Here is a 56,096-nt window from a genome sequence, read left to right on the forward strand (position 1 = left end):
GGTGCGGGCGGAGGTGGCGGCGCCGGGGCCGGGGGCGGCCCGTGCGGCTCGTCGGCGATGGTCTTCCACAGCGACGTGTACCAGGGCTGTCCGGACGGGGCATTCGGCTGCTCGTCGGCCGGGGCGCCGCCGGGCCGCACCGCCCCCGGCGGCAGCTGCACCTGGAACGGGATGTCCCCCGGCATCACGAAACCGAGCCGCTCCCGTGCCTGCGCGGCGATGAACACCGGATCGGCCAGCTTCACCTTCTGCTGCTCGAGTTCGGCGATCTGCTCACGCAACTGCTCCTCGGTGGCCTTGAGCTGCTTCATCTCCGTGCGCTGCGAGAAGTAGGTGCGCACCGGCCCGGCGATCGTCAGGGTCAGCACACACACCACCGCCGCCAGGATCGCGGCCCGGCGTGCCGCCGAACCGAACCGCTGCTCGGACTGCTCGACAGCGAGCCGTTCGGCCCGGCGCACGATCGCATGACCGACCGGTTCGGAGTCCTGCTGTTCGGCCGCCGGTCTGGCCTCGATGGCGCGCGGTTCGCGGCGGGGAGTCGACGTGCCCTTCGGGCGGCCCCGGTTCGCACCGCCGGGCTTACCCGGCCGGGAGGCCGGGGACCGACGTTTCGGATCGGGCCGCTTCGATTCGGGCATCGTAGTTCAGCACACCACGTCTATTTGGTCTCCAGGGCGAAGCGCGGGAAGGCCAGGTCACCGGCGTAGCGGGCGGCGTCGCCGAGGGTCTCCTCGATGCGCAGCAACTGGTTGTACTTGGCGACGCGCTCGCTGCGGGCCGGCGCACCGGTCTTGATCTGACCGCTGCCGACGGCGACGGCGAGGTCGGCGATCGTGGTGTCCTCGGTCTCGCCGCTGCGGTGGCTCATCATCGTGCGGTACCCGCTGTTGTGGGCCAGCGCGACGGCGTCGAGCGTCTCGGTGAGCGTGCCGATCTGGTTGACCTTCACCAGCAGAGCGTTGGCCGCGCCGCGTTCGATGCCCTCTTCGAGGCGTTCGGGGTTGGTGACGAACAGATCGTCGCCCACCAACTGAACCCGGTCACCGATGCGCGTCGTCAGCGACACCCAGCCGTCCCAGTCGTCCTCGGAGAGCGGATCCTCGATCGACACCAGCGGGTAGGCCTCCAGCAGCGAGGCGTAGAACTCGGCCATCTGCTCGGCCGTGCGGGTCTCCTTCTCGAAGCTGTAACCCGTGCCCTCGGTGTAGAAATCGGTGGCCGCGACGTCGAGCGCCAGGGTCACATCGGTGCCGAGCGAGAACCCGGCGGCCTCGATCGCCGACGAGATCAGGTCCAGCGCGGCCTTGGTGCCCGCCACGTCCGGCGCGAAACCGCCCTCGTCACCGAGTCCGGTGGACAGCCCCTGCTTCTTGAGCACCGACTTGAGCGAGTGGTACACCTCGGCACCCCAGCGCAGCGCCTCCTTGAACGACGGCGCACCGATCGGGGCGACCATGAACTCCTGCACGTCGACGCCCGTGTCCGCGTGCGCACCGCCGTTGAGGATGTTCATCATCGGCACCGGCAGGATGTGGGCGTTCGGGCCGCCGAGATAGCGGAACAGCGGAAGTCCGGCCGATTCGGCCGCGGCCTTCGAAACCGCCAGCGAGACCCCGAGGATCGCGTTGGCGCCCAGCCGGGACTTGTCCGGGGTGCCGTCGAGGTCGAGCAGGGCCTGGTCGATGAGCCGCTGATCGTCGGCGCTCATCCCGATGACCGCGGGGGCGATTTCGTCGAGCACGGCCTGCACGGCCTTGTCGACGCCCTTGCCGAGGTAGCGGGCGCCACCGTCGCGGAGTTCGACGGCCTCGTGCTCACCGGTCGACGCGCCAGAGGGCACCGCGGCGCGGGCGAACGTGCCGTCGGTCAGCGCCAACTCGACCTCGACCGTCGGGTTGCCGCGGGAGTCGAGGATCTCGCGGGCTCCGACCTGCTCGATGATGGGCACTGGCGTCTCCTTCGGGGGGCTGTGCGGACGTCGCCTCAGCCTAAAGGCTGCGTGCGGCGACGGCGTGACCAGAGGCCGGTTACAGACGGCGGCCGTCGGCGTAGGCGGTGGCCCAGTCGCGCACCGTGCGGGCGTACTGCTCGGAGTAGTTGTAGGCCCGCAGCCCGTTCATCCAGCCGCGCGGCGTCGACAGATCCTTGCCCGTGTAGCAGAGGTAGCCCGCCGAGGACAGTGCGGCGTCGTCGATGTTGTCGGGGTCGACCTTGCCGTCGCCGTTGGCGTCGACCCCGTAGAGCCGCCACGTCTCGGGGATGAACTGCATCGGCCCCATCGCGCGGTCCAGCTCGTCGTCACCGTCGAGCAGACCGGAGTCGGTGTCCCTGATCTCGAGATTGCCGCTCGACCCATCCAGGCGCATCCCGCGGATCGGCGGGGTGACCTCGCCGTTGGAGGCCACCATCGCACCCCGGTAGTTGCCGTGGTGGCTTTCGACCATGCCGATCCCGGCAAGCGTGGTCCAGGTCAGGTGACAGTCCGGATTCTCCACCTCGGCTACCCGGGCGGCGTAGGCGTAGGCCTCCAGCGCGGTCACCGGGATGCCGAGTTTCGGCGCCCGCTCCGCAGCCCACTCGTGCAGCGCATCGGCGGGCCGCCCGTCGGCGTAGGTGTCGACCGCGGGGACGGGATCTCCCGGCGGCGGCGGAACACCCTCCGGAATGGGGATGCCCATCTGCCATGAGCAGCTCGAGGCCAGCACCAGGAGCGTCGCGACGACGACGGCGGCCACCATCATCAAGCGACTCTTCGTCCGGGTCGACAGGCTCCCCTCGTCAGACAACGCACTCCCTCAAACCGACTGTCGTCGCTTCATACTCCCATGCGACGGTACGCAACCGGCCGATTCGCAACCCGTGGCGAGGTTGCTGTCCCGGGTCGACAGGCCGGTCTCCCAGGGTAACGACTCCCCCGGAGTGCGGCCGCCGTCCGAACCCCCGGGGCTTTCTTTAGGTATGCCTACCCTCTTGGTGCGGGTGCAGGGTAATGTTCGGCTCCGACCAAGGAGGTCCGATGGGACGGCAAATCGCCTGGCAGGTACCAGTGGTGGCGCTGGCTGTGGTTCTGGCCGGTTGTTCGAGCAACAGCGAGAGCGGCGGCGAGTCCGAGACCGCATCGGCGACGTCGGAAACCTCCGCTGCCGCCGCGGCGCCCAGCCCCGAGGCACAAAAGGCGGCCGCCGACTACAAGGCGTACGCGATCGCGCAGGCCGACGAGCTCGTCGGGGCCGTCAAGACGCTGACCGACGCGGTGCGGGCCAACAACCTGCAGGCCGCCCAGGACGCCTACGCGCCGTCGCGCCTGCCGTGGGAGCGCATCGAGCCGCTGGCCGGCCTCGTCGAGGAGATCGACGGCAAGGTCGACGCGCGCGTCGACGACTTCGCCGGCGTCGACGACCCGGCGTTCACCGGCTGGCACCGCCTCGAATACCTGCTGTTCTCGCAGAACACCACCGAGGGCGGCGCCCAGTTCGCCGATCAACTCGACGCCGACGTCGCGACGCTGCAGAAGCAGCTGCCGACCGTCGACGTCAAGCCCGTCGACGTGTCGACCGGGGCGGCCGAGCTGATCGAAGAGGTGTCGGAGGGCAAGATCACCGGCGAGGAGGATCGCTACTCCAAGACCGACCTGTGGGACTTCCAGGCGAACCTCGAGGGTTCGGAGGCCGCGGTGAACCGGCTGTCGCCTGCGCTGGTGAAGTCCGACCCCGCACTGTTGGGCGAGATCGAAGCCGGCTTCTCGGAGATCTTCGCGACGCTGGGACCGCTGCGCCGCGGTGACGGCTTCGTGCTGTTCTGCACCGAGAACGATCCGTACCCGTCGCCGCGCTGCCCGGAGGTGACCGTCGATCCCGCGACGATCGACAAGTTGAAGGCGCAGCTGGCCGGTCTGTCCGAGAATCTGTCCCAGGTGTCGGGAGTGTTGAAGCTGACGTGACCCGAGGTTCGCGGCGTACCGGTCTTTCGCGCCGATCGTTCTTCACCGGCGCCCTGGGCACCGGCGCCGCAGTCGGCGTCGGTGCCGCGCTGTCGGGATGTTCGGACGCGCCGCCGGCCGCGCCGGCGTCCGGCCCGCGTTTCGTCCCGTTCGACGGCCCGCACCAGGCCGGGATCACGGCGCTGCCGATCCCCGAACAGGGGCTGATCGCCTCGTTCAACGTGTTGTCGAAGGACCGGGCCGGGCTGAAGGCGACGCTGGTCGAACTGACCGACGAGATCCGCGGGCTGATGGCCGGCCGGCCACCCGAGGTGCGCGATCCCGCCTATCCGCCGGTCGACTCGGGCATCCTCGGTGAGAAACCGCCGGCCGACGACCTGTCGGTGGTCGTCGGCGTCGGCGCGTCGCTGTTCGACGACCGGTTCGGCCTGGCCGACCGCAAGCCCCGCGAACTCGAGACCATGCCGTTCATCGCGAACGACCGGCTGGACCCCAAGCTCTCACACGGGGATCTGTCGATCATCCTTGAGGCCGGCCACCACGACACCCTGCAGTTCGCTCTGCGTCAGCTGATGCGCCGCACCCGCAGCCATCTGGTGTTGCGCTGGATGATCGACGGGTACGCCCGCGGAATCGGCGCCGGATCGGCGTCGGAGGCCGCGACGCCTCGGAACCTGTTGGGATTCAAGGACGGAACGTCGAACCTCGACGCCGAGGACGACGCGGTGATGGACCGTCACGTGTGGGTGGGACCCGATGACGGGGAACCCGAATGGGCGGTCGGCGGCTCGTACCAGGCCGTGCGCATCATCCGCATGTTCGTCGAGTTCTGGGACCGGACCCGGCTCGCCGAGCAGGAGGCGATCTTCGGCCGGCGCAAGGTCAGCGGCGCACCGATCGGGATGACCGACGAGTTCGCCGACCCGGACTACGCGGAGGACCCGGACGGCAAACGCATCAAACTCGACGCGCACATCCGGTTGGCGAACCCCCGCACGGCCGAGACCGAGCAGAATCTCATTCTGCGCCGGGGCTTTTCGTACTCACGGGGCTTCGACGGCGCCGGCCGCCTCGACCAGGGACTGGCGTTCGTGTCGTACCAGCGCAGCCTCGAGAGAGGCTTCCTGACCGTTGCGCGGCGACTCAAGGGCGAACCGCTCGAGGAGTACATCCTGCCGGTCGGCGGTGGGTTCTTCTTCACGCTGCCGGGCGTGACCGGTGAGGATCGCTTCCTCGGGGATCAGCTGGTCGACTGAGTCACGCCCGACGGCCAGTGCGCCCGCCACTCCTCTTCGGTGATCCGGGTCGGTGGCACACTGTCGAGTCCGTCGGGGACGTCCTCGCCGCGGCGGGCCGCCGCAACCGCGCGCTCGACGCGGCGCACGGTGTCCATGAACTCGAGAAGGTCAGCGCGCAAGGCGTTCTCGGCGTCGTGATCCGCCGATACCCGCACCGTCGTCAGCGCTTCGGGGATCAGGTCGGCGGGCAGACCCGCCGTGGCGACCCGGGCCAACACCTTCTGCGCCAGCGCCAGCGCCGGCTGGGCGGTCGGCACGTCGTCCATACAGGATTGGCGGGTCTTCTCGGCCGCCTTGCGCTCCTCCCACTGGGCGAGTTGCTCGTCGAGCGAAACCGATTCTCCCGCAAGCACTGCCGGGACCCTGTTGCCGAGTTTGCGGACCAGGGAATCGGCCACGTCGTCGATCGTGAACGCATGCTGGGACGCGTCCTCGGCGATCCGGGCGTGGAACAGCACCTGCAACAGCACATCGCCGAGTTCGCCGCGCAGCTCCTCGGCGTCGCCGCTGCGTACCGCGTCGAAGAGTTCGTAGGTCTCCTCGAGCAGGTAGCGGCGCAGCGAATCGTGGGTCTGCTCGCTCTCCCACGGCCCCGACGTGCGCAGCTTGTCCATCATCGCGACGGCGTCGACGAGGCGTTCGCCGGGCTGTGGATCGGGTGCGGAGATCAGCCGGTCGCCCGCCGCGAGGCGAGCCCTCACCGCGGGATGGTCCGGATCCGACGACAGCAGCACCGGGGCGTCTTCGCCGTCGTAGGCTGGCCGGGCCGCGGGCAGCGACCACGGCACCTTGATCGGCATCTCCTCGGTGTACTGCACGTCGCCGGCGAGCAGGGCGATCGCGTCGACCGGGACGAGGGTCGGGCGGCGGGGATCGACCAGGACGACCGTCATGCTCGTGACCCCCCGAATTTCGCCATATCGATCTCAGCCTGCGGTTTTCCATTGAGCGCCGCAATCAAACCGGCGACCATCGCGACCAGTTCGGCGTCCCGGATGCGCGGCGACCCGACGCTGTCGGTGGTGCGCGGGATCGGCACCGTCACGGTCTGCGTCGTCGCCCGGTACCCGCCGCCCGGGTACATCCGCTTGAGCCGCAGTTGCGCGGAATCCGGCAGCTCCATCGGCGACAGCTTGACCGTCGACGCCGACACCGAACTGACGTCGGTGATGCCGTATTCGCGGCACAGCAGACGCAGCCGGGCCACCCCGACCAGTCGCTGCGCCGGCTCCGGCAAGGGCCCGTACCGGTCGACGAGCTCGTCGACGACGGCGTCGACCCCGGCGTCGTCGGGGGCCGCGGCCAGCCTGCGGTAGGCCTCCAACCGCAGCCGGTCACTGCCGATGTAGTCCGGCGGCAGGTTCGCATCGACCGGCAGGTCGATCCGCACGTCCTTCGTTTCCTCCGGTGTGGCAACGGTTTTGCCGTCGGCCGCCGCACGGTAGGCCTCGACGGCCTCGCCGACCAGCCGCACGTAGAGGTCGAACCCCACCCCGGCCACGTGGCCGGACTGTTCGGCGCCCAGCACATTGCCTGCACCGCGGATCTCGAGATCCTTCATCGCGACGGCCATGCCCGCACCGAGTTCGTTGTTCTGCGCGATCGTGGCCAGCCGGTCATAGGCGGTCTCGGTCAACGGCTGCTCGGGCGGGTAGAGGAAGTAGGCGTACCCGCGCTCGCGCGAACGCCCGACCCGGCCCCGCAACTGGTGCAGCTGCGACAGACCGAACGTGTCGGCACGCTCGACGATCAGCGTGTTGGCGTTCGAGATGTCGAGGCCGGTCTCGACGATCGTCGTGCAGACGAGGATGTCGTACTCGCGGTTCCAGAACCCTTCGACCGTCTTCTCGAGCATCTCCTCCGGCATCTGGCCGTGCGCGACCACGACGCGGGCCTCGGGCACCAGCGCCGCGATCTTCGCGGCGGCCTGATCGATGGTCCGGACCCGGTTGTGGATGTAGAACGCCTGGCCGTCGCGCAGCAGTTCTCGGCGCAGCGCGGCGGCGATCTGCTTGTCGTCCTGCGGCCCGACGTAGGTCAGCACCGGATAGCGCTCCTCCGGCGGCGTGAGGATCGTCGACATCTCGCGGATCCCGGCCAGGCTCATCTCCAGGGTGCGCGGGATCGGCGTCGCGCTCATGGTGAGCACGTCGACGTGGGTGCGCATCGACTTGATGTGTTCCTTGTGCTCCACGCCGAACCGCTGTTCCTCGTCGACGATGATCAGCCCGAGGTCCTTCCACAGCACCCCGGTCTGCAACAGGCGGTGGGTGCCGATCACGACGTCGACCGACCCGTCCTTCATGCCTTCGAGCGTCGCCCGCGACTCGGCGGGGTCGGTGAACCGCGACAGACCCTTCACGGTCACCGGGAAGCCGGCCATCCGGGCGGTGAAGGTCTGCAGGTGCTGGTCGGCGAGCAGCGTCGTGGGCACCAGGACCGCGACCTGCTTACCGTCCTGCACCGCCTTGAACGCCGCGCGCACCGCGATCTCGGTCTTGCCGTAGCCGACGTCGCCGCAGATCACCCGGTCCATCGGGACCGGCTTCTCCATATCGGCCTTGACCTCTTGGATGGCGGTGAGCTGGTCGACGGTCTCGGTGAACCCGAACGCATCCTCCATCTCGTTCTGCCACGGGGTGTCCGGGCCGAACGCATGGCCGGGCGCGGCCTGCCGCTTGGCGTACAGCGCCACCAGTTCGCTGGCGATCTCCCGGACCGCCCGCCGGGCCTTGGTCTTGGTGTTGGCCCAGTCGCTGCCGCCGAGTTTCGACAGTGACGGCGCCTCGCCGCCGACGTAGCGCGACAGCTGGTCGAGCGAATCCATCGGCACGTACAGCCGGTCGGATCCCCCGCCGCGCTTGCTGGAGGCGTACTCGAGCACCAGGTACTCGCGGCGCGCGCCGCCGACCACGCGCTCGGTCATCTCCACGAACCGGCCGATGCCGTGCTGATCGTGGACCACCAGATCGCCCGCGGTCAGCGCCAGCGGGTCGACGACGTTGCGCCGCTTGGCGGCCAGCCGCTTGCCCTCGGTGGCCGCGACGCGGCTGCCGGTCAGATCGGCCTCGGTGATGATCACCAGCGAGGCGCCCGGCAGCACGACGCCGTCGTGCAGGGGCCCCTTGAGCACCCCGACGACACCGCCCTTCGGCTCGGCGCCGGGCTCGAGCATCGTTGCGGGCGTGTCGTTTTCGCCGAGCTGCTCGACGACGCGCTGCGCGGTGCCCGCACCCGGTGTCACGACCGCGGCGTATCCGCCGGTCGACACGTGGGCGCGCAGCATCGCGAAGATCTCCTCGACCGACGACTGCTGCCCGCGCGCCGACGGCGCCGAGCGGATGTCGAGTTCGATCGCCGACTCGGTGGACAGCTGGCTCAGGGTCCACCACGGGTGTCCGCCTGCGCGTGCGCCCGTGCGCACCTCGTCGAAGCCGAGGAAGCCCGACGCCCCCATCGCCTCCAGATCGATCGGGGCGTCACCGCCGACCGCGGCCGTCGACCACGAGGCCTCGAGGAATTCGCGCCCGGTCTTGATCAGGTCGGCGGCGCGGGTGCGCACCTTCTCCGGATCGCACACCAGGATCGGCGCCGAGTCCGGCAGGTGGTCGGACAGCATCGCCAGATCGCCCGGGCCGCCGGCCGACGTGAGCAGGGGCAGCAGCGCCTCCATCCCGTCGACCGGGATGCCCTCGGCGAGTTTGGCCAGCATGTCGGGCACGCTGCCCGGCACGGTGTTCTCGTGCGTGGGGTGCTCTGCCGACAACGCGGCCGCCCGCTTGCGGACGTCGTCGGTCATCAGCAGTTCCCGGCACGGCACCGCGATGACGGTGTCGACCTCGATCTCCGGAATGGACCGCTGATCGGCGACGGCGAACATCCGCATCTCGGAGACCTCGTCACCCCAGAACTCGACGCGCACCGGATGCTCGGCCGTGGGCGGGAAGACGTCGAGGATGCCGCCGCGCACCGCGAACTCGCCGCGTTTGGAGACCATGTCGCAACGGGTGTAGGCCAGATCGACCAGCCGCTTGATGACGCCGTCGAATTCCAGCTCGGCGCCGACGGCGAGTGACACCGGCTCCACGTCGGCCAGCCCCGGCGCCATCGGCTGGACCAGCGAGCGGGCCGTGGTGACCACGACCCGCAGCGGCGGGCCGAGGCGGGCGTCGTCGGGATGGGCCAGCCGGCGCAGCAGCATCATCCGCGCGCCGACGGTGTCGACGCCCGGCGAGAGCCGCTCGTGGGGCAACGTCTCCCAGGACGGGAACAGCGCGGCGGACTCCCCGATCACGCCCTTGAGTTCGGTGGTCAGATCGTCGGCCTCACGGCCGGTGGCGGTGACGACCAGCAGCGGGCCGGCCTGCGCCAGCGCGGCGGTGACGAGCAGCCGCGCACTCGACGGGCCGACCATCGCGAGGTCGTCGGGTTTGTCGGCGGCGCGGGCGGTCAGATCGGCAAGGCACGGATCGCGCAGTGCCGATTCGATGAGACCCGCGATCGGGGTCTGGACAGAAGGGTGCCCCGGTGCGGTCATGATGACCCCATTCTAGGCGCCGGCACGGGGGCCACGGACCGGCCCGGCGCACCGCCGCGCGCCCGATCCCCCGGACGTTGCCCAGCACATCCGCGGGAAGTTCAGCGAATTATTGTTGATTCCGTAAGCATCTTGTCTAAGCTTTCCGAGAAGCCCTGGATGTCAGCGATTCATGGGCAGTGGAACGGAAGCCGAATGGCATGCTCGTGCTGGACTTCAGCAGCGCAGGTTCAGTATGAGCAACGCCGAAGGCTTCTCTGGCAGACACCATTCGTGATCGCGGGCGGTGCACATCGAAAGGTCACGATGGCGCGTACGCCTGTCGGTCGAATCGCAGTACTCGCAGCCGCCCTCGGGGTCGGATTCACCCCTGCCCTCGCGGCTCACGCCGCCACCGCTCCGACGCCGGGCCACCTCGCCATCTCGATCAACGGCGAACTCAAACACCAGGAGGGCACCGCGACGGCCAGCTCGGTCGGCGGAGGGGAGAACGATTGGTCGTCAGATAGCCGGGCGATCGCCAGAGGCGCGAACGCCAGGGCCGAAGTAAGCCGTGATCGCTCGGTTGCCGAAGCCACCGGCGACGGGGCCACTGCCGTGGTGACCGAGGAGAGGAGCCGGGCGTTTGTGCAGGGAGCCGGCAGCCGCGCCACGATCAACAGCTCCTACAGCCGCGCCACGGTCAAGGGCGACGGCATCTCCGTCCTGATCGACCTCGGGCGTGCGACCCAGGTCGACGCCGAGGGCTCGAATTTCGTCTTGACGATCCTGGGAACCGAGAACACCGTCGACTACCGCAACGTGCACGGCGGTAGATACGACCTCCGGGGTTCCGGGCAGGTGTTCTGCCGCAATGGCACGGTCGTGTGCTCCACGCCGCTCAACCCCGGGCCGTTCGGACGTCAGACCCTGGCGCTGACAACCCTGGCAACGGTCCGCGGGCCGCTGTTCGGGTTGTTCGGTGACGGGGTCGATGCCGCCGCCGATTGCACCGGCACAGCCTGCAACGGCGGCCGCGGTGGTCTGATGTGGGGCAACGGCGGCAACGGCGCCAACGGCGGAGTCGGCGGCGCGGCCGGATTGTTCGGTAACGGCGGGCGGGGCGGTAACGCGACGGACACCGCGGCGGCGGGTGATGGCGGGACCGGTGGCCTGTTGTTCGGCAACGGCGGCACCGGCGGGGCCGCGAGTGGGGAGTTCGTCGAGGCAGGCGATGGCGGCGACGCCGGCTGGTTCGGCAACGGCGGGACCGGGGGCTTCTCCGGCCATGAGTACGGGATCGCCGGAAACGGCGGTCGCGGCGGGCTGATCGCGGGCAATGGCGGCGACGGCGGGATCGGCACCAACGACTACGGCGTCGCCGGCGACGGCGGCAACGCCGGCCTGATCGGGAACGGCGGCCGCGGCGGCCAGGCCGGATCGGAGTCGACCGAGGCCGCGTACGGCGGGGACGGCGGCAATGGCGGACTGCTCGTCGGTAGGGGCGGCCACGGCGGCGACGCCGACGCCACCACCACCGCGGTCGCCGGCTGGGGTGGTCACGCCCGAGGCGTCGGCGACGGCGGCGACGGCGGCGACGCCACGGCCAACGGCCCCGTCGACGGTATCGCCGTCGGCGGTGACGGGGGTGACGGCGGATACCGCGGCGATGGCGGTAACGGCGGCAAGGCCACCGGCACCTTCGCCGGGATCGGCGGCGACGGCGGAGCCGGGGGTGCGCAAGGCGGGAGCGGCGGTGATGGCGGTGACGGCATCGGCGACGACGACGACGGTATCGGCGGTGGTGGCGACGGCGGCGACGCCAAGGGCTTCGGCGACGGCGGCAAGGGTGGCGATGGCAGCGGCTGGTCAGGGTCCGGCGGCCGCGGCGGCGACGGCGGCGGCGGCGGCGGCGGCGAATCCCGCTCGCGGTCAGGCCACGACGGCCGCGACGGCAGCTCCATCGACTAGCGCCGCGACTACTTACTCCTCGTCCTGCAGACGGGGGTCGGCCTCGAGGTGCGTCAGCCCGTTCCACATCAGGTTCACCAGATGCGCGGCGACGACCTCCTTCTTGGGCACCCGGGTGTCGAGCCACCACTGCGCGGTCATCGACACCGACCCGACCAGCGCCTGCGCGTAGAGGGGCGCGAGTTCCGGATCGAGGCCGCGGCGGGAGAAGTCGCCGGCGAGGATCGAGCTGACCTGGTTGACCGCGTCGTTGAGCAGCGTCGAATAGGTGCCGGAGGTGATCGACGCGGGCGAATCGCGGATCAGGATGCGGAAGCCGTCGGTGCGCTCCTCGACGTAGGTCAACAGTGCCAGCGCCACCCGCTCCACCCGCACCCGCGAGCGGTTGTTGGTCAGCGACGAGGTGATGCCGTCGAGCAACGCCGACATCTCGCGGTCGACCACCACCGCGTAGAGCCCCTCCTTACCGCCGAAGTGCTCGTAGACCACGGGTTTGGACACATTCGCCCGCTGTGCGATCTCCTCGATCGAGGTGCCTTCGTACCCGCGCTGGGCGAACAGCGACTTCGCGATCTCGACGAGCTGCTGCCGCCGCTCGCTGCCGGTCATCCTGGCGCGGGGTGGACGCACTTCCTTGTCGGGCGCTGCCATATTCGGAGCGTATCGGCTTCGACTACAGTCTCGAGGTGATCGATCCGTCGTGGTGTAATCGGCAGCACCTCTGATTTTGGTTCAGATAGTTCAGGTTCGAGTCCTGGCGACGGAGCAATCGGCGGCGCAAACGCCGGTTCGCGCCAGGTGAGGACGACACCGATGACCACATCGACCGATACCGCGGTTCTCGTGCTGGCCGCAGGCGCCGGGACGCGGATGCGCTCGGACATTCCCAAAGTGCTGCACACTCTCGGCGGGCGCAGCATGCTCGCGCACGCCCTGCACACCGTGGCCGAGGTCGCGCCGCAGCACCTCGTGGTGGTGCTCGGGCACGACCGCGAGCGCATCGCCCCCGCCGTCGACGCGCTGGCCGCCGAACTCGGCCGCCCCGTCGATGTCGCGATCCAGGATCAACAGCTCGGCACCGGCCACGCCGCGGAATGCGGCCTCTCGGCGCTGCCCGACGACTTCACCGGGACCGTCGTCGTGACCGCGGGCGACGTGCCGCTGCTCGACGCCGACACCGTGGCCGACCTGCTGGCCACCCACGGTTCGGCCGCGGCCACCGTGCTGACCACGACGGTCGACGACCCGACCGGATACGGGCGCATCCTGCGGACCCAGGACAACGAGGTCACCCGCATCGTCGAACAGGCCGACGCCAACCCCTCGCAGCAGGCGATCCGCGAGGTCAACGCCGGCGTGTACGCCTTCGACATCACCGCGCTGCGGTCGGCGTTGCGCCGGCTCGGGTCGGACAACGCGCAGCACGAGCTGTACCTCACCGACGTCATCGCGATCTTCCGCCAGGACGGCCTAAGCGTGCGGGCCACACACGTCGACGACAGCGCCCTGGTCGCCGGCGTCAACGACCGCGTGCAACTGGCGGCGCTGGGCGCCGAACTCAACCGGCGCATCGTCACCGCCCACCAGCGGGCCGGTGTCACCGTGATCGATCCGGGCTCCACGTGGATCGACGTCGACGTGACCATCGGCCGCGACACCGTCGTCCGGCCCGGCACCCAGCTGCTGGGCCGCACCCGCGTCGGCGGGCGCTGCGACGTCGGACCCGACACCACGCTCACCGACGTCACCGTCGGCGACGGCGCCTCGGTGGTGCGCACCCACGGCTCGGAAGCCGCCATCGGCGACGACGCCACCGTGGGTCCGTTCACCTATCTGCGCCCGGGCACCGTCCTGGGCGCCGACGGCAAGCTCGGCGCCTTCGTCGAGACCAAGAACGCGACCATCGGCGCGGGCACCAAAGTGCCCCACCTGACCTACGTCGGCGACGCGGACATCGGCGAGCACAGCAATATCGGCGCGTCGAGCGTGTTCGTCAACTACGACGGCGAGACCAAGAACCGCACGACCATCGGCTCGCACGTGCGAACCGGATCGGACACCATGTTCGTCGCGCCCGTGACCGTCGGAGACGGCGCCTACACCGGCGCGGGCACGGTGATCCGGGAGGACGTCCCGCCGGGTGCGCTGGCCGTCTCGTCGGGGTCGCAACGCAACATCGAGGGCTGGGTGGCGCGCAAACGCCCCGGGTCGGCGGCGGCACGCGCGGCGGAGCGCGCATCAGCCGAAGCGGCGGAGCAGGCTTCCGGTCACCGCGACGACTCCCAGGGGTCGTGACCTCGACCACTTCTGTTCGCGATCTGGCAACCCGGGCACGAACACCCAGATTCGCTACGTACGATTGGGCCGACACGATCCCCGACCGGCGAGGGCGCACAGTGGGCACCGAGTGGACCGACAACCGCAAGAACCTGATGCTCTTCTCGGGCCGCGCGCACCCCGAACTGGCTGAACAGGTCGCCAAGGAACTCGACACCCCGGTGACCGCCCAGACCGCGCGCGACTTCGCCAACGGCGAGATCTTCGTCCGCTTCGACGAATCCGTGCGCGGCTGCGATGCGTTCGTCCTGCAGTCCCATCCGGCACCGCTGAACCAGCACCTGATGGAACAGCTCATCATGATCGACGCGCTCAAGCGCGGCAGCGCCAAGCGGATCACCGCGATCCTGCCGTTCTACCCGTACGCGCGGCAGGACAAGAAGCACCGGGGCCGTGAGCCGATCTCGGCCCGACTGGTCGCCGACCTGCTCAAGACCGCGGGCGCCAACCGGATCCTCACCGTCGACCTGCACACCGACCAGATCCAGGGCTTCTTCGACGGTCCGGTCGACCACATGCGGGCGCAGAAACTGCTGACCGGCTACATCGCCGAGCACTATCCCAGCGAGAACATGGTCGTGGTCTCTCCCGACTCCGGTCGCGTCCGGGTGGCCGAGAAGTGGGCCGACTCGCTGGGCGGCACACCGCTGGCCTTCATCCACAAGACCCGCGACCCGCTGGTGCCGAACCAGGTGGTGTCCAACCGCGTGGTCGGCGACGTGCGGGGCAAGACCTGCGTGCTCACCGACGACATGATCGACACCGGCGGCACCATCGCCGGAGCGGTCAAACTGCTCAAGCAGAACGGTGCGGGCGACGTGATCATCGCGGCGACCCACGGTGTGCTGTCGGATCCCGCGCGTGAGCGCCTCGCCGAATGCGGCGCCCGCGAGGTCATCGTCACCAACACCCTGCCGATCGGCGAGGACAAGCAGTTCCCGCAGCTCACCGTGCTGTCGATCGCTCCGCTGCTGGCCAACACCATCCGCGCGGTGTTCGACAACGGTTCGGTGACAAGCCTTTTCGACGGGTCGGCGTAGATGGCTGCCCGGGCCACCATCTACCACAACCCCAAGTGCTCGACGTCGCGTAAGACTCTGGACCTGTTGCGCGAGAACGGGATCGAGCCCGAGGTGGTGCAGTACCTCAAGACGCCGCCGTCGCGCGAGCAGATCGCCGCGATGATCGAGGCCGCAGGCATCGATGTGCGCACCGCGGTCCGCAGACGCGAATCGCTCTATGCCGAACTGAATCTGGCCGACGCGACCGACGACGAGCTGCTCGACGCGCTCGCCGAGCATCCGATCCTCATCGAGCGGCCGTTCGTCGTGACCGACAGGGGCACCCGGTTGGCCCGGCCGATCGACGCGGTGCGCGAGATCCTGTGACGGGTCGCCGCGTCGCGGCGGCCGCAGCCGCGCTGCTGGTCCTCGCCACCACTGCGTGCGGCGCGGAAACCCCTGACTATCAAGCGCTCTGGAGCACGTCGAGCAGCGCTCCCCCGCCGTCGGAGACACCCACCGAGGCACCGGTGCCGATCGCGGAGTATCTGGAGGGAGTCGGCGTCACCGGCCGCACGGTCGCCCCCGAGAAGCTGCCCGACCTGACCGTCAGCATCCCGACGCCGCCCGGCTGGCAGCCGTACCCCGGCACCCAGTTCGAACCGGGTACCCGCGTCATCGCCAAGGGCGACACGTATCCGATCGCGATGCTGCTGGTGTTCGAGTTGACCGGTCGGTTCGACGCCGCCGAGGCGATCAAACACGGCGACGACGACGCCCGGCTGTCGGAGAACTTCAAGGAACTCAACGCCTCGCAGGACCCGTGGCGCGGCCTGCCGTCGGCGATGGTCGAGGGCACCTACGACCTCAACGGCCAACGGATGCAGACCTACAACCGGATCGTCATCGCGACCGGGGCGCCGCCGGCCAACCAGCGCTACCTCGTCCAGCTGACGGTGACCAGCTTCGCCGACGAGGCCGAGAAGCACGGCAAGGACATCGAGACGATCCTCGCCGGCTTCACGGTCGCCCCCAAGACGTGACCCGGACCGGCGGCGCCCCGGCATTACAGTGGCTGCCATGAGTGACTGGACCGCTGCCGACCTTCCTTCCTTCGCCGGCCGCTCGGTGATCGTCACCGGCGCCAACAGCGGTCTGGGCCTGGTCACCGCCCGCGAGCTGGCCCGCGTCGGCGCCGACGTCGTACTCGCGGTGCGCAACACCGCCAAGGGCGACGAGGCCGCGGCCACGATGACCGGCAACGTCGCCGTCCGCAAGCTCGATCTGCAGGACCTCGCGTCGGTCCGCGAGTTCGCCGTGGGCACCGACAAGGTGGACGTGCTGGTGAACAACGCCGGGATCATGGCAGTGCCTTACGCGCGGACCGTCGACGGGTTCGAGAGCCAGATCGGCACCAACCATCTCGGGCACTTCGCGCTGACCAACCTGCTGCTGCCCAAGATCACCGACCGCGTGGTGACGGTGTCGTCGTTCATGCACGTCTTCGGCCGCATCAACCTCGGCGATCTCAACTGGAAGGCGCGGCCGTACTCGGCGTGGCTGGCCTACGGGCAGTCGAAGCTGGCCAACCTGTTGTTCACCAGTGAACTGCAGAACCGGCTGCGGCGCGCCGGGTCGCCGGTGCGGGCGCTGGCCGCCCACCCGGGGTACTCGCACACCAACCTGCAGGGGCAGTCCGGCCGCAAGCTCGGTGACACGGTGATGGCGGTCGGCGGAAGGTACTTTGCGACCGACGCCGACTTCGGCGCCCGTCAGACCCTGTACGCGGTGGCCCAGGACCTGCCCGGGGACACCTTCGTCGGCCCGAGGTTCGCGATGCGCGGTCCGACCGGGCCGGTGTGGCGCACCCCGCTGGCCCGGGACATGAAGACGGCCGCCGCGCTGTGGACGCTGTCCGAGCAGCTCACCGGCACCACGTTCCCGCTCTGAATTTCCGCCGAACCACCCGTGTGCGGTAACCTCGACGCCGCATCACGGCGAGGGTGGCCCGGCCACCGTTATCGACGGGAACACACTGTTCACGCTGTTGTCCTCCCCCTGCCGTGTCCACCACCGGCACACAGGAGCACACATCATGGCCAAGAATGCGGCCTCCACCCCGAACAAGCTGACCGCCGCGGTCCGCACCGAGACCGGTAAGGGCGCCTCCCGCCGCGCCCGCCGCGAGGGCAAGGTGCCCGCGGTCCTCTACGGCCACGGCACCGATCCGCAGCACCTCGAGGTCAACGCCCGCGACTTCGCCGCGGTGCTGCGCCACTCCGGCACCAACGCCGTGCTGACCCTCGACATCGACGGCACCGAGCAGCTCGCGCTGACCAAGTCGCTGGAGATCCACCCGATCCGCCGCAACATCCAGCACGCCGACCTGCTGGTCGTGCGCCGCGGCGAGAAGGTCACCGTCGAGGTCACCGTCGTCGTCGAGGGTGAGGCCACCCCGGGCGCGCTGGTCACCCAGGAGGCCAACGCCATCGAGGTCGAGGCCGAGGCGCTGTCGATCCCCGAGCAGCTGACCGTGTCGGTCGAGGGCGCCGAGGAGGGCACCCAGATCACCGCGGGCCAGGTGGAGCTGCCCTCGGGCGTCACCCTGATCTCCGATCCGGAGACGCTGGTCGTCAACATCGTCAGCGCGCCGAGCGCCGAGGAGCTGGAGGCCGAGGGCGGCGGCGCGTCGCTCGAGGAGCAGTCCGCGGAGGTCGCCGAGGCCGAGGCCGCGGAGGCCGAGGCTGCCGAATCCGCCGAGGAATCGGCCGAGTAATTCGACATGGCCGACCCGTTGCTGGTGGTGGGCCTGGGCAACCCCGGGCCCAACTACGCCAAGACCCGCCACAACGTCGGCTTCGTCGTCGCGGATCTGCTGGCCGGGCGGATCGGATCGGGATTCAAGGTGCACCGGAAATCGGGCGCCGACATCGCGACCGGCCGCCTGGCGGGCAGGGCCGTCGTGCTGGCCAAGCCACGCACGTACATGAACGAGTCGGGCCGCAACGTCGGCCCGCTCGCGAAGTTCTATTCGGTGGCCCCCGCCGACGTCATCGTCATCCACGACGAACTCGACATCGACTTCGGCCGCATCCGGCTGAAGTTCGGCGGCGGCGTCGCGGGCCACAACGGCCTGAAGTCGGTGGCGGCGGCGTTGGGCACCAAGGATTTCCAGCGTGTCCGGGTGGGCGTCGGCCGTCCGCCCGGCCGCAAGGACCCGGCGACGTACGTGCTCGAACCGTTCACCGCGCCCGAACGGGCCGAGGTGCCGACGATCTGCGAACAGGCCGCCGACGCCACCGAACTGCTGATCGCCCAGGGGCTGGAGCCCGCCCAGAATCTCGTGCACGCCTGGGCATGACGCTGCTGACGGCCGGGCACGGGCGGCTCTCCGGCGCGGAGCTGACCGACCTGCTGCGCGGCGCCGGGGTGCAGACCCTCGTCGACATCCGCCGATTCCCCGGCAGCCGCACCCACCCCGACATGTCCCGCGACGCGATGGCGTCCTGGTTGCCGGACGCGGGGATCGCCTACCGGTGGGAGGAACGCCTCGGCGGGCGGCGGCGCCTGGCGGCCGACGCCCCTCGCGACGATCCGTGGTGGCAGGTCGAGCAGTTCGCCGCCTACGCCGCGCACACCAGGACCGCCGAATTCGATGCCGCACTGGGCGAGGTGCTCGACGAAAGCGGCTCCCGCACAGTGGCGGTCATGTGCAGCGAGAGCGTGTGGTGGCGTTGCCACCGGCGACTGGTGGCCGACGTCGCGGTGCTGCGCTTCGACGCCGCGGTCCGCCATCTCATGCATGACGGCAGGTTGACGCCCCATCCGGTGGCGGCCGGCGCCCGCGTGCGCGTCGACGGCTACGTCGTGTGGGACGGTTAGACGCTCCGGATGGCGCTGCCGACTGTGCCGTGAGGGCGGGAAAACGCCCGGATCTTCACCCTCAGTTCACAGTGGCCGCCCTCAGGGCACCGTCGATCAGCCTCCGGTGCGCTTGGCGTAGGCGCGCAGCGCGAACGGTGCGAACACCGCCGTCAGCGCCAGCGACCACAGCACCGTGGCCAGCACCGGATGGTGCAGCGGCAACTGCGCATCCGGTGCGGCCGGGCCGCCGTTGCCCCACAGTTCCCGCATGGCCTGCGCCAGCGACGACACCGGATTCCATTCGGCGATCACCCGCAGCCAGTGCGGCATCGGCTCGGTCGGCACGAACGTGTTGGCCAGGAACGTGATGGGGAACAGCGCGGTGAACATGACGCCGTTGACCGCCTCGACCGTGCGCATCAGCGACCCGATCAGGATGCCGAACCAGATCATCCCGAAACCGAACAACAGCAGCAGCGCGAACGCCAGCACCGCCTCCCCCACACTGCCCCGGATCCGCCATCCGATCGCCAGACCGGTCAGCGCCATCACGACCACCCCCAGCGACGAGTGGATCACGCTGGCGATGCTGCGCCCGATGAGCACCGAGGACCGGGAGATCGGCAGCGACCGGAACCGGTCGATGATGCCCTTCTCGACGTCGGCGGTGATTCCCGAGGCCACCACGAACGCGGAGAACACGATGGTCTGAGCCTGGATGCCGGGCAGCAGGAACTCCCGGTAGGACGCCCCGCCGGTGTTGGTGATCGACGCCCCGAACACGAACGCAAACAGCAGCACGAACATGATCGGCTGCGCGGTCACGTCGCTCAGCATCTCCGGCATCCGCTTGGTGTGGATCATGTTGCGTTTGACCATGATCCACGACTGCTGCGCGAGGTTGGTGCGATGGGTGAGCGGGCGCCGCGCCTGGCCCTGCAGGCGTGGTTCGACGGCGGTCATGCGCTGGCCTCCTCTTCTTCGGTGCGGTGGCCGGTGAGCGACAGGAACACGTCGTCGAGGCTGGGCCGCGACAGCCCGATGTCGTCGACCTCGATATCGCTGTCGCGTAGCCAGCCGGCGACGCGGACCATGTCGGCCAGCCCGTCTGCGGCCGCGGTCAGCCGGCGGGCGCCCCGGTCGACGAACACCTCGGCGCCGGTCTTCGCCAGCAGCGCCTGGGCGGCCGGGAGATCGTCACCGTCGGCCACCGTCACCACCAGGCTGGCGTTACCGGCCTGCCGTTTGAGCTCCAGCGGCGAACCCTTCGCGATGATGCGGCCCTTGTCGATCACCACGATGTCGTCGGCCAACTGGTCTGCCTCCTCGAGGTACTGGGTGGTCAGCAGCAGCGTCGTGCCGCCCTCGACGAGACCGCGCAGCACCTCCCAGAGCTCGCTGCGGCTGCGCGGATCCAGCCCGGTAGTCGGTTCGTCGAGGAACAGCACCGGCGGCGCGGCGAGCAGGCTGACCGCGAGGTCGAGCCGGCGGCGCATCCCCCCGGAGTAGGACTTCACCACGCGGTCGGCGGCGTGGTCGATCGAGAACCGCTCGAGCAGTTCGTCACCCACCCGGGCCAGTTCCTTGCGCCGGATGCCGTAGAGCCCCCCGATCATCCGGATGTTCTCCCGGCCGGTGAGCAGTTCGTCGACGGTGGCGACCTGACCGGTCAGCCCCATGTGGCGGCGCACCTCGTCGGGGTCGCGCACGACGTCGAACCCGGCGACCCGGGCCGTCCCGCCGGTGGGCCGGGTGAGCGTCGTCATCATCCGCACGGTGGTGGTCTTGCCCGCCCCGTTGGGACCGAGCAACCCAAGGACAGTGCCCGCGGGCACCGAGAAGCTGACGTGGTCGACGGCCGTGTGGTCGCCGAATCGCTTCACCAGGTCGATCGCTTCGATGGCCGGTGTCATGCCACGACGGTAGCCGCGACCCCCGACACGGGGCCAATGACTTTCGGACGGCGAGCCGGTAAGACGCACCCCGGCCGACGACTCCCCCACACGCTGCCGGACAGGATGCATGATGGGTACACGGAGGAGCAGGCCGTCGTCTCAGGAGCACCCGACGTGGACGCGCAGTGGTTCGTAGCACCCGAGTACTGGCTGGCCAGAGAGGTCCTACAGCGCGGTGTCGCGGCGATCTATCTGATCGCCTTCGTCGCTGCGGCGCGACAGTTCCGAGCGCTGATGGGCGAACACGGCATGCTTCCGATTCCCGCATTCGTGGCGCGCGTGTCGTTCCGGGCCGCGCCGAGCATCTTCCACATCCGCTACTCCGACCGTCTGTTCGCCGTTGTCTGCTGGTTCGGCGCGGCAGTGTCCGCGGCGATCGTCGCCGGCGTCGCCGATGTGGTTCCCCTGGCTGCGGCGACGGTCATGTGGCTGGTGATCTGGGTGCTCTACCTGTCCATCGTCAACGTCGGTCAGCGCTGGTATGGATTCGGCTGGGAGTCAGTGCTTTTGGAGGCGGGGCTGGTGGCGCTCCTGCTCGGCAACGACGAGACGGCGCCACCGCTGCTGGCGATCCTGCTCGCCCGATGGCTGGTGTTCCGGGTGGAGTTCGGCGCGGGCCTGATCAAACTTCGCGGCGACCGGTGCTGGCGCGACCTGACCTGTCTGGACTATCACCACGAGACCCAGCCGATGCCCGGTCCGCTGAGCTGGTTCTTCCACCATCTGCCGAAACCTCTGCACCGTGTCGAGGTCGCGGGTAACCACTTCGCCCAACTCGTCGTCCCCTTCGCGCTCTTCGCTCCGCAACCGGTGGCGAGCATCGCCGCGGCGGTCGTCATCATCACCCAGCTGTGGCTGGTGCTCTCCGGTAATTTCGCATGGCTCAACTGGATCACGATCGTCCTGGCCGTCAGTGCGCTCGATCAGGCCGCGTTCGCGTCGGTGCTGCCGGTGGCGGCTCCGCCCGCCCAGCCGGAGACACCGGTGTGGTTCGCGGCGCTGGTGACCGCGGCCGCCGCCGCGGCTGTGGTGATGAGCTACTGGCCGGTGCGCAACATGGTGTCGACCCGGCAGCGTATGAATGCGGCGTTCAACCCGTTTCACGTGATGAACACCTATGGCGCGTTCGGCAGCATCAGCCGCGTGCGGTACGAGGTGGTGATCGAGGGTACCGACGACCAGGAGATCACCGGCCACACGACGTGGAAGGAGTACGGGTTCAAGGGCAAGCCGGGCGATCCGCACCGGCGTCCGCGCCAGTGGGCGCCCTACCACCTGCGTCTGGACTGGCTGATGTGGTTCGTCGCGCTGAGCCCCGCCTACGCGCGGGACTGGTTCGGCGAGTTCATCGTTCGGCTGTTACAGAACGACAAGGCGACACTGCGTCTGCTTCGGCACAACCCGTTCCCCGATTCGCCGCCGCGTTATGTGCGGGCCCGGCTCTACGAGTACCGGTTCAGCACGTGGCACGAATTGATGCACGAGCGGATCTGGTGGCACCGCACCCTCGTCGACCAGTACCTGCCGCCCGTCACCCTGGACAGGGCCCTGCGCCGCCACACTGGTGGCCGTCGCGGGACTACATGACCAGGGAGACCGAGTTGGCGCGACGCAGCTTGCCCGACGAGGTCTTCGGGATGCTGCCCGGTCCGAGCACCACGACATTGCGCGGACGCATCTCGACCTCGGCCACCACCTCGTGGGCCACCTGGTGCTCGATGCGGCGCACCTCGGCGGGATCCTGCCAGGCGTTCGACTCCACCGCGACGGCGAACGTCTCCCGCGAGTGTCCGGCGTCGAGTCGCACGGCGACGGCACAGCCCGGCCGGACACCCTCGACGCGGCCCGCCGCGCGTTCGATGTCGGTCGGGTAGATGTTGCGCCCGGCCATGATGATCACGTCCTTGACGCGACCGCAGACCACGACGTGGCCGTCCTCGGTGATGTAGCCGAGGTCGCCGGTGTCGTACCAGCCGTGGTCGTCCTGGGCCGGGATGAACCCACCCATGGTCATGTACCCGGGCGTGACGCATTCGCCGCGCAGTTCGATGACGCCCACTCCGCGGGGCGGCATGACGTTGCCGTTCTCGTCGATGACGCGCGCTTCGAGATCGGTGAGCAGCGGGCCCAGATCGGCCAGCCGCTTGGTGTTGCCCTTGGTGGCGGGCACGGCGCGGCGCAGCGCGGCCAGCAGGTCGGCGTCGACCTCGTCGACCACCAGACCGGCGCCGCACGGCGAGAACGACACGGCGAGCGTGGTCTCGGCCATGCCGTAGGCGGGCAGGATGGCCTCGGGCTTGAGGCCGAACGGCCTACCGGCGTCGATCAGGTCCTCGACGTCGGCCGGCTCGACCGGCTCGGCGCCCGAGAGCGCGAATCGCAGCGTGGACAGGTCGAAGTCGCCCGGTTTGGCCTGGCGGCGCAACCGCTTGGCCAGCAGCGCATAGGCGAAGTTCGGCGCCGCCGTCATCGTGCCCTTGTACTTGTCGATGAGCTTGGCCCACAGCAGCGTGTCGCGCAGGAAGTCCATCGGCGTGACCTTGACGAGTTCGGCGCCGAAGTACATCGGGATCGTGAGGAAGCCGACCATGCCCATGTCGTGGAAACACGGCAGCCAGCTGACCATGACGTCGTTCTCGACGTCGTATTCGGCGCCGATGAACATCGCCTCGGCGTTGGAGTGGATGTTGCGGTGCGTGACCTGAACGGCCTTCGGGGATCCCGTGGATCCCGACGTCAGCTGCATCAGGGCCAGATCGTCCTCGCCCACCTCGATGGGGTCGATCGGCTCGGCCGCCAGCAGGTCACTGACGGTGAGGACCTTGATCCCCTTCTCCTCGAGCACCGGAATGGCGACCACGAACGGCTCGGAGACGATCACCGCCTTCGCCTCGATCATGCCGATGACGTTCATCGTGTCTTCGGCCCACATCGCGAGGTCGGTGCGCGGGGTGGGCTGGTGCAGCATCGTCAGGCTCGCACCGCGCATCCACAGGCCCTGGGCGGTCGGGGCGATCTCGACGGGGAAGCCGGCCAGCACACCCACGGCGTCCCCGAGGCCGACACCGGCCGCGGCCAGGCCACCGGCGACGCGGCGGGCCCGCTCGTGCACCTCGCCCCAGGTGTGGCGGATGGGGTCGTGCGGCTCGCCGGTCACCATGCCGGTGCTCACGGTTCGCGCGTTGCGGTACATCTTCTCGGTGAACCTGCTCACGACATCCTCCTGGGGACCGGCGCCACTGCCCGGCTTCTCATGCTCCGCCTGTTCAGACGCGTTGCCGAGTAGGCACGCGCACACGATTGAGGAGCAGTTGGGTATCGAAACGGTGATGGGCGATCGGCCCGGTGGTGCACTGCGGCCGGACCGGGTCCGGTGGGACCACATGGTGACCCACCGACGGCGCCGGCGGGGAAAGGACGCGCGTCCGGCGCTCGACCGCTAGCTTTCACCGCGGACCATCTTAAGAGACCCTTAAGTAACCTGCCAAACCGTCGCGCCGATTGAGGCGTGGGTCACACATTCCGCGTGCAACGACCTCACACCGAGGACGACGGTGCGGGCACCACGCGGGCCCCCTGGACGGGCCCGCTGGCCACCCGCACGGTCCGGCACACCCCCGCGCCCGCCAACCGGGCGCCGACGTCGATCGCCCCGGGCGACGACGCGCACAGGAACGCGCACGTCGGCCCCGAACCGGACACGATCGCGGCCAGCGCACCCGCGTCCAGTCCGGCCCGTAGGGTCCTCCGCAGCTCCGGGTAGAGACTCAGCGCGGCCGCCTGCAGGTCGTTGCCGAGCAGGGGCGCCAGCTGATGGGCGTTCCCGGACGCCAGCGCGGCCAGCATCGGCTCCGGATCGCCCAGCCGGGCGGGTTCGGACCGGGCCCCGCCGGCCGACGCGCGCAGCCGGTCGAGTTCACCGAACACCTTCGGCGTGGACAGGCCCTTCTTCGCGAACGCGAGCACCCAGTGGAAGGTGCTGCGGGCCAGCACCGTGGCGAGCTCCTCGCCGCGGCCGGTGCCCAACGCGGTGCCGCCGTGCAGCGCGAACGGCACGTCACTGCCCAGTTCGGCGGCCATCGCGTGCAGGTCGCGCCGCGGCACACCGAGCTCCCACAGATGGTTCATCGCGACCAGTACTCCCGCGGCGTCGGCGCTGCCGCCGGCCATCCCGCCGGCCACCGGGATCGACTTCTCGATCGAGATCGCCACATCGGGCGATCTGCCGACGTGCTCGGCCATCAGCTCGGCCGCTTTCCACGCCAGGTTGCGGTGATCGGTGGCCAGCAACTCCATACCTTCGCCGGCCAGGTCCACCGACAGCGTGTCGGCGGTCGAGACGGTGACCTCGTCGAGCAGGGATACGGCGTGGAAGACCGTGGTCAGGTCGTGGTAGCCGTCGTCACGCAGGTCACCGACGCCCAGGAACAGGTTGACCTTGCCGGGCACCCGCACGGTGACCGACCCGGTGGGAACCCACTCGGAGGCGGTGTTGCCGTTGCGCACCGCTCGACACTATCGCCGCATGTGAGCGGCGCAAACTCCAGCCGCGACCGAATCCGGCACTACTGGACGCGAACCTGCTCCTCGGCTTCACCGGAGCGCTGCAGCAACCGGACGAAGTCCGCGATCGCAAGGGTCTCACCGCGCCGCGACGGGTCGATACTGGCCGCCAGCAGCCGGCGTGCGGACTCGTTGCCGGATCCGGCCCACTCGGCGAACGCGTTGCGCGACGTCTTGCGGCGCTGCGCGAACGCGATGTCGATCAGGTCGAAGACCTGGGCGCGGAAATCGGCGTCCGTCGGCCACGGGGACGTCTCGTAGCGGTCGATGCGGACCAGACCGGAGTACACCCGCGGGATGGGCCAGAAGACCGTCGGCGACACCATGCCGTAGCGGCGGACGTTGCCGTAGAACCGCACTTTCGCGCTCGGCACGCCGTAGTCCTTGCCGCCGGGGTCGGCGGCGAGCCGCTCGGCCACCTCGGCCTGGACCATGACCATGACCGAACGGATCGTCGGAAACTCCGCGAGCAGATGGAGCAGCGCGGGCACCGCGACGTTGTACGGCAGGTTGGCGACCAGCGCGGTCGGCTGGTTCTCCAGGTCGGACGGCATCAGCGTCAGGATGTCCTGGTTGAGGACCGTCAGCCGGTTGATCTCGCTGTGCGAGTGATCGGCGATCGTGGTGGGAAGCTGTTGCGCGAGAAGCGGATCGATCTCCACCGCCGTCACGTGCGCACCGCGGTCGAGCAGCGCCAGCGTCAGCGAGCCGAGGCCCGGCCCCACCTCGAGGACATGGTCGTGGCGGTGTACACCGGAGGCCGAGACAATCCGGCGCACGGTGTTGGCGTCATGGACGAAGTTTTGCCCGAACGACTTGCGCGGGCGGAAATCGATGTCCTTCGCCAGGCGCCGGATCTCGGTGCGCCCGAGTAGTCGGATTGTCACGACGCCCCCAACCTTCCACTACACGTGGGCCAGGCTCCCCAGCCTTGCCTTGCCCGCGTGACCTCAGCAATCGCGATCTGTTCTTCTCTTGTCGCCAGATCTGCCCTCGGAGCATACCGCAGACCCCCGTTGCGCTCCCAGGTGTTTTGATCAAATTGGACGCCACCGAAATATCCGTTACCGGTATTGATGGACCAATTACCTCCGGCTTCGCACTGTGCGAGGGCGTCCCACGTCGCCGCTGCGCGCACCGGGGGGACCTCGGTGCCGGGCTTGGCACCGACCCGCAAAACCGCGTTCCTTGCAGGTGAAACAACGACATTGGCTACTGGCAGCCTGCCGGTTTCCACGCCGTTGACCTTTGAAACAGCAAAAGTCACGTCCTGTACGCCCGGGCTTCCCGGATCTTCGACGATCTGACGGCTCATGTTGAGTTCGACGTCCTCGATGCGGGTGTCGGCCGGCTGCAGCGGCAGCCGCTCGGTCACCTTCGCGACCCGGATCCGAGTTATCTGGATCTGCATCCCGTCGACCACCGGGGCGGATGCGGCGGGCACCACCTTGTCCCGTTGCTGCAGCGGTGCGCCCGCGGCCTCGAGCAGCCCGGCCACGTTCGGCGCGGCAAGGCGCACCGTGCTGATGGCCCCGCCGTCATCGATCTGGACGGTCTTGGGGGTGACGACCGGAAGCGACATCCCGCCGAGCGGCACCCGGCTCGCGCGCGAGGCGGCGGCCGGGGCGCTGTCGGTCATCTGCAGCTGCGCCAGCGCCTCGTCGACCGTCGACGCCGTGGTCCACACCTGACGGGTGTGCTGACCGTCGAGCGAGATGTCCAGCGGCCGACTGCGCCGCAGCACGATGGTCTCCGACTGACGCACCTCGGCGTCACCGGCCGGGAAGAGGTCGTCGCGGTCGCCGACCTCGAAGCCGTTCTCCTGCACGACGTCGATCACGCGCGACTTCATCGTGGACACCGTGGTCTCGGTTCCGTCCACCGAGAGTGTGACGGTCTTGTGGGCGGTGACGGCGTAGCCGCCGGCGAAGGTCAACGCCACCAGCAGTGCGCCCACGACGATGCGCAGCATGGGCGAACGCGCCTCGTGCAGCCTGTTCAGAGCAGTCAAGTTCGGCCGAATCCCTGTTTTGGTACAAACGTTTCAAAAAATGCGGCGCTAAGTCCGCTTACGATCACAAGACGGTAACGAACTCCTTTACTGAGATCAACTCGCACCGAGCCCGTATGCGCCGATGGCGTTGTCGGCGGTTTGCTGAGCCAGCTCCTCGGCCGGTTGGTCGCGGACCTCCGCCAGTGCCCGCACCGTGTAGGGCAGGCAGTACGGCTCGTTGGGCGCTCCGCGGTATGGATGCGGGGTGAGAAAGGGTGCGTCCGTCTCGACGAGCAGCTGTTCGCCCGGGATGAGCTGCGCGGCCTCCCGCAGCGCGTGCGCGTTCCGGAAGCTCACGGTTCCCGAAAGGCTCAGCAGCCAGCCCGCGTCGACACAGGCGCGCGCCATCTGGGCGTCCGAGGAGAAGCAGTGGAAGATCACCCTCTCCGGGGCCCCTTCGGCGGCGAGCACGTCGAGGACGGCGGCGTCGGCGTCGCGGTTGTGGATCATCAGCGGCTTGCCGATCCGCTTGGCCAGGTCGATGTGCCAGGCGAACGCCTCGCGCTGCACGTCCGGTGCGGCGCATCCGTCGAGCTTGCCGGGCCAGTACAGATCCAGTCCGGTCTCCCCCACCGCCACCACGCGCGGGTGGGCGGCGAGCCGCTCGATCTCGGCCTTCGCCTCGTCGGTGAGCGCCCCGGCCCGGGTGGGGTGCAGCGCCACCGCCGCGTACACCCGGGCATCCCACTCGGCGGCCTGGGTGGCCCAGCGCGCGGCGGCCAGGTCGTCGGCGATCGTCACGACGGCCTGCACCCCGACTGCGCCCGCCCGGTCCAGGGCCGCCCGCACGTCGTCACCGTCACGCGCGCCGCAGGCGTCGAGGTGGGTGTGCGCGTCGATCAGCGGCGTCAGCGGCTCGGGAGCCGGCGGTGCCGGACGGTTCGATCGACTCACGCCCCACACCATAGAGTCAGTCCACGTGAGCACCACCCTCCCCGGCGCGGGGACGCCCACCCCAGGGGCCCCGTTCTACATCACGACCGCGATCGCCTATCCCAACGGCGATCCGCACGTCGGCCACGCCTATGAGTACATCGCCACCGACGCGATCGCCCGGTTCAAGCGGCTCGACGGATACGACGTGCGCTACCTGACCGGCACCGACGTGCACGGGCAGAAGATGGCCGAGACGACGGCGGCGCTGGGCGTCTCGGCCGCCGACCTGGCGCGGCGCAACTCCGATGTGTTCCAGAAGCTGCAGGAGAAGCTCAACGTCTCGTTCGACCGGTTCATCCGGACGTCGGACGCCGACCATTACGAGGCCTCCAAGGACATCTGGCAGCGGATGAACGCCGCGGGCGACATCTACCTGGACGCCTACTCCGGCTGGTACTCGGTGCGCGACGAACGCTTCTTCACCGAGGGTGAGACCAGCGTCGGGCCCGACGGCTCCCGCATCGCCACCGAGACCGGGGCGCCGGTCACCTGGACCGAGGAGCAGACCTACTTCTTCCGGCTCTCGGCCTACACCGACCGGCTGCTCGCCCACTACGAGGCCCACCCCGAGTTCATCCAGCCCGACGTCCGGCGCAACGAGATCGTCAGCTTCGTCTCCGGCGGGCTGCGGGACCTGTCGATCTCCCGCACCACGTTCGACTGGGGCGTGCCGGTGCCCGACCACCCCGACCACGTCATGTACGTCTGGGTGGACGCGCTGACCAACTACCTCACCGGCGTCGGCTACCCGGACACCTCCTCGGAGGCGTTCCAGCGCTATTGGCCGGCCGATCTGCACATGATCGGCAAGGACATCATCCGGTTCCACACCGTCTACTGGCCCGCGTTCCTGATGTCGGCGGGCCTCGAGCTGCCGCGCAAGGTGTTCGCGCACGGCTGGCTGCTCAACCGCGGCGAGAAGATGAGCAAGTCGATCGGCAACGTCGTCGACCCGGTGAACCTCGTCGACACGTTCGGCCTCGACCAGGTGCGCTACTTCTTCCTGCGCGAGGTGCCGTTCGGCCAGGACGGCAGTTACAGCGAGGACGCCATCATCGGCCGCATCAACGCCGACCTGGCCAACGAACTGGGCAACCTCGCGCAGCGCTCACTGTCGATGGTCGCCAAGAACCTCGGCAGCGCCGTGCCGGAGCCGGGCGAATTCACCGCCGACGACCAGCACATTCTTGGCCTAGCAAGCGATGAACTGCTCAACGCCGTACGAATCTATTTCGATGTTCCTGCTATGCACACCGCCCTCGAAACGATCTGGTTCATGCTCGGCCAGGTCAACCGTTACTTCTCCGCCCAACAACCCTGGGTTCTGAGCAAGTCGGAAGCGGCGGAGGACCAGGCGCGGTTCCGCACGGTGCTGTACACGACGCTCGAAGCCGTCCGTGTGGCGGCACTGCTAGTTCAGCCGGTGATGCCGGAGTCCGCGGCCCGACTGCTCGACCTGCTCGGCCAGCCGGGCGATCAACGCACCTTCGCCGCCGTTTCGGCACGCCTCACCCCGGGCACCGCACTGCCGAAGCCCGTCGGGGTGTTCCCGAGGTACCAGGTGGAGGAAGCATGAACGGGCTGCACGAGAACCTGCAGGACATCTTCGAGGAGGTCGCGCGGCGCAACCCCGGCGAGACCGAATTCCATCAGGCCGTCTACGAGGTGCTGCAGAGCCTCGGACCGGTGGTGGCCAAACATCCGGAGTACGCCGACGCCGCGGTCATCCGCCGGCTGTGCGAACCGGAGCGGCAGATCCTGTTCCGGGTGCCGTGGGTCGACGACAGCGGCACCGTCCAGATGAACCGCGGCTTCCGGGTCGAGTTCAACTCGGCGCTGGGCCCGTTCAAGGGTGGCCTGCGGTTCCATCCGTCGGTGTATCTGGGCATCGTGAAGTTCCTCGGGTTCGAGCAGATCTTCAAGAACTCGCTGACCGGCATGCCCATCGGCGGCGGCAAGGGCGGTTCGGACTTCGACCCCAAGGGCCGGTCCAACGGCGAGATCATGCGGTTCTGTCAGTCGTTCATGACCGAGCTGTACCGCCACATCGGCGAGTACACCGACGTGCCCGCCGGCGACATCGGGGTCGGCATGCGCGAGATCGGCTACCTCTTCGGTCAGTACAAGCGCATCACCAACCGCTACGAGTCCGGTGTGCTGACCGGTAAGGGCATGACGTGGGGCGGCTCGCTGGTGCGCACCGAGGCGACCGGCTACGGGACCGTGTACTTCATCGCCGACATCCTCAAGGCCCGCGGCGAGTCCTTCGACGGCAAGCGCGCCGTGGTGTCCGGATCGGGCAACGTGGCCATCTACGCGATCGAGAAGATCCAGCAGCTCGGCGGCACGGTCATCGCGTGTTCGGACTCCGACGGGTACGTCGTCGACCCCGACGGCATCGACCTGGCGACGCTCAAGGAGATCAAAGAGGTCCAGCGCGGCCGGGTGTCGGACTACGCCGAGATACACGGCGGCCGAGCGCATTTCGTGCACGGCAACGTGTGGGACGTCGAATGCGACATCGCGGTGCCCAGCGCCACCCAGAACGAGATCAACGGCGCCGACGCCGCGCAGCTGGTCAAGGGCGGCTGCCGAATCGTCGCCGAGGGCGCGAACATGCCGTGCACGCCCGAGGCGGTCAAACTCTTCGCCGAGGCCGGCACCGTCTTCGCCCCCGGTAAGGCCGTCAACGCCGGCGGTGTGGCGACCAGCGCGCTGGAGATGCAGCAGAATGCGTCGCGCGATTCGTGGACCTTCGATGAGACCGAGGAGAAGCTGGCCGAGATCATGGGCCGCATCCACGACCGGTGTCTGCGGACCGCCGACGAGTACGGGCAGCCGGGCAACTACGTGGCCGGCGCCAACATCGCCGGCTTCACGCGGGTGGCCGACGCGATGCTCGCCCTCGGCCTCATCTGAGTGATCTGGCTCACATGTAGCGGCTACGGCGTGACGTTCCGGTCGCGGGCGGTGTCTCAGGGGCATCACATCCCCGAGACCTGGAGGAACCATGAACCACCGCCCACATGTCGTCGTCATCGGCGGCGGATACAGCGGAACCCTGGCGGCCAACCATCTGCGGATGCGCGGCGATCTCGACATCACGCTGGTGAACCCGCGACCGAGATTCGTCGAACGGATCCGGCTGCACCAGTTGGTGGCCGGCACCGCCGACGCCACCGTCGACTACGGCGACCTGCTCGGTGAGGGCATCCGGCTCGTCGTCGACACGGCCACCCGCATCGACACCGCAGCCCGCTCGGTCGAACTCGCCTCGGGCGACGCGCTGCGCTACGACTACGTGATCTACGCGGTCGGCAGCACCGGCGCGGTGAGCGAATCGGTACCCGGCGCGGCCGAATCCGCCTATCCGGTAGCGGAACTGGAGCAGGCGCAGCGATTGCGCGTGGCCGTCGACGAGCTGCACCCGGATGCACCGGTGACCGTCGTCGGAGGCGGCCTGACCGGAATCGAGGTCGCCACCGAACTCGCCGAGCAGGGCCGCAGGATCACGCTCGTATGCGGTGGCCGGCTCGGCCCGTCGCTGTCCGAACCGGGCCGGCGGTCGGTCGCCAAGGCGCTGGCGAAGCTGCGGATCGCGGTCATGGAAAACGATGTGGTGACCGAGGTTCGGCCCGATGCGGTGGTCTTCGCCGACGGCGCGGTGCGTCCGAGCGCGTTGACGATCTGGACCGGCGGCTTCGGGGTGCCCGAGTTGGCGGTGGCCAGCGGACTCCGCACCGACGCCATGGGCCGGCTGCTCACCGACGAGACATTGACGAGCCTCGACGACCCCCGCATCATCGCGGCCGGCGACTGCGCGGCCCCTTCGGGTGAGCCATTGCGGATGTGCTGCGCATCGGCCTCACAGCTCGGTCCACAGGCGGCCAACACCGTGCTGAGCCGGATCGCGGGCACCGAACCCGCGGTTTTCGAGTACGGCTTCGCGGGCACCTGCACCAGCCTGGGCCGCCGCACGGGCATCGTGCAGTTCGGCCGCAGGGATGACACCCCGGTCGACGTCTACGTCGGCGGCCGGATCGCCGCGGTGCTCAAGGAGATCATCTGCAAGGGCACGATCTGGGGGCTGCGCCGCGAGGCCCGCAAACCGGGGTCGGCGTTCTGGTTCAAGGGCGGCCCGCGGCCGCAGCAACCGGCGGTCGAGGTGGGCACCGCACCGTGACCACCACCGGCGAACACGCCGAACGGTTCACCCTGCTGCGTCCGCTGCTGTTCACGATCGCTTACGAGATTCTCGGCAGCACAACCGAATCCGAGGACGTCCTACAGGACAGTTACTTGCGGTGGGCGGAGGTGGACCTGGCGACGGTTCGGGACACCAAGTCCTATCTGGCGCAGTTGGTGACCCGTCAGGCCCTCAACGCGGTGCGGGCGAACGCACGCAGGCGAGAGGAGTACGTGGGCCCCTGGCTGCCCGAACCGCTGTTGCTCGACGACGGTGACGCCGCGTCCGATGTGGTGCTGGCCGAATCGGTGTCGATGGCCATGCTGGTCCTGCTCGAGACCCTCACCCCGGACGAGCGGGCGGTGTTCGTGCTGCGTGAGGTGTTCGGCTTCGACCACCCCGAGATCGCCGCAGCGGTCGGCAAGTCCGTGGGTGCGGTGCGCCAGATGGCGTACCGCGCCCGCGAGCACGTCCACGCCAGACGGAAGCGGTTCGGGCCCACCGACGCCGCCGACGCCGCGAAGGTGACCGAACGGTTCATGGCGGCCGCGGCCACCGGTGACATCCAGGGTCTGCTGGCGGTGCTCGCGCCGGACGCGGCGTGGATCACCGACAGCGGCGGGCGCGTTCAGGCGGTCCGGCGGCCGGTGGTGGGTGCCAGGAAGGTGGCGGCGCTTGTCGCCGGCTTCTTCCGGGTGGGGCCGCAGCGCGTCCCGGACCTCCGCTTCGAGACGGCGACGTACAACAACACTCCGGCGGTCGTCGTGTTCAGCGGCGACGAGATGAAGGGGCTGTTCCTGGTCGACGTGGTCGACGGCAGGATCGCCACCTTCTACGCGATGGCCAATCCCGACAAGCTGATCGGCGTCACGGTGGCGCGGGCGATCCGGCGAGAGTGACCTCGACCACATCCGGCTCCGAAGTGTCACACTCCTCGTGTGCGTGGTGTCTCGAGGTCATACCGGCTCTTCACCGTCTGGCCGCCTCCCGGTGGCCGCGAAGCGCCGGACGACCGAAGGAGGGCGACATGAAAGAACGCACAGACCACGTCGTGGTGATCGGCGGCGGTTACGCCGGCGTGATGGCCGCCAACCACCTGCGCCTCGACGAGCGTGTCCGGATCACGCTCGTCAACCCCAGGCCGCAGTTCGTCGAGCGGATCCGCCTGCACCAGATGGCCACCGGATCCGATGACGCGGTCGTCGACTTCGGCACCGTGCTCGGCGACGGCATCGAACTGGTCGTCGACTCGGCGCACCGGATCGACGCGGCGGCCCGTCGGGTGGACCTCGCCTCCGGCGATACGCTCGACTACGACTACCTGATCTATGCGGTCGGCAGCACCGGCGCCGCGCTCGATGTGCCCGGGGCCGCCGAATTCGCTTATCCCATCTCCGAATACGAACACGGCGAACCGCTGCGCGCCGCGGTCGCCGGGGCCGTGCCCGACGCGCCGATCGTCGTGGTGGGCGCCGGGCCGACAGGGATGGAGATGGCCGCCGAACTCGCCGAGGCGGGCCGTCGGGTCACGCTGGTGTGCGGCAGTGTCCTCGGCCCCTACCTGAGCACCGCGGGACGCCGGACGGCCGCCAGGCGGTTCGCCAAGCTCGGCGTGACCGTGCTCGACGGGCCGGGTGCCGTGGTCACCGAGGTGCACCGCGATGCGGTCACGCTGTCGGACGGCCGCCGGCTGTCCAGCGCGGTCACCGTCTGGACGGCGGGCTTCGGGGTGCCCGACCTCGCCGCGCGCAGCGGGCTGGCCACCGACCGCATCGGCCGGTTGCTCACCGACGAGACCCTCACCAGCGTCGACGACGCCCGCATCGTCGCCGCGGGCGATGCATCGGCGCCGTCGGACCTCCCGCTGCGCATGAGCTGCCAGGCCGCCATCCCGCTCGGCGCGCAGGCCGCCAACACCGTGCTGAGCCGCATCGCCGGCGCCGAACCCAAGGTGCTGAACCAGGCGTTCACCGGCCAGTGCATCAGCTTGGGGCGCAGGGCCGGGCTCATCCAGCTCGCGCACCTCGACGACCGGGTCATGCCGCTGCACATCGGTGGCCGGGTCGCGGCCTCCATCAAGGAGACGGTCTGCAAGGGCACGGTGTCGTTCCTGTCCCGCGAGGCGCGCAAGCCGGGAAGCTACTTCTGGCTCAAGGGCGGCAAGCGCGGGCAACGGCTCGCCATGAACGGCCCAGAGGTGCCGGTGCCGTGAACGACCACGCCGAGCGGTTCACGTTGCTGCGGCCGCTGCTGTTCACGATCGCCTACGAGATTCTCGGTAGCGCAACCGAATCCGACGATGTGCTGCAGGAGAGCTATCTGCGCTGGGCCGAGGTGGACCTGTCGACGGTGCAGGACACCAAGGCCTACCTCGCCCAGCTCGTCACCCGGCAGGCCCTCAACGCGCTGCGGGCCCAGACCCGCAGACGCGAGGACTACATCGGTCCGTGGCTCCCCGAACCGCTGCTGGTGGAGACCAGGGACGCCGAGGCCGACGTGGTGCTCGCCGAGTCGGTGTCCATGGCGATGCTGGTGGTGCTCGAGACACTCACCCCCGACGAGCGCGCGGTGTTCGTCCTGCGCGAGGTGTTCGCGTTCAGCCACGACGAGATCGCCACGGCGATCGGCAAGTCGACGACCGCGGTGCGGCAGATGGCGCACCGCGCCCGCGAGCACGTCCAGTCACGCCGCAAGCGGTTCGAGCCGGTCGATCCGAAGACGTCGACCGAGATCACCATGCGGTTCTTCATCGCGGCGTCGACCGGTGACGTCGACAGCCTGATGCAACTGCTCGCACCCGACGTGGTGTGGACCGCCGACAGCGCGGGCAAGCGGAGCGCGGCGCGCCGACCGGTCAGCGGTGCCGAACGGGTCAGCAAGCTGGTCCTCGGCCTGATGCGGATGGCCGGCGAAGGCGGACGCGTCGAACCAGCCGTCTACAACAACTCCCCCGCCTTGAAGCTCTACCTCGGCGACAGCTTCGAGGGCATCGTGATCGCCGAGGTCGTCGACGGCCGGATCAGCCACTTCTATGCGATGCGCAACCCGGACAAGCTGGTCGGCGTGGACGTCCCGCGGGAGATCACCCGCACGATTTGAGAAGCTGGGGCGGTGCGGATCGAGCGGCTCGTCGACCTCGGCGACGCGCCCTCGGTGCTCGCCGCGGTCGCCTCGGCCGGAACCGCGCTCGGCCTCCCCCCGCCCGCCGCGCTGCTCGGGGACTGGTTCGGCGCCACGGCCGTCATCGCCCCGTCGGTGGCGATCGCGCCCGTCGAGGCCACCTCGGTGTTCGACGTGACGCCCGGCGCCGGACGCGCCGTCGGCGGCGGGTGGTTCGGCTACCTGTCCTATCCCGACCCGGGCGCCGACGGAGCGGGCCCGCGTATCCCCGCGGCGGCAGGCGGCTGGTCGGACTGCGTCCTACGGCGCGACCGCGAAGGCTGCTGGTGGTACGAAAGCCTCAGCAAGGCAACGGCTCCCGTATGGGTCGTGGACGCCGTCCGGCGGCCCACGGCGCCGTCGGTCCCCGAGATCGACTGGACACCGCCGGATCGCGACGCCCACCGCAGCGGTGTGATCGACTGCCTCGCCGCGATCGCCGCGGGCGAGGTCTACCAGGCCTGCGTGTGCACGCAGTTCACCGGACGCCTGCGCGGATCCCCGCTGGACTTCTTCGTCGACACCGTGCGCCGCACCACCCCGGCCCGCGCCGCCTACCTGGCGGGTGACTGGGGTGCGGTGGCGTCGCTGTCCCCCGAGCTGTTCCTGCGCCGCCGCGGTACGGCGGTGACCTCCAGCCCGATCAAGGGCACGCTGCCGTCCTGGGCGGACCCCTGCGAGCTGCGGAACTCGGTCAAGGATGTGGCGGAGAACATCATGATCGTCGACCTGGTCCGCAACGACCTCGGCCGCGTCGCCCGGACCGGGACCGTGACGGTGCCCGAACTGCTGGCCGTCCGCCCGGCGCCCGGGGTCTGGCACCTGGTGTCGACCGTCACCGCGCAGGTCGACGCCGGCCTGCCGATGGCCGAGGTGCTCGACGCGACGTTCCCGCCGGCGTCGGTCACCGGCACCCCGAAGGGCCGGGCGCGCAGCCTACTGCGGCACTGGGAACCGAACCGACGCGGGATCTACTGCGGCACAATCGGTCTGGCCTCCCCGGCCGCGGGATGCGAGTTGAACGTCGCGATCCGGACCGTCGAGTTCGGCGCCGACGGATCCGCGGTGCTCGGCGTCGGCGGCGGCATCACCGCCGACTCCGATCCGGACCGCGAATGGGACGAATGCCTGCACAAGGCCGCGTCCATCGTCGGGCCCTGGTCGCCGACGCCGCGCGAAGACCGGTCCGTGGCGGTCACCGCCGACCGGTCCTAACCGCGCGAGCGCAGCACCGCGTCGTAGAGCTCACGCCGCGACGGAGCCCCGGGATTGGCGGCGATCACCTCCGCGCACGCATCCTTCACGCGCGCGCCTGCCGCGACGCGGTCGTTGACGTCGGCGACGAGGGTGTCCAGATCGGCGGACGGCACCGCACCCGCGAGGACCACGGTGATCTCCCCCAGCACACCGTCGGCGGCCCAGTCGGCGAGTTCGGCCAGCGTGCCGCGTCTGACCTCCTCGTGGGTCTTCGTCAGCTCCCGGCAGACCACGGCCCTGCGGTCGCCGCCGAGCGCCTCGACGGCGTCGCGCAGGGTGTCGGGCAGTCGGCGGGGCGATTCGAAGAACACGCAGGTGCGCTGCTCGGAGCTCAGCGCCTGCAGCCAGGCGGTGCGGGCGACGTGCTTGCGCGGCGGGAAGCCCTCGAAACAGAACCGGTCCGCGGGCAGCCCGGAGACCGCCAGCGCCGTCGTCACCGCCGAAGGCCCCGGCAGGCAGCTGACCGTCAGCCCGGCGTCCACGCAAGCGCTCACCAGGCGGTAGCCGGGGTCGTTGATCAGCGGCATGCCCGCGTCGCTGACCACCAGCACCGTCGCCCCCGACTTGATCGCCTCCACCAGCGCGGGAACGCGTGACGCCTCGTTCTGGTCGAACAGGCTCAGCACCTTGCCGACGGGCCGCACGCCGAGCGACTGGGCGAGCTGGCGGACCCTGCGGGTGTCCTCGGCGGCGACGACATCCGCCCGCGCGAGCGCGTTCACGAGCCGCTCCGAGGCGTCGCCGGGCTGGCCGAGTGGGGTGGCGCCGAGCAGCAGACGACCGGCGGTCATGCCCCACAGCCTACGATCTGAAGGCGTGACCGCACCCGCCACCGACGCTCCGCGCGCGGTTCCGGTCATCAGCCCCGCCCCCCTGATGCCGTTGGCCGACTTCGGACCTGTCGACCGGCTGCAGGGCTGGGCGATGACGGCGGTGATCACCGCGCTCGCCGCACTCACCCGGTTCCTCAACCTGGGCTCGCCCACCGACGCGGGCACGCCGATCTTCGACGAGAAGCACTACGCCCCGCAGGCCTGGCAGGCGCTGCACAACCACGGCGTCGAGGACAACCCCGGCTACGGGCTGGTGGTGCACCCGCCCGTCGGCAAGCAGTTGATCGCGATCGGCGAGGCGCTGTTCGGGTACAACGGCGTGGGCTGGCGGTTCTCCGGGGCGGTGTGCGGGGTGGTGCTGATCCTGCTCGTGGCCCGGATCACGCGGCGTATCAGCCGTTCGACGGCCGTCGGGGGCATCGCCGGGCTGCTGCTGATCGCCGACGGCGTCACGTTCGTCACGTCGCGCACCGCACTGCTCGACGGGTTCCTCACCGTGTTCGTCGTCGCGGCGTTCGGCTGCCTGATGGTCGACCGCGACCAGGTCCGCGAGCGGATGCACGTCGCGCTGCTCGAGGGCCGGATCGCCGAGACGCCGTGGGGGCCGCGGCTCGGCGTGCGGTGGTGGCGGTTCGGTGCGGGCGTGCTGCTCGGGCTGGCGTGCGCCACGAAGTGGTCGGGGCTGTACTTCGTCGCGTTCTTCGGTGTGCTGACGCTGACGCTCGACATCGTGGCGCGGCGGCAGTACCGGGTGCCGCGGCCGTGGCGCGGGGCCTTCCGGCGGGATCTCGGGCCGTCGCTCTACGCGTTGGTGTTGATCCCGTTCGGCGTGTACCTGGCGTCGTACACACCGTGGTTCGCCTCCGAGACCGGGGTGAACCGGCATGAGGTCGGGCAGTCCATCGGCGAGGACAGCGCGTGGCCGGTGCCCGACGCGGTGCGGTCGCTGTGGCATTACACGTACGCCGCCTACCGGTTCCACTCCGGCCTGACGAACTCCGACGGCAACCACCACCCGTGGGAGTCGAAACCGTGGACGTGGCCGATGTCGCTGCGGCCGGTGCTCTACGCGATCGACAACCAGGACGTGCCGGGCTGTGGCGCGCAGTCGTGTGTGAAGGCGGTGATGCTGGTCGGCACGCCGGCCATGTGGTTCATCGCGGTGCCGGTCCTCGGCTGGGCGGTGTGGCGGGCGTTCGTCAAGCGCGACTGGCGCTACGCCGTTGTGCTGGTGGGCTATTCGGCCGGCTTCCTGCCGTGGTTCGTCGACATAGACCGGCAGATGTACTTCTTCTACGCGGCGGTGATGGCGCCGTTCCTGGTGATGGCGATCGCGCTGATCCTCGGCGACATCCTGCACGCGCCGAGGCAGAACGCCGAGCGGCGCACGCTCGGGCTGATCGTCGTCGCCGGCTATGTGGCGCTCGTGATCACGAACTTCGCGTGGCTGTTCCCGATTCTCACGGGCATCCCGATCAGCCAGTCGACGTGGAACATGCAGATCTGGCTGCCGAGCTGGCGCTAGAGTCCGTCGGCGGCGCTCGTTTTTGCACTGGCGGCTGCGACCCGGCGGTTATCCACAGCCCTGGACGCAAAGTCTCGACCTGCCAGGCGGTTCTGTCGGCGACGCGCGACAGCATCAGGCCATGCAGGAGGTGGTCGTGGGCGGTGAGCTGCTGGCGAGCGGAGCGCTGACCCGCGGCCAATTGCGGTGGCACTACCGCCGGCTCTTCCCCGATGTCTACGCGCCGAAGGAGTTGCCACCGTCGCTGCGACTGAAGGCCGCCGGAGCCTGGCTGTGGTCCGGCAAAAACGGCGTCATCACCGGTCGCGCCGCCGCCGCGGCACACGGCGCGCTGTGGGTCGACGCGACGACACCCATCGAGATGCTCTGGCAGTGTGGACGGCCCCCGGACGGGATCATCGTCCGGAACGAGCGGATCGCCGACGACGAGATACTCGATCTCTCGGGTCTGCGCGTGACGACGCCGCGCAGGACGGCCTTCGATCTGGCGAGGCATCTGCCCCGTGACGAGGCGGTCGCCCATCTCGATTCGCTGGCGCGGGCGACCGGCGTCAGGACGGCGGAGGTGCTGGCGCTCGCCGAGCGGTATCCGCGAGCGCGCGGATTGCCCCGTGCACGCATCGCGCTCGATCTGATGGACGGTGGTGCGCAGTCGCCGAAGGAGACGGCGCTTCGGCTCACGCTCGTCGACGCGGGACTTCCGCGGCCGCGCACGCAGATCCGCGTGAGCGACGGACACCGCGAGGCGTTCATCGACATGGGCTACGACGAACCGAAGGTCGGGTTGGACTACGAGGGCGCCCACCACAGCACCGATCGCGATCAGTACGTCTACGACATCGGGCGGGCGGAGCTGATCGACGGTGAGGGCTGGATCGACATCAAGGTGGTCAAGGAGCACAGCCGGCGGTTCGTCGTCCACCGGGTCCGCGAGGCATTGGCCCGCCGCGGATGGACACCGCAGACATTGCGCTGACGGTTGTGAACGGCGCCGCGACCACAGCCGTGAGCGCAATCTTCGCCAAAGGCCAGCGGCGTCAGAGCGGGTCGCGGGCCGCCGGACACGACATGCACCGCGGCCCACCCCGGCCCGTCCCGAGCTCCGACGCGGCGATCGGCAGCACCTCGATACCCGAATCCGCAAGCCTCGCATTGGTTTCCATATTGCGCTCATAGGCGGCCACGACACCCGGCGCCAGCGCGAGCGTGTTGTTCCCGTCGTCCCACTGCTCGCGTTCCGCCGTGACCGGATCGAGGCCCGTATCGATCACCCGCAACCTGTCGATGCCCATCGCCTCGGCGGCGGCGCTCACGAACGGCGCGGCGTCGTCGATCCGCACCCCGCCGTCGCCGTTGCGGCGAATCGTGAACGCCGACAACGAGTCCACGACATTCGGGTACATCACCACCGCGTCGACGTCGACCATCGTGCACACCGTGTCGAGGTGCATCTGCGCCCGCTCCTGGGCGATCGGCACGGCGAGCACTGTGTGCGCGAGATCGTCGTCGAACAGGCTGCGCGCCAACGCCTCCGCGCCCGCGGGCGTCGTCCGCTCCCCCACCCCGACCGCCACCACGCCGGGCGCGAGCAACAACACGTCACCGCCTTCGACCGGAGCCGACCGCGATTCGTAGGCCCGTCGCACGCCGAGGAACCGCGGATGGTGAGCGTAGATCAGGTCGGTCAGCGACGTCTCCCGCGACCGGGCGGGCAGCGCCAGCGACGTGATCGCCACCCGCGGGCCGATCCAGAACGACGAGTCGCGCGTGAACAGCAGGTTCGGCAGCGGGTCGATCACGAAATCGCCGCCGTGGTGCATCCGACGCACCAACGACAGGTCACTCGCCGCGAACGGCAACTCGTTGAACGTCATACCGGCGACGAGCACGTGCGCCAGCGGAGCCGCCTCAAGCGTCCGCAGATACGCCGAGAGTTCTTGCGCCAGAGGCAGTCCCAACCGACGCGGATCGACGGCGGCGGCAATACCGTGCATCCGCGCCGCCCCGCTGGCGAGCGCCTCGGCCAGCAGATCCGCCAGCAGCAGCACCTCGACACCGCGGGAGCGCAACAGGTCCGCGAACGCATCGTGTTCGTCCTGCGCACGCGACACCCACGGCAGCCCGTCGAACAGCAGCGCGTCGTTGTTGCGCGGGGTCAACCGCTGCAGTTCCGCACCGGGACGGTGCAGGATGACCACACGCAGCGTGCCGACCTCGGAATCGCAGCCCAGTGTCACATCTAGCACCGTAGCGCCAACGCCTCCGTGCCGAGACCTGAAGTATTGTTCAGGTCATGGACGGCCATGAGCTGACCCCGAGCGAGATGTCGGCCCGCAGCGGTGTCGCGGTCTCGGCGCTGCACTTCTATGAACGCGAAGGCCTCATCACCAGCCGGCGCACCGCGGGCAACCAGCGCCGCTACGCGCGCGAGACGCTACGGCGCGTCGCCTTCATCCGGATGTCGCAACGGCTCGGCATCCCGCTGGCCCGCATCCGCGCGGCGCTGGCCACCCTGCCCACCGACCGCGTGCCGACGAGCAAGGACTGGGCGAAGCTCTCCGAGAGCTGGCGCGCGGACCTCGACGAGCGGATCCTGCACCTGCAGCGACTGCGCGACAACCTGGCCGGCTGCATCGGCTGCGGCTGCCTCAGCCTCAAGACGTGCAGCCTCGCCAATCCCGGTGACGTCCTGGCAGGGAGCGGACCCGGACCCGTTCGTCTCTGAGGAGTCGAACGCGTGTGCGATACACTGGCTCCCATGGAGCTGGCTCTACAGGGCTCGCTTTTCGAGCACGCGGAGCGCCGCGCACTCGGCAACGGCGCATGGCTCGACGTCCGGTCGGGCTGGCTGACCGATGCCGACACCCTGTTCGAGGAACTGCGCGAGGGCATCCCGTGGCGGGCCGAACGCAGACAGATGTACGACCGGGTGCTCGACGTGCCGCGGCTGCTGAGCTTCCACAACCTCGTCGAGGACGAGGCGCCGCATCCACGCCTCAAACAGATGCGCCGACGGCTCAACGACACCTACGGCGGCGAACTCGGCGAACCCTTCACGACCGCCGGCCTGTGCCTGTACCGCGACGGCAACGACAGCGTCGCCTGGCACGGCGACAACATCGGCCGAAGCAGCCGCGAGGACACGATGGTCGCGATCGTCGGCCTCGGCGCCACCCGGGTCTTCGCGCTGCGGCCGCGCGGCGGCGGGCCGTCGCTGCGCATCCAGCACCACCACGGCGACCTGCTCGTGATGGGCGGATCCTGCCAGCGCACATGGGAACACGCGATCCCGAAGACCACCCGTCCGACCGGCCCCCGGATCAGCATCCAGTTCCGGCCGCACGACGTGCGGTGACCGGTCAGCCCTGTACGGCGGCCACCGCGTCGACGAGCAGGCGGCGGGCCCGTTCGGTGTTCACCGGCGCCACCGGCTTGTCCGGCGTGACGAGGGGATTGGCCGTCACGATCACCATGTAGGACCCGAAGCGTGCGGTGTAGTTGTACAGCTCACCGATGCGCGGTGCGCCGGCCACCACGGTCTGCAGGACGCGATGCGTGCCGCTGGTCTGCGCACCGTCGATGTGCGGCGCCTCCACGACCTCGACGGCGCCGCGCAGTCCCGGCCCGCTGAACTCGACCTTCTTGCAGGAGTCGCCCGGCTCGGTGACCGGTACCGGTTCGTTGGTCTCGACGGCGAGGGCGATGAACCGGTTGCCCTCACCCTCGGCGGTGGCGGCGGCCATGTTGCCCTTCAGATCCGCCTCGGGCAGCTGTCCTTCGGCGAACTTCGCGCAGTCCGGGGGCTGAAACGTCATGCCGGGCGGCATCTTCTGAGGTTGCAGCAATTTCGGGTCGATGCCCGTCGGTGCGATGTCGCGGTACTGGAACCGGTCCCCGAACGTCGCCTTGACCTCTGAGATGCGGGCGATGTCGGCGCCGGCGAGATCGGATTCGGCGGCGGGGGCGGGCCCACATGCGGCGAGCAGTCCGACGCACGCCGTGGCCGCGAGCTTCTTCGGGGTGGACATCGCCGCCAATGTACCGGGCCACCGGCGTTCAGCCCCTCAACGCCGCCACGGTCCGGGTCAGCAGATCCGCGGCGAAACCGCCGTCGAGCGCGGGGCTCGGCGAACCGGGGTCGGTGACGACGGTGACGTACACCAGGCGCCCGTCCTCGGAGGCCACGAATGTCTCTGCGTGCGAACGGGTTTCCGTCCCGCCCTCGACGACCGTGACGGTGTCGGCGACCATGCCGAAACCGACGACCCCGGGCACCGGGGGCGGATCGGCGCCGCGAACGGCGCCGGTCGTCGGCCCGGCCGCCAGGGTCCACCGGCCGCATTCGTCGAGCAGCACGGGGTCGACCGGCATCGCCCCGTCCGCCGCCACCGCGTACACGATGCCGCCCTCCCCGGACGCCGAGAAGCCGCGTACCGTCGCCGGGTCGACCGGGGGTTCGGCGAGCGCACCGCACTGCGGTGGATCCGCCGACCAGTTCGGGCCGTATCCCCACTGCGCGAGCGGCGCGACCCGTCCCTGCAGTTCGGCCACCTCATATCCCGGCGGCAGTTCGTAGCGGGCGCGGTTCATCCGGGACGGGTCGATGGGACCGGCCGCTTCGGTGGTCGACGGGGCGGGCGGTGGAGGTGACGGCTGACCGCACGACGAGACACTGACGGCGACGGCCACAACGACCGCGAAGCGGCGCACGTCGCGTTGATATCACAACGTGCGCCGCGTGTCGGTCAGGCTGCGCCCGGGTCGCTCTCGGCCGCGCCGGCACTGCTCGCCGCGTCCGTCCCGCCTTCGGCCGCACCACCCGCGTCGTCGGGCCGCTGGAGACGCTGGCCCGTCACGCTCTCGACCACACGTCGCACCACGCGCTCACCCGGGAGACGAACAGACGGCAGCTTCGGCGCGTCGGCCTCGTCGCGCTCGGTCAGACCGCGGATCACTGAGGAGAGCCGACGTTCCTTGACCTCTGCGGGAGCCGCGGGGACGACAGGATCGCCGCTCGGCGTGCCCAACTGATCGCCTTCCCGCTGATCGAGCGGGCCGCCGTCGGCCACGCCGTTCGCAGCCGGCCCGGCGGGCGGCTCCGACCCGACCGGCTCTGAGGGCACCTCGGCATTGCCTGCCGTGGCGTCGGCGCCAGAGGCCTCGAGGGCCGGCTCGTCGTCGGCAGTATCGCCCGGCTGGGGCAGCTCCTCACCGCCCACGCCGTACGGCCGGAAGACGTCCTCGGTGCCCAGCGCCCGGCCGAGCCCGGCCTCCTGCAACCCGTCGTCGATGCCGACCGGAACCGACCGGGCGAGGTTCACCAGGAAGCGGAACGGATCGCCGATCGGCAGGAGCCGGAACTGCACGTGTTCGCCCGGGCTGCTCTCGCGGTCGTAGCCGGCTTCGACGATGACCCGCAGCGGCGCGTCCAGCACGGCCAGGATGGGCGCGGGGACACCGGCCTGCTCGAACGGCATGAGCAGCGGCAACCGCTCGGCCGGAATCAGGTAGTACTGCGTATCGCCGAACTCGCCCTGGTCGATGACGTTCGGATCGTCGAGGGACTTCTGCGGAACCGCACCGTGCAGGTAGTAGTAGGCCGCCAACGAATTCGCCATCGCCACGACATTGAGCGGCGCGACCGGGGCGTCGCCGCCCATGAAGTCGTACTGCTGAGCGACGTCCACAGTCCGGTAGCAGGGCCCGGATTCCTCACAGGAGTCGGTCGGGGTCGGACCGTGGAAGGTGACGCCCAGTATCGGGATGGTCATGCCCTCGAAACCGCGCGCCAGGATGCCGCCGTTGGGCCGCATCGCGTTGGAGAGGAGCACGAAGGAGACATTAGGCGCCTGTGCGGCCGGGATCTTCATCAGGTCGCGTTTGACGAGCGAGGCGATGACGGCACTCTGGGAGTAGCCGAAGACGATGAAGTTGTCGCCCTCCTGCGGCGCCTCCGATCCGAGCGCCGCGCTCTCGTTGTACTCACACGACGCAGCCCCGGCCACGCAGTTGTTGAGGTTGTCGCGGCCCTCCTGCACCGAATCGTCGAACGTCATGGACCCGAATGCGGGAAAGAACTGCTCCGGCGTGATGACCGCGACCTTGTTGATGGACAGGTCGGTGTTCGGATCCGGATCGATGTAGTTGTCGACGGCATCGTCCATGTAGCCGTCCACGAAGGCGATGCTGTCCGGCGGCGTCGACAGCGGGTGGTCCGTGCCGCCCATGATCAACGCCGTCGTCGCCAGAAGCTGAACAATCCCTGTGAGCATTCCTGAGAACGCCAAGAGAACGGCACCAGCGATGGCGGCAACAACAGTCAGCAGCGAACCGACAGAAACACGCATGAGAAAGGCCCCTCCGATATCCCCAGGTGTGCCAGGAGGGGTCTTCCGGTAACTGCCGCATCGACAGATAACCGGAATTCCCACATCACCAGCAGCTCAGAAGAATTTTGCCGGGTAGAGGCGAACCAGTCGAGGTTCTCCCGCCCTCAATTCTCAGGTGATTCCCAAAGAAATTATCGATCGTTGACTACACAAAGTGCTGCGCTCTCAGCAAACCTGAGAAAACATTTGCACACGGAATCACATTATTTGCCGAAAGGAGGAATCGACCTCGGCTTGAAACCCCCCGTAGTGCGCAAACCTCGAGACCGTTGCGCTGCGTGGACAGACGGGGGAACCGAACGACACCGACGGATCCCGGCGGCGTTTCGTCCCTGACCGGGAGCCTCCGGACCGTAGGCTCATTCCGACTTTTCTTGATCGACGAGGAGACGGCCATGGCAACGTCACTGCGGGTGGGCGGCGTCGCGGCCCTCGCCGTCACGCTCGGCATCACGCTGGCCGGATGTGGTTCCGACTCGTCATCCTCCGAGCAGTCGAGCGCAGGCGAGGAAACGTCGACCAGCGCGCCGGAGACGCCGGCAGCCGCGGAGAGCGCAGCACCGGATCAGCCGGGGCCCGCCTACACGATCGTGGACTACATCCGCGACAACAAGATCGAGGAGGCGCCGGTCAAGCGCGGCGCCCCCGGCGCGCCGACGGTCGACCTGCCGCTGCCTCCGGGGTGGCAGGACGCCGGGGACCGCGCACCCGAATGGGCCTACAGCGCAATGGTGTTCACCGACCCGGCGATGTCCGAGGATCCGCCGACGATCGTCGCGCTGATGTCGAAGCTCACCGGTGACGCCGACCCGGCGAAGATCCTCGAATACGCCCCCAACGAGATCAAGAACCTGCCCGGCTACGAGAACCTGGGCGACGGCAACCCGAGCGAGCTCGGTGGCTTCGACGCGTACCAGATCGGGGGTGCGTACACCCGCGACGGCGCAAAGCGCATGATCGCGCAGAAGACCGTGGTCATCCCGGGTGACGGCGGGCTCTACGTGTTGCAGATCAACGCCGACGGCCTCGAGGACCAGATCGGGCCGCTGATGGACGCCACGTCGGCGATCGACGAGCAGACGACGATCACCCCCTGACCGGTCAGCCCTGCCGGGACACGGCCGACGCCTCGGCCACCTGTTCCGGCGTGGGCCGCACACCGGTGTAGCGCTCGAACTGCTCGGCGGCCTGCAGCGCCACCACCTCCGCACCGGTGATCACGTCCACGCCGGCCGTACGGGCGGCGCGGATCACCGGGGTCTCGGCGGGCATCGCGACGACGTCGAACACGGTGTGAGCTTTGACGATCGTGTCCGTGTCGAACGCCTGCTGCCGCTCTTCGGGACCTCCGCCCATCCCGATGGGCGTGACGTTGACGATCACGTCGGCAACGCGCGCTCCCACGTCGGCGGCGTAGTCGTAGCCGAGGCGTTCGGCCAGGGCACGGCCGGCACTCTCGTTGCGCGCGACCAGCGTCCCTGAGGCGAACCCACGGTCGCGGAACGCCGCGCCGACCGCGGACGCCATCCCGCCGCTGCCCCGGATGAGCACGGACTGAGCGGGGTTCAGGGCGTACTGGTCGATCAGGCGCTGCACAGCGAGGTAGTCGGTGTTGGCGGCGGTCAGGTGCCCGTCGTCGTTCACAATGGTGTTGACCGCGTTGATGACTCGCGCGGACGGCTCGACCTCGTCGACGAGGGCGAGCACGTCCTGTTTGAACGGCATCGACACCGAGCAACCCCGGATGCCGAGCGCGCGCACCCCGCCGACGGCCGCACCGATGTCGGTGGTGGTGAACGCCTTGTAGAGGAAGTCCAGACCCAACACCTCATAGAGGTGGTTGTGGAAGCGGGTGCCGATGTTGCTCGGACGGCCGGCCAGCGAGATGCACAGCCGGGTGTCCTTGGTCAGCGGCGGCCGTCCCATCAGCCGACGGCCCGGATGACCTGACGGGTGACGTCGCGGATCTGGGCGGTCAGTTCGGGCGGGAACGGCAACGTGGCGGGATCGGGTACGTCGACGGTGGTGGTGACCACGCCGAGATCGTCCCGGTGCCACTTCGCCCCGAACCGGTCGAGAATCCGGCGCATCGCGTAGTTGTCGGTCAGGACCCGGGCGGTGAACCGGCGGACCCCGTCGTAGCTCGCCGCGACGACGAGCGCGTACATCAGGGCGGTGCCGATGCCGCGGCCCTGGTAGTCGTCGCCCACGGTGAACGCCACCTCGGCAGTGGCGGGATCGCCCTCGTCGCGGACGAACCGCGCATCGGCGACGACCGGCCCGTCGGCGCCGTCGGTCATCACCCAGACGAAGTGGTCGGCGTAATCGACCTCGAACAAATAGGCCATCAACCGGGGTGTGGGTTTACGGGCCGACTGGAACCGCCGGTAGAGGGTCTCGCTCGAGAACTCGACCGGACCGTTGATGGTGCGTTCGTTGTCGCCGGGAAGCACCGGACGAATGAAGAACTCAGATCCGTCACGCACCGTGAGGGGGATGGGGGCGACGAACGCCGCGAGTCGCTGACGAGCCAGGCGGACGAGCTTGGCCATCATGGTCGGCACTTCGAGCATGGTGGCGAAGGCTTCGTGGGCACCGACCCAGCCGGTCACCTCGTCGAGCGCGATGACGGTGGCCGTGCGCGGGGTCTCGCGCATCAGTGCGATCTCGCCGACGATCATGCCGTGGTGGACGTCGACGACGGCGTGTAGCCCCTCCGCGCCGGTGTGGCTCACCTGGACCCGGCCGGAACAGATCAGTAGGAACGACACCGCGTGTTCGCCCTGGCGCATCAGGATCTCGCCGGGCGCCGCGGTCAGCGGCCGCAGCTGCGCGGCCAACGGCTCCAGGTTCTCGGGGGAGCAGCCGGCGAAGAAGTCCAGTTCCGCGAGATCGTCCGCGCGGGCGGCAGTCGCACCGGCCATGCGTCCGAGGCTACGGCGCACGCGCGGGGCCCGCCAAGGAAAGGCCGGTGACGTCTTGCGCACAACGAGAAGCGCCCGGCCCCGTCGAAACGGAACCGAGCGCTGGTCGTCGATCTGAACCGGCTGGGCCGGGGTTACCAATCCCAGATCGGGGCGCCTGCGCCACCGAACGGACCGAAGTCGATGTACGAGCCGATGCCACCGGTGATGGACGGCACGGCACGCAGCGAGTCCTTCGTCTCACCGCCGGCGGGCGGCAGCGGCGCGTTGACGTCTGCCGCGCGCACCTCGGACGGACCGGCGTTCACGACACCGGGATCGGCGACGCGGATGCCGTCTTCTGCGACGGGGAATGCGGACGGCGCCGCGGGGTCACCCTCGACGTCCTCGACGTCCGCGCCGGCCGTACCGGCTCCGAACGCCAAGAAGGCTCCGGTGACGGCGACCGCACCGAATCCCAGGATGCCCAGCTTCTTGGTTCTGCGGACGAGGGCTTCGGCGTGTTCGGCCATCTGCCTCCCCTTTCTCTGCGGGATCAGCTCCCGGGACTGTTCACGTCAAGCGCGCTGACGAAGATTATCAGGGAAGGACATACCCCGCACCTGCACGGACGTATCAGATTCTGTGAATTTTCGAGGCCGGATTCCGGCATCGAATCGACATCGATGTGGCGGGGAGGAGAACGGCCGCCGAAGCCGGCCCTGTGAAGTGGAGCTAAGGGGAATCGAACCCCTGACCTACTCGATGCGAACGAGTCGCGCTACCAACTGCGCCATAGCCCCTGATACCGGAACGAAAGGCTACCAGCCGTCACGCACCGGTCGAAACCGACCTACTGCCCCGCGGCCTTGGGCAGGTCGAAGTGCCGGGCGAACGCCACCTCGTCGAGGTGCTCGAAGATCGGGTCCTCATCGTCGATCTCCAGCACCGCCGCGCCGGGCCTGCGCAGGCGCGCGGGCACCACGTCCAGTTCCGGGTCGTCGGTGTTCTCCACACCCAGCCGGGAGCGGCGGATGCGCTGGGCGCGCCTGCGCCGCACCTGCTCCTCGATACGGGTCTGCCTGCGCAGGTAACCGAGGTAGAGGGCGGTCACCACGCCCACCGCCCCGCACAGCCACCACGCCCACGGCGCGACGAGGTAGGCGAGCACGGCCGACGCCAGCAGTGCGACCGCCATCGAGGTCACCATCCGCTTGCGGAACCGGTACTTGCGGGCGCTGACGGCCTCGGCGGTCTTCGACTCGTAGCGCCGTCTGCGCGCCGCACCGATCACGTCCTCGGCCTGTTCGGACTCCGGGGCGGTCTCGATCCCCGACGAGTCCGGCACGTACTCGTACTCGTCTTCGGTGCCGTCCTCGGCGTGGTCGCCGTAGTCGGTGTGGTCGCCGTAGTCGGTGTGGTCGTCGTTGTCGGCGTGGTCCGAATCCTCTGCGAGACGGTCGGATTCGTCGTCGGCCTCATCCTCGACCTCGGACTCATCCTCTACCTCGGCCGCGGCCGAGGTCGGCAGGATGTCCTCGAGTGGCTGGTCGGCCGCGGACCCGACGGGCAGCGCACCGGAGTCCTCTTCGACGATGTCGACGTCGAGGTAGTCGGGTTCGGCGTCGCGCTGCGGCGCGGCAGCCAACACCACGGTGCCCGCAGGTTCGTCGTCGAGGGGTTCGTCCTCGACCTCCTCGGCGGAGGGGCGCCAGTCCGGATCGGAGTGGTGGCCGGCGGCCGGACCGGACCGGCGGAGCAGTCGAGCACTCTGCCCGGAGTTCAGCACGCGGGTGGCCAAGGCGACGTCACTCGTGCGCCGCACGGCATCGCGCTTGCTCACCAGCATGGGCACCAGCACGAAGAGCCAGAGCACCACGAGCGAGATCCACAGCAGAGATTGGGGGATGCTTGGCATTTCGCCTGCTCCTTTCCCCTACAGGCTAGGTCGGATGACCAGCGCGCCTGGGGTCGACGCGCCGAGACAATTACACACCTGTAATTCGCTTGTGACAAGCACCACTAGTCACACGTGTCACATCAGTAACAGCCGTCAGGCCCAGTCGGCGCGCCCGGACCGCACCAGCGTCGATGACGCCGACCCGCTGAGTTCCTCGACGGTGATCGCCACCAGCAGGTGGTCACGCCATCCGCCGTCGACGTCGAGATAGCGTTTGAGCAGACCCTCCTCGCGGAAGCCGACCTTTGCCAGCACCCGGCGGCTCGGCGCGTTCTCCGGTCGCACGGTCGCCTCGACCCGGTGCAGCATCACCGGTCCGAAGCAGTGGTCCACGCCGAGCGCCAGCGCCGCGGTCGCCACTCCCCCGCCGATGCGCTCACTGGCCACCCAGTAGCCGATCCACGCCGAGCGCAGTGCGCCGTGGGTGACGTTGCCGATGGTCAACTGCCCGGCGAAATGCCCGTCGACTTCGATGACATACGGCAGCATCCGCCCTTTGCGGGCCTCCGACCGCAGCGTCGAACACACCGAGGGCCACGACGAAAACGCGTGTCGCACTTCCCAATCCACCCCGGTCACCGGTTCCCACGGTTCCAGATGCGCGCGGTCGGCCAGCCGGATGCGGCTCCACTGTGCGGCGTCGCGCAGCCGGACCGGACGCAGCCGCACCACACCGGCGGGCACCCGCAACGGGCCCACCGGCATCGGCCATCCGGGATGTAGAGAACTCGACCGCAGCAGGTTCACCTCTAATCGGGTCAGCCGCGTTGCGCCAGGAAGGCGACGTCCACGGTCTCACCGGTACGGACCTCGTCGACGTCCGTCGGCACGATCACCAGACAGTTTGCCTCGGCCAGCGTGGCGAGGAGGTGCGACGAGGCGCCGGGGGCGCCGCCGAGCGCCTGGACGAGGTATTCGCCGGTGTCCTGGTCGCGCATCAGCTGGCCGCGCAGATAGCCCTTGCGGCCCGACACCGAGGTGATCGGCGACAGGGCGCGGGCCTCGACGATGCGGCGCATCGGTGCCCGCTTGCCCAGCGACAACCGGATCAACGGCCGCACCATGACCTCGAAGACCACCAGCGCGCTGACCGGGTTGGCGGGCAACAGGAACACCGGAACCCGGTCGCGGCCCAGCTGACCGAAGCCCTGCACCGAACCGGGGTGCATCGCGATCCGCGACACCTCCATCTCGCCCAGCTCCGAGAGCACCGTGCGGACCGACTCGGCCGCGGCGCCGCCGACCGCCCCGGCGATGACGACGATCTCGGCCCGGTTGAGCTGCCCCTCGACGACTTCGCGCAGCCGGACGGGCTCGGTGTCGACGATTCCGACGCGGTTGACCTCGGCACCGGCATCGCGACCCGCGGCGGCCAGCGCGTACGAGTTCACGTCGTAGACCTGGCCGTTGCCCGGGGTGCGCGAGATGTCGACGAGCTCGCCGCCCACGCTCATCACCGACAGCCGCGGCCGCGGGTGGACCAGCACCCGCTCACGTCCGACAGCCGCCAACAGTCCGACCTGCGCCGCGCCGATGATGGTGCCCGCGCGCACCGCCACGTCACCGGGCTGTACGTCGTCGCCGGCACGGCGGACATACGCGCCGGACCGCACCCCGCGCAGCACCCGCACCCGGTTCGCGCCCCCGTCGGTCCACCGCAGCGGCAGGACCGCATCGGCCAGCGTCGGCATCGGCGCGCCGGTCTGCACCCGCGCGGCCTGCCGGGGCTGCAACCGGCTCGGGGTCCGGGCACCCGCCTCGATCATGGCCATCACGGGCAGGCTGACGTCACGGCCGTCGTGGTCGTCCGCCCCCACACCGCCGCCGACACCGAGAACATCCACGCTGCGCACCGCGTAGCCGTCGATCGCGGCCTGATCGAACCCGGGCATGGGCCGCTCGGTGACCACCTCTTCGGCGCACATCAGACCCTGGGCTTCGGCGATGGCGACCCGTACCGGTCGCGGCGCCACCGCGGCAGCCGCTATCCGAGCCTGCTGCTCCTCAACCGAACGCACAACACGCCTTTCTCCACCTCAGTCGGGCCTGTCGCGCAGTTCTCAGTCCTCGGTCAGGCCCAATCGCTCGACCAACCACTGCCGCAGCTCGGGGCCGTAGTCGTCGCGTTCCAACGCAAAGTCAACCGCAGCCTTGAGGTAGCCGCCGGGATTTCCCAGGTCGTGTCGGGTTCCGCGGTGCACCACCACGTGAACGGGGTGGCCCTCCTCGATCAGCAGCGCGATCGCGTCGGTCAGCTGGATCTCGTTGCCCGCACCGCGCTTCACCCGGCGCAGCGCATCGAAGATCGCGCGGTCCAGAACATAGCGGCCGGCGGCGGCGTAGGGCGACGGCGCGTCCTCGGCCTTGGGTTTCTCGACCATCCCCTTGACGCGCAGCACGTTGGGGTTGGCGGCGTCGGGTACCTCCTCGACGTCGAAGACGCCGTAGGCGCTGATCTTCTCGGTCGGCACCTCGATCGCGCACAGCACCGAGCCGCCGCGTTTGGCGCGCACCTTCGACATCGTCTCGAGCACACCGGTCGGCAGCACGAGGTCGTCGGGCAGCAGCACCGCGATCGCATCCTCGTCGTCGGACAGCGAGGGCTCGACGCAACTGACGGCATGACCGAGGCCGAGCGGTTCGGCCTGCACCACCGACTCCACCTTGATCAACGCGGGTGCGCGACGGACCTTCTCGAGCATCGTCTTCTTGCCGCGGGCCTCGAGGGTTCCCTCGAGCACCAGGTCCTCGACGAAATGCGCGACCACGCCGTCCTTGCCCTCAGAGGTGATGATGACGAGCCGTTCAGCGCCCGCCTCGGCGGCCTCCGCGGCCACCAATTCGATTCCGGGAGTGTCCACCACCGGCAGCAATTCCTTGGGCACCGTCTTGGTGGCGGGGAGGAAACGTGTGCCAAGGCCTGCGGCGGGCACGACAGCGGTATACGGAATGGGTACTTCTGGCCGGCTCATCGCAGACAGATTAACCGTTGGGCGCAGGTTGAACCGGTTATGGCGGCACCTGAATTCCGCGGGCGGGATGTCATCGTGGAGAGCGTGACGTCGCCGAACAAGGCCGAGATGCGTGCGCAGGTGCTGCGGGCGCGCCGCAAAGTGACGCCGGAGGCGCACGAGCGGGAGGCGGCGGCGCTCGCCACGCACCTTGCTGAAATCGCCGCGCCCGGGCGAACCGTGTGCGCTTATGTGCCGATCGGCTCCGAGCCGGGATCGCTCGCCATGCTGGACGAACTGCTGGCGCGCGGTGCACGGGTCCTGCTGCCGGTGGCGCGCCACGACGAGGCCGGCGCCCCGACGCCGCTGCGGTGGGGTAAGTACCACCGAGGCCGTCTGATCGACGCGCAGTTCGGCCTGAGGGAACCGGCGGCGCCGTGGCTGGGGGCTGATGCGGTGGCCGACGCCGACGTGGTGCTGATCCCGGCCCTGGCGGTGGACCGCTCCGGGGTGCGCCTGGGCCGCGGGGCCGGGTTCTACGACCGCTCGCTGGGGCGGGCGGACCCGGCGGCGCTGCTGGTGGCGGTCGTGCGTGACGAGGAATTCGTCGAACGGGTTCCCAGCGAAGCCCACGACGTGCGGATGACGCACGTGGCCACGCCGGGGTGTGGTTTGGTCGCTCTGCGGGAATCACAGTGACCGCGTAGCGGTTCTAGCACTTGAGCCGGTAGAGTGCTAACAAGTTTGACGACCTCGGAGGTTTTCGTGCCTACCTATTCCTATGCGTGCACCGAATGCGGCAATCGGTTCGATGCCGTGCAGGCGTTCAGCGACGATGCGCTGACCGAATGCCCCAAGTGCAGCGGCCGGCTCCGCAAGCTCTTCGGCAAGGTGGGCGTGGTGTTCAAGGGCAGCGGCTTCTACCGCACCGACAGCCGCGAGACCGCGAAGACGTCGAGCAACGGCTCGGCCAAGAGCTCTTCCGAGTCGACGAGTTCCTCGGAGAAGTCCAGCTCGGCGTCGTCGAGCGATTCCTCGTCGAGCTCTTCGTCGTCGAGTTCTTCGTCGTCGAGTTCTTCGTCGAGCACCGCCGCCCCCGCCGCCGCCTCCAGCTGAATCCGAAGTTATCCACAGGCCCGCGCCGAACACGCGCGCGCCGGGCCGGTCGCTGCCTAGCGTGGCGGCATGGGGGAAGCACTCGACCCGACACCGCTTTCGCGGCTGACCGGCCTGCGGCCGGACTGGAGCCGCACGGTGCCCGCGCGCCGCGTCGCCGCGGCGGCGCTGGTGCTGCTCGCCGCGGTCGCGGCCCTGCGGTCGGATCCCGACGGCGATCAGGTCGACGTCGTCGTTGCCGCGGCTGACCTTGCACCCGGCACGGAACTGGCTGAGGCACATCTGCGGGTGGAGCGACGCCCGCTGACGACCGTTCCGGACGGCGCCGCCGCCGACCGGGCCTCAGTGATCGGATCGACCGTCGCCGGACCCACCCGCCGCGGCGAGGTGCTCACCGACGTCCGGGTGCTCGGACCGCGGATCGCGGAGGCCGCCGCCGGACCGAACGCGCGCATCGTGTCACTGCAGTTGGCCGACGGCGCGCTGGTCGACCTGGTGAGAACAGGCGACGTGGTGGACGTTCTCGCGGCTCCGACATCCGATACGGGCGCGGACGCGGCGCCCCGCGTGATCGCCACCCGCGCGGTGGTGGTGCTGGTGTCGGAGAAGCGACAGGGCCCTGGCGCGGCCGGCGAACGCGCGGTTCTGGTGGCTCTGCCGGTGCAAGCGGCCAATGAGGTGGCGGGCGCGTCGCTGACGCAGGCGGTGACCCTGACCTTCCACTGAGCGGGCGGCGCGGGGTCTAACGTTGCGCACTGTCAGCCGTCCCACTCATGGAATCGGGGGTTCTACGCATGTTGAAAGGCTTCAAGGAGTTCCTCGCCCGGGGGAACATCATCGATCTGTCGACCGCGGTGGTCATCGGCACCGCGTTCACCGGGCTGGTCACGGCGTTCACCAACAGCGTCATCGAACCGCTGATCAGCCGCATCGGCGCAGGTGGTGATGCGGACTACGGCATCCTGCGGATCAACATCGGCGGCGGTCAGACCATCGACCTCAACGTGCTGCTGTCGGCGATCATCAACTTCCTGCTGATCGCGGCGGTGGTGTACTTCCTGATCATCCTGCCCTACAAGAAGCTGCGCGAACGGGGCAAGGTCGAGCAGGCCCAGGACACCGAACTGAGCCTGCTCACCGAGATCCGCAACATCCTCGCCGACACCAGCGGCACGCCGCGACAGGTCACCGGCCCCGGGACAGGTCCCACCCCCGACACCGCCGAGACCACCAGCGCCGACAGGCACTGACGCGAGACGAGAACAGCCCCCGGATTCCTCCGGGGGCTGTTTCGTGACGTACAGGTGTCAGTTCATGTTCCACGGTTCGCCGTAGGTGGTGACGCTGTCACCGGTGGAGGCGATCAGCCGGGCGTAGGGA

53 protein-coding genes, 2 tRNA genes and 1 pseudogene are annotated in these 56,096 nt (G+C 69.4%); 29 read left to right on the top strand and 27 right to left on the bottom strand.

Annotated elements, in window-relative coordinates; all coding sequences use genetic code 11:
* The 3 genes from AU195_RS15870 to AU195_RS15880 all read right to left on the bottom strand — a co-directional run.
* The coding region (locus tag AU195_RS15870) for an FtsB family cell division protein (RefSeq protein ID WP_059160020.1) at positions 1 to 641 on the bottom strand (641 nt) is incomplete at its 3' end.
* Between the two features lie 20 nt (positions 642 to 661).
* A complete protein-coding gene (gene eno / locus AU195_RS15875) occupies positions 662 to 1,951 on the bottom strand; it encodes a phosphopyruvate hydratase (RefSeq protein ID WP_059160021.1) in 1,290 nt (429 codons plus the stop codon).
* 79 nt (positions 1,952 to 2,030) lie between these two features.
* A complete protein-coding gene (locus AU195_RS15880; RefSeq protein WP_059160022.1) occupies positions 2,031 to 2,744 on the bottom strand; it encodes a lytic transglycosylase domain-containing protein in 714 nt (237 codons plus the stop codon).
* A gap of 275 nt (positions 2,745 to 3,019) precedes the next feature.
* On the opposite strand from AU195_RS15880, the gene AU195_RS15885 reads away from it, so the two are divergent.
* A complete protein-coding gene (locus AU195_RS15885) occupies positions 3,020 to 3,943 on the top strand; it encodes an EfeM/EfeO family lipoprotein (protein ID WP_059160023.1) in 924 nt (307 codons plus the stop codon).
* On the top strand, positions 3,940 to 5,199 hold the full coding sequence (locus AU195_RS15890; RefSeq protein WP_059160024.1) for a Dyp-type peroxidase: 1,260 nt from the start codon (positions 3,940 to 3,942) through the stop codon (positions 5,197 to 5,199). Before AU195_RS15885 ends, AU195_RS15890 begins: the two co-directional genes overlap by 4 nt.
* Here the strand turns inward: AU195_RS15890 and AU195_RS15895 are convergent.
* Positions 5,184 to 6,134 carry a nucleoside triphosphate pyrophosphohydrolase gene (locus AU195_RS15895; RefSeq protein ID WP_059160025.1) on the bottom strand — a complete coding sequence of 317 codons (951 nt, stop codon included), beginning with the start codon at positions 6,132 to 6,134 and terminating at the stop codon, positions 5,184 to 5,186. The genes AU195_RS15890 and AU195_RS15895 overlap by 16 nt on opposite strands.
* Positions 6,131 to 9,778 (bottom strand): transcription-repair coupling factor, encoded by a 3,648-nt coding sequence (mfd, locus tag AU195_RS15900; protein ID WP_059160026.1) that lies wholly within the window; start codon positions 9,776 to 9,778, stop codon positions 6,131 to 6,133. The genes AU195_RS15895 and mfd overlap by 4 nt, the downstream gene beginning before the upstream one ends.
* 306 nt (positions 9,779 to 10,084) lie before the next feature.
* On the opposite strand from mfd, the gene AU195_RS15905 reads away from it, so the two are divergent.
* The gene (locus AU195_RS15905) at positions 10,085 to 11,728 is read left to right on the top strand and encodes a PGRS repeat-containing protein (protein WP_059160027.1); all 1,644 of its coding nucleotides are present in this window, start codon (positions 10,085 to 10,087) and stop codon (positions 11,726 to 11,728) included.
* A 12-nt stretch (positions 11,729 to 11,740) separates the two neighbouring features.
* Here AU195_RS15905 and AU195_RS15910 read toward each other — a convergent pair whose 3' ends face one another.
* Positions 11,741 to 12,337 (bottom strand): TetR/AcrR family transcriptional regulator, encoded by a 597-nt coding sequence (locus AU195_RS15910; protein ID WP_059160028.1) that lies wholly within the window; start codon positions 12,335 to 12,337, stop codon positions 11,741 to 11,743.
* 85 nt (positions 12,338 to 12,422) lie between these two features.
* On the opposite strand from AU195_RS15910, the gene AU195_RS15915 reads away from it, so the two are divergent.
* The 9 genes from AU195_RS15915 (at position 12,423) to AU195_RS15955 (ending at position 18,948) form a co-directional block, all read left to right on the top strand.
* Positions 12,423 to 12,494: transfer RNA gene (locus AU195_RS15915), tRNA-Gln, on the top strand.
* Between the two features lie 47 nt (positions 12,495 to 12,541).
* On the top strand, positions 12,542 to 14,023 hold the full coding sequence (gene glmU / locus AU195_RS15920; protein ID WP_059160029.1) for a bifunctional UDP-N-acetylglucosamine diphosphorylase/glucosamine-1-phosphate N-acetyltransferase GlmU: 1,482 nt from the start codon (positions 12,542 to 12,544) through the stop codon (positions 14,021 to 14,023).
* 101 nt (positions 14,024 to 14,124) lie between these two features.
* Positions 14,125 to 15,105 carry a ribose-phosphate diphosphokinase gene (locus tag AU195_RS15925; protein ID WP_059160030.1) on the top strand — a complete coding sequence of 327 codons (981 nt, stop codon included), beginning with the start codon at positions 14,125 to 14,127 and terminating at the stop codon, positions 15,103 to 15,105.
* Positions 15,106 to 15,453, top strand: coding sequence for an arsenate reductase (glutaredoxin) (arsC, locus tag AU195_RS15930; RefSeq protein ID WP_059160031.1), 348 nt, complete (start codon positions 15,106 to 15,108; stop codon positions 15,451 to 15,453). It begins immediately after the preceding gene.
* Positions 15,450 to 16,109 carry an LpqN/LpqT family lipoprotein gene (locus tag AU195_RS15935; RefSeq protein ID WP_059160032.1) on the top strand — a complete coding sequence of 220 codons (660 nt, stop codon included), beginning with the start codon at positions 15,450 to 15,452 and terminating at the stop codon, positions 16,107 to 16,109. Before arsC ends, AU195_RS15935 begins: the two co-directional genes overlap by 4 nt.
* Positions 16,110 to 16,146: 37 nt before the next feature.
* Positions 16,147 to 17,016 carry an oxidoreductase gene (locus tag AU195_RS15940; protein WP_059160033.1) on the top strand — a complete coding sequence of 290 codons (870 nt, stop codon included), beginning with the start codon at positions 16,147 to 16,149 and terminating at the stop codon, positions 17,014 to 17,016.
* A 145-nt stretch (positions 17,017 to 17,161) separates the two neighbouring features.
* A complete protein-coding gene (locus AU195_RS15945) occupies positions 17,162 to 17,842 on the top strand; it encodes a 50S ribosomal protein L25/general stress protein Ctc (protein WP_059160034.1) in 681 nt (226 codons plus the stop codon).
* Positions 17,843 to 17,848: 6 nt separating this feature from the next.
* Positions 17,849 to 18,427: an aminoacyl-tRNA hydrolase gene (gene pth, locus AU195_RS15950; protein WP_059160035.1), complete on the top strand. Its 579-nt coding sequence runs from the start codon at positions 17,849 to 17,851 to the stop codon at positions 18,425 to 18,427.
* The gene (locus AU195_RS15955) at positions 18,424 to 18,948 is read left to right on the top strand and encodes a DUF488 domain-containing protein (protein ID WP_059160036.1); all 525 of its coding nucleotides are present in this window, start codon (positions 18,424 to 18,426) and stop codon (positions 18,946 to 18,948) included. The genes pth and AU195_RS15955 overlap by 4 nt, the downstream gene beginning before the upstream one ends.
* Before the next feature lie 96 nt (positions 18,949 to 19,044).
* On the opposite strand, the gene AU195_RS15960 is transcribed toward AU195_RS15955, so the two are convergent.
* Together AU195_RS15960 and AU195_RS15965 are read right to left on the bottom strand one after the other, a co-directional pair.
* Entirely contained in the window at positions 19,045 to 19,893 is an 849-nt protein-coding gene (locus AU195_RS15960) for an ABC transporter permease (RefSeq protein ID WP_059160037.1), read from the bottom strand.
* Positions 19,890 to 20,843 (bottom strand): ATP-binding cassette domain-containing protein, encoded by a 954-nt coding sequence (locus tag AU195_RS15965; RefSeq protein WP_059160038.1) that lies wholly within the window; start codon positions 20,841 to 20,843, stop codon positions 19,890 to 19,892. The genes AU195_RS15960 and AU195_RS15965 overlap by 4 nt, the downstream gene beginning before the upstream one ends.
* Positions 20,844 to 20,948: 105 nt before the next feature.
* Here AU195_RS15965 and AU195_RS15970 point away from each other — a divergent pair, with 105 nt between their 5' ends.
* On the top strand, positions 20,949 to 22,472 hold the full coding sequence (locus tag AU195_RS15970; RefSeq protein ID WP_082703083.1) for a lipase maturation factor family protein: 1,524 nt from the start codon (positions 20,949 to 20,951) through the stop codon (positions 22,470 to 22,472).
* Here AU195_RS15970 and AU195_RS15975 read toward each other — a convergent pair.
* The 5 genes from AU195_RS15975 to AU195_RS15995 all read right to left on the bottom strand — a co-directional run bounded on the left by AU195_RS15975 (position 22,465) and on the right by AU195_RS15995 (position 28,407).
* On the bottom strand, positions 22,465 to 24,099 hold the full coding sequence (locus tag AU195_RS15975; RefSeq protein WP_059160069.1) for a fatty acyl-AMP ligase: 1,635 nt from the start codon (positions 24,097 to 24,099) through the stop codon (positions 22,465 to 22,467). The genes AU195_RS15970 and AU195_RS15975 overlap by 8 nt on opposite strands.
* A 323-nt stretch (positions 24,100 to 24,422) precedes the next feature.
* Positions 24,423 to 25,391: a 4-(cytidine 5'-diphospho)-2-C-methyl-D-erythritol kinase gene (locus AU195_RS15980; RefSeq protein ID WP_059160040.1), complete on the bottom strand. Its 969-nt coding sequence runs from the start codon at positions 25,389 to 25,391 to the stop codon at positions 24,423 to 24,425.
* Between the two features lie 59 nt (positions 25,392 to 25,450).
* Positions 25,451 to 26,335 (bottom strand): 16S rRNA (adenine(1518)-N(6)/adenine(1519)-N(6))-dimethyltransferase RsmA, encoded by an 885-nt coding sequence (gene rsmA, locus AU195_RS15985; RefSeq protein ID WP_011768360.1) that lies wholly within the window; start codon positions 26,333 to 26,335, stop codon positions 25,451 to 25,453.
* The gene (locus AU195_RS15990; RefSeq protein ID WP_059160041.1) at positions 26,332 to 27,459 is read right to left on the bottom strand and encodes a resuscitation-promoting factor; all 1,128 of its coding nucleotides are present in this window, start codon (positions 27,457 to 27,459) and stop codon (positions 26,332 to 26,334) included. The genes rsmA and AU195_RS15990 overlap by 4 nt, the downstream gene beginning before the upstream one ends.
* A 96-nt stretch (positions 27,460 to 27,555) precedes the next feature.
* On the bottom strand, positions 27,556 to 28,407 hold the full coding sequence (locus AU195_RS15995) for a TatD family hydrolase (RefSeq protein ID WP_059160042.1): 852 nt from the start codon (positions 28,405 to 28,407) through the stop codon (positions 27,556 to 27,558).
* Positions 28,408 to 28,420: 13 nt separating this feature from the next.
* Here AU195_RS15995 and metG point away from each other — a divergent pair, with 13 nt between their 5' ends.
* The 7 genes from metG to AU195_RS16030 all read left to right on the top strand — a co-directional run bounded on the left by metG (position 28,421) and on the right by AU195_RS16030 (position 36,997).
* Positions 28,421 to 30,013, top strand: coding sequence for a methionine--tRNA ligase (gene metG / locus AU195_RS16000; protein WP_059160043.1), 1,593 nt, complete (start codon positions 28,421 to 28,423; stop codon positions 30,011 to 30,013).
* Positions 30,010 to 31,356: an NADP-specific glutamate dehydrogenase gene (gene gdhA, locus AU195_RS16005; protein ID WP_059160044.1), complete on the top strand. Its 1,347-nt coding sequence runs from the start codon at positions 30,010 to 30,012 to the stop codon at positions 31,354 to 31,356. Before metG ends, gdhA begins: the two co-directional genes overlap by 4 nt.
* Positions 31,357 to 31,447: 91 nt before the next feature.
* On the top strand, positions 31,448 to 32,620 hold the full coding sequence (locus AU195_RS16010) for an NAD(P)/FAD-dependent oxidoreductase (RefSeq protein ID WP_059160045.1): 1,173 nt from the start codon (positions 31,448 to 31,450) through the stop codon (positions 32,618 to 32,620).
* Positions 32,617 to 33,522, top strand: coding sequence for an RNA polymerase sigma factor SigJ (sigJ, locus tag AU195_RS16015; protein WP_059160046.1), 906 nt, complete (start codon positions 32,617 to 32,619; stop codon positions 33,520 to 33,522). Before AU195_RS16010 ends, sigJ (AU195_RS16015) begins: the two co-directional genes overlap by 4 nt.
* Before the next feature lie 128 nt (positions 33,523 to 33,650).
* On the top strand, positions 33,651 to 34,835 hold the full coding sequence (locus tag AU195_RS16020; RefSeq protein ID WP_059160047.1) for an NAD(P)/FAD-dependent oxidoreductase: 1,185 nt from the start codon (positions 33,651 to 33,653) through the stop codon (positions 34,833 to 34,835).
* A complete protein-coding gene (gene sigJ, locus AU195_RS16025; protein WP_059160048.1) occupies positions 34,832 to 35,722 on the top strand; it encodes an RNA polymerase sigma factor SigJ in 891 nt (296 codons plus the stop codon). The genes AU195_RS16020 and sigJ (AU195_RS16025) overlap by 4 nt, the downstream gene beginning before the upstream one ends.
* A 12-nt stretch (positions 35,723 to 35,734) precedes the next feature.
* The gene (locus tag AU195_RS16030) at positions 35,735 to 36,997 is read left to right on the top strand and encodes an aminodeoxychorismate synthase component I (RefSeq protein WP_059160049.1); all 1,263 of its coding nucleotides are present in this window, start codon (positions 35,735 to 35,737) and stop codon (positions 36,995 to 36,997) included.
* On the opposite strand, the gene rsmI is transcribed toward AU195_RS16030, so the two are convergent.
* The gene (gene rsmI / locus AU195_RS16035) at positions 36,994 to 37,830 is read right to left on the bottom strand and encodes a 16S rRNA (cytidine(1402)-2'-O)-methyltransferase (RefSeq protein ID WP_059160050.1); all 837 of its coding nucleotides are present in this window, start codon (positions 37,828 to 37,830) and stop codon (positions 36,994 to 36,996) included. The genes AU195_RS16030 and rsmI overlap by 4 nt on opposite strands.
* Here rsmI and AU195_RS16040 point away from each other — a divergent pair.
* Together AU195_RS16040 and AU195_RS16045 are read left to right on the top strand one after the other, a co-directional pair.
* Positions 37,829 to 39,397, top strand: a complete 1,569-nt coding sequence (locus AU195_RS16040) for a dolichyl-phosphate-mannose--protein mannosyltransferase (protein ID WP_172800605.1) — start codon at positions 37,829 to 37,831, stop codon at positions 39,395 to 39,397. The two genes, rsmI and AU195_RS16040, sit on opposite strands and share 2 nt — an antisense overlap.
* Before the next feature lie 121 nt (positions 39,398 to 39,518).
* A complete protein-coding gene (locus AU195_RS16045; RefSeq protein ID WP_059160052.1) occupies positions 39,519 to 40,373 on the top strand; it encodes a type IV toxin-antitoxin system AbiEi family antitoxin in 855 nt (284 codons plus the stop codon).
* 61 nt (positions 40,374 to 40,434) lie between these two features.
* On the opposite strand, the gene arcA is transcribed toward AU195_RS16045, so the two are convergent.
* Complete coding sequence (gene arcA, locus AU195_RS16050; protein WP_059160053.1) at positions 40,435 to 41,643, bottom strand: arginine deiminase; 1,209 nt, start codon at positions 41,641 to 41,643, stop codon at positions 40,435 to 40,437.
* Positions 41,644 to 41,690: 47 nt separating this feature from the next.
* On the opposite strand from arcA, the gene soxR reads away from it, so the two are divergent.
* Together soxR and AU195_RS16060 are read left to right on the top strand one after the other, a co-directional pair.
* Positions 41,691 to 42,122 (top strand): redox-sensitive transcriptional activator SoxR, encoded by a 432-nt coding sequence (gene soxR / locus AU195_RS16055; protein ID WP_059160054.1) that lies wholly within the window; start codon positions 41,691 to 41,693, stop codon positions 42,120 to 42,122.
* A gap of 33 nt (positions 42,123 to 42,155) precedes the next feature.
* Entirely contained in the window at positions 42,156 to 42,752 is a 597-nt protein-coding gene (locus AU195_RS16060; RefSeq protein ID WP_059160055.1) for an alpha-ketoglutarate-dependent dioxygenase AlkB, read from the top strand.
* A gap of 4 nt (positions 42,753 to 42,756) precedes the next feature.
* Here the strand turns inward: AU195_RS16060 and AU195_RS16065 are convergent, their stop codons facing one another.
* From AU195_RS16065 to AU195_RS16075, 3 genes are read right to left on the bottom strand one after another with little or no spacing between them, the layout of a single operon-like run.
* Complete coding sequence (locus tag AU195_RS16065) at positions 42,757 to 43,425, bottom strand: DUF5642 family protein (RefSeq protein WP_059160056.1); 669 nt, start codon at positions 43,423 to 43,425, stop codon at positions 42,757 to 42,759.
* Between the two features lie 28 nt (positions 43,426 to 43,453).
* Positions 43,454 to 44,107: a DUF5642 family protein gene (locus AU195_RS16070; RefSeq protein WP_059160057.1), complete on the bottom strand. Its 654-nt coding sequence runs from the start codon at positions 44,105 to 44,107 to the stop codon at positions 43,454 to 43,456.
* 35 nt (positions 44,108 to 44,142) lie between these two features.
* Entirely contained in the window at positions 44,143 to 45,669 is a 1,527-nt protein-coding gene (locus AU195_RS16075) for a PE-PPE domain-containing protein (protein ID WP_286149285.1), read from the bottom strand.
* Between the two features lie 512 nt (positions 45,670 to 46,181).
* Here AU195_RS16075 and lpqN point away from each other — a divergent pair.
* Positions 46,182 to 46,883, top strand: a complete 702-nt coding sequence (gene lpqN, locus AU195_RS16080; RefSeq protein WP_059160059.1) for an envelope biogenesis lipoprotein LpqN — start codon at positions 46,182 to 46,184, stop codon at positions 46,881 to 46,883.
* A 4-nt stretch (positions 46,884 to 46,887) separates the two neighbouring features.
* On the opposite strand, the gene AU195_RS16085 is transcribed toward lpqN, so the two are convergent.
* The 8 genes from AU195_RS16085 to AU195_RS16120 all read right to left on the bottom strand — a co-directional run bounded on the left by AU195_RS16085 (position 46,888) and on the right by AU195_RS16120 (position 53,621).
* The gene (locus AU195_RS16085; RefSeq protein ID WP_059160060.1) at positions 46,888 to 47,712 is read right to left on the bottom strand and encodes a shikimate 5-dehydrogenase; all 825 of its coding nucleotides are present in this window, start codon (positions 47,710 to 47,712) and stop codon (positions 46,888 to 46,890) included.
* The gene (gene pat, locus AU195_RS16090; protein ID WP_059160061.1) at positions 47,712 to 48,710 is read right to left on the bottom strand and encodes an acetyltransferase Pat; all 999 of its coding nucleotides are present in this window, start codon (positions 48,708 to 48,710) and stop codon (positions 47,712 to 47,714) included. Before pat ends, AU195_RS16085 begins: the two co-directional genes overlap by 1 nt.
* 134 nt (positions 48,711 to 48,844) lie before the next feature.
* A complete protein-coding gene (locus AU195_RS16095; RefSeq protein ID WP_059160062.1) occupies positions 48,845 to 49,222 on the bottom strand; it encodes a hypothetical protein in 378 nt (125 codons plus the stop codon).
* A 197-nt stretch (positions 49,223 to 49,419) separates the two neighbouring features.
* Positions 49,420 to 49,492: transfer RNA gene (locus AU195_RS16100), tRNA-Ala, on the bottom strand.
* A 50-nt stretch (positions 49,493 to 49,542) separates the two neighbouring features.
* Positions 49,543 to 50,607 (bottom strand): divisome protein SepX/GlpR, encoded by a 1,065-nt coding sequence (sepX, locus tag AU195_RS16105; protein WP_059160063.1) that lies wholly within the window; start codon positions 50,605 to 50,607, stop codon positions 49,543 to 49,545.
* Between the two features lie 135 nt (positions 50,608 to 50,742).
* Positions 50,743 to 51,396 carry a GNAT family N-acetyltransferase gene (locus AU195_RS16110; protein WP_059160064.1) on the bottom strand — a complete coding sequence of 218 codons (654 nt, stop codon included), beginning with the start codon at positions 51,394 to 51,396 and terminating at the stop codon, positions 50,743 to 50,745.
* A gap of 11 nt (positions 51,397 to 51,407) precedes the next feature.
* Positions 51,408 to 52,667, bottom strand: coding sequence for a molybdotransferase-like divisome protein Glp (gene glp / locus AU195_RS16115; RefSeq protein ID WP_059160065.1), 1,260 nt, complete (start codon positions 52,665 to 52,667; stop codon positions 51,408 to 51,410).
* Between the two features lie 42 nt (positions 52,668 to 52,709).
* Positions 52,710 to 53,621: a UTP--glucose-1-phosphate uridylyltransferase gene (locus tag AU195_RS16120; RefSeq protein WP_059160066.1), complete on the bottom strand. Its 912-nt coding sequence runs from the start codon at positions 53,619 to 53,621 to the stop codon at positions 52,710 to 52,712.
* 84 nt (positions 53,622 to 53,705) lie between these two features.
* Between AU195_RS16120 and AU195_RS16125 the strand changes: the two genes are divergently transcribed.
* The 4 genes from AU195_RS16125 (at position 53,706) to mscL (ending at position 55,966) form a co-directional block, all read left to right on the top strand.
* A complete protein-coding gene (locus AU195_RS16125; RefSeq protein ID WP_059160070.1) occupies positions 53,706 to 54,299 on the top strand; it encodes a 5-formyltetrahydrofolate cyclo-ligase in 594 nt (197 codons plus the stop codon).
* 66 nt (positions 54,300 to 54,365) lie between these two features.
* Complete coding sequence (locus AU195_RS25260) at positions 54,366 to 54,716, top strand: FmdB family zinc ribbon protein (protein WP_082703085.1); 351 nt, start codon at positions 54,366 to 54,368, stop codon at positions 54,714 to 54,716.
* A gap of 69 nt (positions 54,717 to 54,785) precedes the next feature.
* On the top strand, positions 54,786 to 55,442 hold the full coding sequence (locus tag AU195_RS16130; protein ID WP_059160067.1) for an SAF domain-containing protein: 657 nt from the start codon (positions 54,786 to 54,788) through the stop codon (positions 55,440 to 55,442).
* A 68-nt stretch (positions 55,443 to 55,510) separates the two neighbouring features.
* Entirely contained in the window at positions 55,511 to 55,966 is a 456-nt protein-coding gene (mscL, locus tag AU195_RS16135) for a large-conductance mechanosensitive channel protein MscL (protein ID WP_059160068.1), read from the top strand.
* Between the two features lie 57 nt (positions 55,967 to 56,023).
* On the opposite strand, the pseudogene AU195_RS25725 reads toward mscL, so the two are convergent.
* Positions 56,024 to 56,096 (bottom strand): annotated as a pseudogene (locus AU195_RS25725) (MspA family porin); the annotation flags it as partial.

The sequence above is a fragment of the Mycobacterium sp. IS-1496 genome, from assembly GCF_001499995.1.
Lineage (GTDB): Bacteria > Actinomycetota > Actinomycetes > Mycobacteriales > Mycobacteriaceae > Mycobacterium.

Bases quoted from the DNA above. Each gene is read 5' to 3' on its own strand.
- AU195_RS15880 (WP_059160022.1), bottom strand. From the start codon at position 2,744: ATGATGGTGGCCGCCGTCGTCGTCGCGACGCTCCTGGTGCTGGCCTCG.
- AU195_RS15885 (WP_059160023.1), top strand. From the start codon at position 3,020: ATGGGACGGCAAATCGCCTGGCAGGTACCAGTGGTGGCGCTGGCTGTG.
- AU195_RS15895 (WP_059160025.1), bottom strand. From the start codon at position 6,134: ATGACGGTCGTCCTGGTCGATCCCCGCCGCCCGACCCTCGTCCCGGTC.
- mfd (WP_059160026.1), bottom strand. From the start codon at position 9,778: ATGACCGCACCGGGGCACCCTTCTGTCCAGACCCCGATCGCGGGTCTC.
- AU195_RS15905 (WP_059160027.1), top strand. From the start codon at position 10,085: ATGGCGCGTACGCCTGTCGGTCGAATCGCAGTACTCGCAGCCGCCCTC.
- AU195_RS15910 (WP_059160028.1), bottom strand. From the start codon at position 12,337: ATGACCGGCAGCGAGCGGCGGCAGCAGCTCGTCGAGATCGCGAAGTCG.
- glmU (WP_059160029.1), top strand. From the start codon at position 12,542: ATGACCACATCGACCGATACCGCGGTTCTCGTGCTGGCCGCAGGCGCC.
- arsC (WP_059160031.1), top strand. From the start codon at position 15,106: ATGGCTGCCCGGGCCACCATCTACCACAACCCCAAGTGCTCGACGTCG.
- AU195_RS15940 (WP_059160033.1), top strand. From the start codon at position 16,147: ATGAGTGACTGGACCGCTGCCGACCTTCCTTCCTTCGCCGGCCGCTCG.
- AU195_RS15945 (WP_059160034.1), top strand. From the start codon at position 17,162: ATGGCCAAGAATGCGGCCTCCACCCCGAACAAGCTGACCGCCGCGGTC.
- pth (WP_059160035.1), top strand. From the start codon at position 17,849: ATGGCCGACCCGTTGCTGGTGGTGGGCCTGGGCAACCCCGGGCCCAAC.
- AU195_RS15955 (WP_059160036.1), top strand. From the start codon at position 18,424: ATGACGCTGCTGACGGCCGGGCACGGGCGGCTCTCCGGCGCGGAGCTG.
- AU195_RS15960 (WP_059160037.1), bottom strand. From the start codon at position 19,893: ATGACCGCCGTCGAACCACGCCTGCAGGGCCAGGCGCGGCGCCCGCTC.
- AU195_RS15965 (WP_059160038.1), bottom strand. From the start codon at position 20,843: ATGACACCGGCCATCGAAGCGATCGACCTGGTGAAGCGATTCGGCGAC.
- AU195_RS15970 (WP_082703083.1), top strand. From the start codon at position 20,949: ATGCATGATGGGTACACGGAGGAGCAGGCCGTCGTCTCAGGAGCACCC.
- AU195_RS15995 (WP_059160042.1), bottom strand. From the start codon at position 28,407: ATGGTGTGGGGCGTGAGTCGATCGAACCGTCCGGCACCGCCGGCTCCC.
- gdhA (WP_059160044.1), top strand. From the start codon at position 30,010: ATGAACGGGCTGCACGAGAACCTGCAGGACATCTTCGAGGAGGTCGCG.
- AU195_RS16010 (WP_059160045.1), top strand. From the start codon at position 31,448: ATGAACCACCGCCCACATGTCGTCGTCATCGGCGGCGGATACAGCGGA.
- AU195_RS16020 (WP_059160047.1), top strand. From the start codon at position 33,651: ATGAAAGAACGCACAGACCACGTCGTGGTGATCGGCGGCGGTTACGCC.
- AU195_RS16040 (WP_172800605.1), top strand. From the start codon at position 37,829: ATGCCCCACAGCCTACGATCTGAAGGCGTGACCGCACCCGCCACCGAC.
- rsmI (WP_059160050.1), bottom strand. From the start codon at position 37,830: ATGACCGCCGGTCGTCTGCTGCTCGGCGCCACCCCACTCGGCCAGCCC.
- AU195_RS16045 (WP_059160052.1), top strand. From the start codon at position 39,519: ATGCAGGAGGTGGTCGTGGGCGGTGAGCTGCTGGCGAGCGGAGCGCTG.
- soxR (WP_059160054.1), top strand. From the start codon at position 41,691: ATGGACGGCCATGAGCTGACCCCGAGCGAGATGTCGGCCCGCAGCGGT.
- AU195_RS16060 (WP_059160055.1), top strand. From the start codon at position 42,156: ATGGAGCTGGCTCTACAGGGCTCGCTTTTCGAGCACGCGGAGCGCCGC.
- AU195_RS16065 (WP_059160056.1), bottom strand. From the start codon at position 43,425: ATGTCCACCCCGAAGAAGCTCGCGGCCACGGCGTGCGTCGGACTGCTC.
- AU195_RS16075 (WP_286149285.1), bottom strand. From the start codon at position 45,669: ATGCTCACAGGGATTGTTCAGCTTCTGGCGACGACGGCGTTGATCATG.
- lpqN (WP_059160059.1), top strand. From the start codon at position 46,182: ATGGCAACGTCACTGCGGGTGGGCGGCGTCGCGGCCCTCGCCGTCACG.
- AU195_RS16085 (WP_059160060.1), bottom strand. From the start codon at position 47,712: ATGGGACGGCCGCCGCTGACCAAGGACACCCGGCTGTGCATCTCGCTG.
- pat (WP_059160061.1), bottom strand. From the start codon at position 48,710: ATGGCCGGTGCGACTGCCGCCCGCGCGGACGATCTCGCGGAACTGGAC.
- AU195_RS16095 (WP_059160062.1), bottom strand. From the start codon at position 49,222: ATGGCCGAACACGCCGAAGCCCTCGTCCGCAGAACCAAGAAGCTGGGC.
- sepX (WP_059160063.1), bottom strand. From the start codon at position 50,607: ATGCCAAGCATCCCCCAATCTCTGCTGTGGATCTCGCTCGTGGTGCTC.
- AU195_RS16120 (WP_059160066.1), bottom strand. From the start codon at position 53,621: ATGAGCCGGCCAGAAGTACCCATTCCGTATACCGCTGTCGTGCCCGCC.
- AU195_RS16130 (WP_059160067.1), top strand. From the start codon at position 54,786: ATGGGGGAAGCACTCGACCCGACACCGCTTTCGCGGCTGACCGGCCTG.
- mscL (WP_059160068.1), top strand. From the start codon at position 55,511: ATGTTGAAAGGCTTCAAGGAGTTCCTCGCCCGGGGGAACATCATCGAT.